This is a genomic window from Peptostreptococcus sp. D1 (genome assembly GCF_900112955.1).
Lineage (GTDB): Bacteria > Bacillota > Clostridia > Peptostreptococcales > Peptostreptococcaceae > Peptostreptococcus.
In genome coordinates, this window is the sequence record NZ_FONP01000008.1 from 1 (window position 1) to 57,671 (window position 57,671).

57 protein-coding genes, 4 tRNA genes, 1 other RNA gene and 1 other annotated feature (1 of these 63 running past the window's edge) are annotated in these 57,671 nt (G+C 29.9%); of the genes, 17 read left to right on the forward strand and 45 right to left on the reverse strand.

Features of this window, described 5'->3' with window-relative positions; all coding sequences use genetic code 11:
* Positions 1 to 123: 123 nt before the first annotated feature.
* The 4 genes from BM120_RS06710 to BM120_RS06725 form a co-directional block, all read right to left on the reverse strand.
* A tRNA-Asp gene (locus tag BM120_RS06710) sits at positions 124 to 200 on the reverse strand.
* Positions 201 to 207: 7 nt separating this feature from the next.
* Positions 208 to 283: transfer RNA gene (locus BM120_RS06715), tRNA-Val, on the reverse strand.
* Positions 284 to 287: 4 nt separating this feature from the next.
* Positions 288 to 361 (reverse strand) — tRNA-Gly (locus BM120_RS06720).
* Between the two features lie 196 nt (positions 362 to 557).
* Complete coding sequence (locus tag BM120_RS06725; protein WP_143076519.1) at positions 558 to 812, reverse strand: hypothetical protein; 255 nt, start codon at positions 810 to 812, stop codon at positions 558 to 560.
* A 183-nt stretch (positions 813 to 995) separates the two neighbouring features.
* On the opposite strand from BM120_RS06725, the gene BM120_RS06730 reads away from it, so the two are divergent.
* On the forward strand, positions 996 to 2,273 hold the full coding sequence (locus BM120_RS06730) for an MGDG synthase family glycosyltransferase (RefSeq protein WP_091994339.1): 1,278 nt from the start codon (positions 996 to 998) through the stop codon (positions 2,271 to 2,273).
* Positions 2,274 to 2,394: 121 nt separating this feature from the next.
* Here BM120_RS06730 and BM120_RS06735 read toward each other — a convergent pair whose 3' ends face one another.
* From BM120_RS06735 to BM120_RS06780, 10 genes are all read right to left on the reverse strand, one after another.
* Positions 2,395 to 2,583, reverse strand: coding sequence for a hypothetical protein (locus BM120_RS06735; protein ID WP_091994341.1), 189 nt, complete (start codon positions 2,581 to 2,583; stop codon positions 2,395 to 2,397).
* A gap of 36 nt (positions 2,584 to 2,619) precedes the next feature.
* The gene (recR, locus tag BM120_RS06740) at positions 2,620 to 3,219 is read right to left on the reverse strand and encodes a recombination mediator RecR (RefSeq protein WP_091994342.1); all 600 of its coding nucleotides are present in this window, start codon (positions 3,217 to 3,219) and stop codon (positions 2,620 to 2,622) included.
* A 21-nt stretch (positions 3,220 to 3,240) separates the two neighbouring features.
* Complete coding sequence (locus BM120_RS06745; RefSeq protein ID WP_091994344.1) at positions 3,241 to 3,585, reverse strand: YbaB/EbfC family nucleoid-associated protein; 345 nt, start codon at positions 3,583 to 3,585, stop codon at positions 3,241 to 3,243.
* A 70-nt stretch (positions 3,586 to 3,655) separates the two neighbouring features.
* Complete coding sequence (dnaX, locus tag BM120_RS06750; RefSeq protein ID WP_091994345.1) at positions 3,656 to 5,395, reverse strand: DNA polymerase III subunit gamma/tau; 1,740 nt, start codon at positions 5,393 to 5,395, stop codon at positions 3,656 to 3,658.
* Between the two features lie 61 nt (positions 5,396 to 5,456).
* An RNA gene (gene ffs, locus BM120_RS06755) (signal recognition particle sRNA large type) lies at positions 5,457 to 5,721 on the reverse strand.
* Positions 5,722 to 5,935: 214 nt separating this feature from the next.
* Positions 5,936 to 7,270, reverse strand: a complete 1,335-nt coding sequence (locus BM120_RS06760) for a Na+/H+ antiporter NhaC family protein (protein WP_091994347.1) — start codon at positions 7,268 to 7,270, stop codon at positions 5,936 to 5,938.
* A 96-nt stretch (positions 7,271 to 7,366) separates the two neighbouring features.
* A tRNA-Ser gene (locus BM120_RS06765) sits at positions 7,367 to 7,454 on the reverse strand.
* Positions 7,455 to 7,575: 121 nt separating this feature from the next.
* Entirely contained in the window at positions 7,576 to 8,055 is a 480-nt protein-coding gene (locus BM120_RS06770) for a nucleoside deaminase (RefSeq protein ID WP_091994348.1), read from the reverse strand.
* Between the two features lie 181 nt (positions 8,056 to 8,236).
* A complete protein-coding gene (serS, locus tag BM120_RS06775; RefSeq protein WP_091994350.1) occupies positions 8,237 to 9,517 on the reverse strand; it encodes a serine--tRNA ligase in 1,281 nt (426 codons plus the stop codon).
* Between the two features lie 60 nt (positions 9,518 to 9,577).
* Positions 9,578 to 9,784 (reverse strand) — a binding site (T-box leader).
* 202 nt (positions 9,785 to 9,986) lie between these two features.
* Positions 9,987 to 10,688: an ABC transporter ATP-binding protein gene (locus BM120_RS06780; RefSeq protein ID WP_091994351.1), complete on the reverse strand. Its 702-nt coding sequence runs from the start codon at positions 10,686 to 10,688 to the stop codon at positions 9,987 to 9,989.
* Positions 10,689 to 11,037: 349 nt separating this feature from the next.
* Here BM120_RS06780 and BM120_RS06785 point away from each other — a divergent pair, with 349 nt between their 5' ends.
* The gene (locus BM120_RS06785; RefSeq protein ID WP_091994353.1) at positions 11,038 to 11,547 is read left to right on the forward strand and encodes a methylated-DNA--[protein]-cysteine S-methyltransferase; all 510 of its coding nucleotides are present in this window, start codon (positions 11,038 to 11,040) and stop codon (positions 11,545 to 11,547) included.
* A gap of 11 nt (positions 11,548 to 11,558) precedes the next feature.
* Here BM120_RS06785 and BM120_RS06790 read toward each other — a convergent pair whose 3' ends face one another.
* The 20 genes from BM120_RS06790 to BM120_RS06880 all read right to left on the reverse strand — a co-directional run bounded on the left by BM120_RS06790 (position 11,559) and on the right by BM120_RS06880 (position 33,843).
* Positions 11,559 to 12,665 (reverse strand): cation diffusion facilitator family transporter, encoded by a 1,107-nt coding sequence (locus tag BM120_RS06790; RefSeq protein ID WP_091994354.1) that lies wholly within the window; start codon positions 12,663 to 12,665, stop codon positions 11,559 to 11,561.
* A 66-nt stretch (positions 12,666 to 12,731) separates the two neighbouring features.
* Positions 12,732 to 13,043 (reverse strand): DUF1904 family protein, encoded by a 312-nt coding sequence (locus tag BM120_RS06795; RefSeq protein ID WP_091994356.1) that lies wholly within the window; start codon positions 13,041 to 13,043, stop codon positions 12,732 to 12,734.
* Positions 13,044 to 13,060: 17 nt separating this feature from the next.
* Positions 13,061 to 13,312: a glutaredoxin domain-containing protein gene (locus BM120_RS06800; protein WP_091994358.1), complete on the reverse strand. Its 252-nt coding sequence runs from the start codon at positions 13,310 to 13,312 to the stop codon at positions 13,061 to 13,063.
* A 76-nt stretch (positions 13,313 to 13,388) separates the two neighbouring features.
* On the reverse strand, positions 13,389 to 14,207 hold the full coding sequence (locus tag BM120_RS06805; protein ID WP_091994359.1) for a mechanosensitive ion channel family protein: 819 nt from the start codon (positions 14,205 to 14,207) through the stop codon (positions 13,389 to 13,391).
* A 168-nt stretch (positions 14,208 to 14,375) separates the two neighbouring features.
* A complete protein-coding gene (locus BM120_RS06810; protein ID WP_091994361.1) occupies positions 14,376 to 15,557 on the reverse strand; it encodes a hypothetical protein in 1,182 nt (393 codons plus the stop codon).
* The gene (locus BM120_RS06815) at positions 15,547 to 16,416 is read right to left on the reverse strand and encodes an ATP-binding cassette domain-containing protein (RefSeq protein ID WP_091994362.1); all 870 of its coding nucleotides are present in this window, start codon (positions 16,414 to 16,416) and stop codon (positions 15,547 to 15,549) included. Before BM120_RS06815 ends, BM120_RS06810 begins: the two co-directional genes overlap by 11 nt.
* 45 nt (positions 16,417 to 16,461) lie before the next feature.
* On the reverse strand, positions 16,462 to 16,623 hold the full coding sequence (locus BM120_RS10890; RefSeq protein ID WP_177187393.1) for a hypothetical protein: 162 nt from the start codon (positions 16,621 to 16,623) through the stop codon (positions 16,462 to 16,464).
* Between the two features lie 180 nt (positions 16,624 to 16,803).
* Positions 16,804 to 18,447, reverse strand: a complete 1,644-nt coding sequence (gene hcp, locus BM120_RS06820) for a hydroxylamine reductase (protein ID WP_091994364.1) — start codon at positions 18,445 to 18,447, stop codon at positions 16,804 to 16,806.
* 135 nt (positions 18,448 to 18,582) lie between these two features.
* Complete coding sequence (hydF, locus tag BM120_RS06825) at positions 18,583 to 19,788, reverse strand: [FeFe] hydrogenase H-cluster maturation GTPase HydF (RefSeq protein WP_091994366.1); 1,206 nt, start codon at positions 19,786 to 19,788, stop codon at positions 18,583 to 18,585.
* A 16-nt stretch (positions 19,789 to 19,804) separates the two neighbouring features.
* Positions 19,805 to 21,229: a [FeFe] hydrogenase H-cluster radical SAM maturase HydG gene (gene hydG / locus BM120_RS06830; protein WP_091994367.1), complete on the reverse strand. Its 1,425-nt coding sequence runs from the start codon at positions 21,227 to 21,229 to the stop codon at positions 19,805 to 19,807.
* A 23-nt stretch (positions 21,230 to 21,252) separates the two neighbouring features.
* Positions 21,253 to 22,317, reverse strand: coding sequence for a [FeFe] hydrogenase H-cluster radical SAM maturase HydE (gene hydE, locus BM120_RS06835; protein WP_091994369.1), 1,065 nt, complete (start codon positions 22,315 to 22,317; stop codon positions 21,253 to 21,255).
* Positions 22,318 to 23,094: 777 nt separating this feature from the next.
* Complete coding sequence (locus BM120_RS06840; protein WP_091994370.1) at positions 23,095 to 24,333, reverse strand: lanthionine synthetase LanC family protein; 1,239 nt, start codon at positions 24,331 to 24,333, stop codon at positions 23,095 to 23,097.
* Positions 24,334 to 24,335: 2 nt separating this feature from the next.
* A complete protein-coding gene (locus BM120_RS06845) occupies positions 24,336 to 25,052 on the reverse strand; it encodes a flavodoxin family protein (protein ID WP_177187394.1) in 717 nt (238 codons plus the stop codon).
* A gap of 2 nt (positions 25,053 to 25,054) precedes the next feature.
* Positions 25,055 to 28,108 carry a thiopeptide-type bacteriocin biosynthesis protein gene (locus tag BM120_RS06850; RefSeq protein ID WP_091994373.1) on the reverse strand — a complete coding sequence of 1,018 codons (3,054 nt, stop codon included), beginning with the start codon at positions 28,106 to 28,108 and terminating at the stop codon, positions 25,055 to 25,057.
* Positions 28,109 to 28,167: 59 nt separating this feature from the next.
* Positions 28,168 to 28,404, reverse strand: coding sequence for a hypothetical protein (locus BM120_RS06855; protein WP_091994375.1), 237 nt, complete (start codon positions 28,402 to 28,404; stop codon positions 28,168 to 28,170).
* Positions 28,405 to 28,455: 51 nt separating this feature from the next.
* Entirely contained in the window at positions 28,456 to 29,112 is a 657-nt protein-coding gene (locus tag BM120_RS11400; protein WP_091994376.1) for a CPBP family intramembrane glutamic endopeptidase, read from the reverse strand.
* A gap of 43 nt (positions 29,113 to 29,155) precedes the next feature.
* Positions 29,156 to 30,916, reverse strand: coding sequence for an ATP-binding cassette domain-containing protein (locus tag BM120_RS06865; protein WP_091994378.1), 1,761 nt, complete (start codon positions 30,914 to 30,916; stop codon positions 29,156 to 29,158).
* A gap of 1,171 nt (positions 30,917 to 32,087) precedes the next feature.
* Positions 32,088 to 32,666 (reverse strand): TlpA family protein disulfide reductase, encoded by a 579-nt coding sequence (locus tag BM120_RS06870; RefSeq protein ID WP_177187395.1) that lies wholly within the window; start codon positions 32,664 to 32,666, stop codon positions 32,088 to 32,090.
* A gap of 122 nt (positions 32,667 to 32,788) precedes the next feature.
* The gene (locus BM120_RS06875) at positions 32,789 to 33,697 is read right to left on the reverse strand and encodes a 4Fe-4S binding protein (protein WP_242941574.1); all 909 of its coding nucleotides are present in this window, start codon (positions 33,695 to 33,697) and stop codon (positions 32,789 to 32,791) included.
* Between the two features lie 8 nt (positions 33,698 to 33,705).
* A complete protein-coding gene (locus BM120_RS06880; protein WP_091994494.1) occupies positions 33,706 to 33,843 on the reverse strand; it encodes a CD1871A family CXXC motif-containing protein in 138 nt (45 codons plus the stop codon).
* A 426-nt stretch (positions 33,844 to 34,269) separates the two neighbouring features.
* Here BM120_RS06880 and BM120_RS06885 point away from each other — a divergent pair, with 426 nt between their 5' ends.
* The 5 genes from BM120_RS06885 (at position 34,270) to BM120_RS06905 (ending at position 38,710) form a co-directional block, all read left to right on the forward strand.
* Positions 34,270 to 34,599, forward strand: a complete 330-nt coding sequence (locus tag BM120_RS06885) for a hypothetical protein (RefSeq protein ID WP_091994381.1) — start codon at positions 34,270 to 34,272, stop codon at positions 34,597 to 34,599.
* A 77-nt stretch (positions 34,600 to 34,676) separates the two neighbouring features.
* Positions 34,677 to 35,744, forward strand: coding sequence for an NHL repeat-containing protein (locus BM120_RS06890; protein WP_091994382.1), 1,068 nt, complete (start codon positions 34,677 to 34,679; stop codon positions 35,742 to 35,744).
* A complete protein-coding gene (locus BM120_RS06895) occupies positions 35,719 to 36,384 on the forward strand; it encodes an ABC transporter ATP-binding protein (protein WP_091994384.1) in 666 nt (221 codons plus the stop codon). The genes BM120_RS06890 and BM120_RS06895 overlap by 26 nt, the downstream gene beginning before the upstream one ends.
* 36 nt (positions 36,385 to 36,420) lie before the next feature.
* Positions 36,421 to 37,278, forward strand: a complete 858-nt coding sequence (locus BM120_RS06900; RefSeq protein ID WP_143076520.1) for an ABC transporter permease family protein — start codon at positions 36,421 to 36,423, stop codon at positions 37,276 to 37,278.
* A 313-nt stretch (positions 37,279 to 37,591) separates the two neighbouring features.
* Complete coding sequence (locus BM120_RS06905) at positions 37,592 to 38,710, forward strand: ABC transporter permease (RefSeq protein ID WP_091994386.1); 1,119 nt, start codon at positions 37,592 to 37,594, stop codon at positions 38,708 to 38,710.
* A gap of 139 nt (positions 38,711 to 38,849) precedes the next feature.
* Here the strand turns inward: BM120_RS06905 and BM120_RS06910 are convergent, their stop codons facing one another.
* The 9 genes from BM120_RS06910 to dnaA all read right to left on the reverse strand — a co-directional run bounded on the left by BM120_RS06910 (position 38,850) and on the right by dnaA (position 49,034).
* On the reverse strand, positions 38,850 to 39,623 hold the full coding sequence (locus BM120_RS06910; protein ID WP_091994388.1) for a SigB/SigF/SigG family RNA polymerase sigma factor: 774 nt from the start codon (positions 39,621 to 39,623) through the stop codon (positions 38,850 to 38,852).
* A complete protein-coding gene (locus tag BM120_RS06915; protein ID WP_091994389.1) occupies positions 39,623 to 40,030 on the reverse strand; it encodes an ATP-binding protein in 408 nt (135 codons plus the stop codon). Before BM120_RS06915 ends, BM120_RS06910 begins: the two co-directional genes overlap by 1 nt.
* Before the next feature lie 2 nt (positions 40,031 to 40,032).
* Positions 40,033 to 40,347: an STAS domain-containing protein gene (locus BM120_RS06920; protein ID WP_091994391.1), complete on the reverse strand. Its 315-nt coding sequence runs from the start codon at positions 40,345 to 40,347 to the stop codon at positions 40,033 to 40,035.
* Between the two features lie 14 nt (positions 40,348 to 40,361).
* Positions 40,362 to 42,806 (reverse strand): DNA gyrase subunit A, encoded by a 2,445-nt coding sequence (gyrA, locus tag BM120_RS06925; RefSeq protein WP_091994392.1) that lies wholly within the window; start codon positions 42,804 to 42,806, stop codon positions 40,362 to 40,364.
* Positions 42,807 to 42,822: 16 nt separating this feature from the next.
* The gene (gyrB, locus tag BM120_RS06930) at positions 42,823 to 44,730 is read right to left on the reverse strand and encodes a DNA topoisomerase (ATP-hydrolyzing) subunit B (RefSeq protein ID WP_091994394.1); all 1,908 of its coding nucleotides are present in this window, start codon (positions 44,728 to 44,730) and stop codon (positions 42,823 to 42,825) included.
* Positions 44,731 to 45,822, reverse strand: a complete 1,092-nt coding sequence (gene recF, locus BM120_RS06935; protein ID WP_442956752.1) for a DNA replication/repair protein RecF — start codon at positions 45,820 to 45,822, stop codon at positions 44,731 to 44,733. It abuts the gene before it with no gap.
* Between the two features lie 56 nt (positions 45,823 to 45,878).
* Entirely contained in the window at positions 45,879 to 46,085 is a 207-nt protein-coding gene (gene yaaA, locus BM120_RS06940; protein ID WP_091994397.1) for a S4 domain-containing protein YaaA, read from the reverse strand.
* Positions 46,086 to 46,268: 183 nt separating this feature from the next.
* A complete protein-coding gene (gene dnaN, locus BM120_RS06945) occupies positions 46,269 to 47,369 on the reverse strand; it encodes a DNA polymerase III subunit beta (RefSeq protein ID WP_091994398.1) in 1,101 nt (366 codons plus the stop codon).
* 276 nt (positions 47,370 to 47,645) lie between these two features.
* On the reverse strand, positions 47,646 to 49,034 hold the full coding sequence (gene dnaA, locus BM120_RS06950; protein WP_091994400.1) for a chromosomal replication initiator protein DnaA: 1,389 nt from the start codon (positions 49,032 to 49,034) through the stop codon (positions 47,646 to 47,648).
* 510 nt (positions 49,035 to 49,544) lie between these two features.
* Here dnaA and rpmH point away from each other — a divergent pair.
* From rpmH to panC, 9 genes are all read left to right on the forward strand, one after another.
* Entirely contained in the window at positions 49,545 to 49,679 is a 135-nt protein-coding gene (gene rpmH / locus BM120_RS06955) for a 50S ribosomal protein L34 (RefSeq protein WP_091994402.1), read from the forward strand.
* Between the two features lie 88 nt (positions 49,680 to 49,767).
* Positions 49,768 to 50,151, forward strand: a complete 384-nt coding sequence (rnpA, locus tag BM120_RS06960) for a ribonuclease P protein component (RefSeq protein WP_091994404.1) — start codon at positions 49,768 to 49,770, stop codon at positions 50,149 to 50,151.
* Complete coding sequence (yidD, locus tag BM120_RS06965; RefSeq protein ID WP_242941575.1) at positions 50,126 to 50,365, forward strand: membrane protein insertion efficiency factor YidD; 240 nt, start codon at positions 50,126 to 50,128, stop codon at positions 50,363 to 50,365. The genes rnpA and yidD overlap by 26 nt, the downstream gene beginning before the upstream one ends.
* A gap of 44 nt (positions 50,366 to 50,409) precedes the next feature.
* Positions 50,410 to 51,108, forward strand: a complete 699-nt coding sequence (locus tag BM120_RS06970; protein ID WP_091994407.1) for a YidC/Oxa1 family membrane protein insertase — start codon at positions 50,410 to 50,412, stop codon at positions 51,106 to 51,108.
* 19 nt (positions 51,109 to 51,127) lie between these two features.
* Complete coding sequence (jag, locus tag BM120_RS06975; protein WP_091994409.1) at positions 51,128 to 51,889, forward strand: RNA-binding cell elongation regulator Jag/EloR; 762 nt, start codon at positions 51,128 to 51,130, stop codon at positions 51,887 to 51,889.
* Between the two features lie 178 nt (positions 51,890 to 52,067).
* Positions 52,068 to 52,748: a beta/alpha barrel domain-containing protein gene (locus BM120_RS06980; RefSeq protein WP_091994410.1), complete on the forward strand. Its 681-nt coding sequence runs from the start codon at positions 52,068 to 52,070 to the stop codon at positions 52,746 to 52,748.
* 217 nt (positions 52,749 to 52,965) lie between these two features.
* On the forward strand, positions 52,966 to 53,838 hold the full coding sequence (locus tag BM120_RS06985) for a Rossmann-like and DUF2520 domain-containing protein (protein ID WP_091994412.1): 873 nt from the start codon (positions 52,966 to 52,968) through the stop codon (positions 53,836 to 53,838).
* A 37-nt stretch (positions 53,839 to 53,875) separates the two neighbouring features.
* A complete protein-coding gene (panB, locus tag BM120_RS06990; protein ID WP_091994495.1) occupies positions 53,876 to 54,703 on the forward strand; it encodes a 3-methyl-2-oxobutanoate hydroxymethyltransferase in 828 nt (275 codons plus the stop codon).
* A 21-nt stretch (positions 54,704 to 54,724) separates the two neighbouring features.
* Positions 54,725 to 55,573, forward strand: coding sequence for a pantoate--beta-alanine ligase (gene panC, locus BM120_RS06995; RefSeq protein ID WP_091994413.1), 849 nt, complete (start codon positions 54,725 to 54,727; stop codon positions 55,571 to 55,573).
* 125 nt (positions 55,574 to 55,698) lie between these two features.
* Here panC and BM120_RS07000 read toward each other — a convergent pair whose 3' ends face one another.
* Positions 55,699 to 56,787 (reverse strand): cell wall-binding repeat-containing protein, encoded by a 1,089-nt coding sequence (locus BM120_RS07000; protein WP_091994415.1) that lies wholly within the window; start codon positions 56,785 to 56,787, stop codon positions 55,699 to 55,701.
* A gap of 414 nt (positions 56,788 to 57,201) precedes the next feature.
* On the opposite strand from BM120_RS07000, the gene BM120_RS07005 reads away from it, so the two are divergent.
* Positions 57,202 to 57,447, forward strand: coding sequence for a hypothetical protein (locus tag BM120_RS07005; protein ID WP_091994416.1), 246 nt, complete (start codon positions 57,202 to 57,204; stop codon positions 57,445 to 57,447).
* Between the two features lie 99 nt (positions 57,448 to 57,546).
* On the opposite strand, the gene BM120_RS07010 is transcribed toward BM120_RS07005, so the two are convergent.
* Positions 57,547 to 57,671 carry the end of an HAD family hydrolase gene (locus BM120_RS07010; RefSeq protein WP_177187396.1) on the reverse strand. 619 nt of this gene lie beyond the right edge of the window, so the window shows 125 of its 744 coding nt (coding positions 620–744); its start codon lies beyond the right edge, outside the window — the gene reads right to left on this strand; it ends in the stop codon at positions 57,547 to 57,549.

A 57,671-nucleotide genomic window follows, 5' to 3' on the forward strand; every position in this document is an offset into this window, starting at 1 on the left:
TCTCTTTCAAATCTCATTCAAACTACTCGAAAACATAATTTCGATCCTTCGTATTTTGACAATCCTTGAACTATATTTTCAAGTCTTATCTAAATTTCTAAAAACTATTTTTAACGCTTTTATTGGCGACCTGGAAGGGGCTCGAACCCTCGACCTCCAGCGTGACAGGCTGGCATTCTAACCAACTGAACTACCAGGCCGCATTCTTGGTGGGAGTAACAGGGCTCGAACCTGTGACCCCCTGCTTGTAAGGCAGATGCTCTCCCAGCTGAGCTATACTCCCACTTTGGAGCGGGTGAAGGGGATCGAACCCTCACAGCTGGCTTGGAAGGCCAGAACTCTACCATTGAGCTACACCCGCAGAAGCTGTTAAAAAAATCATTGTCCCATTGAACAAGTATTATAATATCAAAATTATAAATAAAAGTCAATAGGATTTTGTTTATTTAATATATTTTTTTACTACAATATCATTCTCTATTTTTTAAAGCTTCTGCAAAACTCATCCTTGATATCTTTCTCATCTGCAATACCATAATTAATGTATATACTAAAACTTACACAATGCTTGTCACAATAATAGATTTTTTATCTACTATCATTTCAAAATATCCACTAAGCTTAGACATAGCTACTAAAGAAATATACTCTAGTGATTTAATTTCAAAAGGTATTCCCAAAGCAATTGTAAGTAATAAAACAAAAATACTTCCACCTAGATATATAGATTTAATTCCCTCCGTTCTATATCCAAACATCTTCAAATAAGCTATATTTAGACTACTACTTTCAAGTATAAGCTTTGTTAACATAAACATTATAATAAAAAAATATATCCCTATCATTAAGCTTTTGCAATATCCAAAATTTTTTCTCCATTAGCTCTTTAAATTACTTCTATTATGCTTTATAATCTTCTCTAGAGGACTTTTAATAATCTCATTTTCCTATATACATAAAAAATTAAAATGAAGTTTACAAAGGGGGGTATTTATTTGAAAAAGGTATTTATTATGACGGCATCTACTGGTGGAGGACATAATAGGGCTGCCAAAGCTATAGCCGAAGAATTGGAAAAAAGAACCTTTAATGGTGAAAATATAAAATGCTACATCAAGGACAGCTTTAAACTAGTAAATCAAGCCATGGATAAAGTTATTTCCGAGGGTTACGAAATGTCTGCAAAATATACACCAAAGGCATATGGTACAGCATATAGCTTGTCGGACAAAAAATTTTTTTCATTCAATGAATATAAAAATAACCCAATATCACTTCTAATGGCTAGAAAGTTCAAAAAACTTATAAAGGAAGAACAGCCAGACTTGATAATTGGTACACATGCCTTTCCTCTTATAGCACTTAGTAGACTTAAAAAAAGTGCCAGAGGTGAGAATTTAGAGCTAGAATTTGAAGAATTTATTGAAGAAAATGGAGACATAAAATACGAATTTCCACCACTTATTTCAGTTTTGACTGACTATACAGCCCATTCTACTTATCTGCAGGAAGAAATAGATTACTATATATGTGGCGATGAATATGTAAAAGAGCTTCTGATTGAGGATGGAATTTCACCTAATAGAGTGAAGCCTTTTGGTATTCCAGTTGAAAAATCCTTCCTAGAATCTAGACCTAGAGACATTGTGTTAGAAGAGCTTGGATTGGATCCAAGAAAAAGGACTGTTTTATTGATGGGTGGTAGCTTTGGTGCAGGAAATATTAAGGGTACATTAGATGATATTGCAACCATAGATAGAGATTTTCAGGTCTTGGTAATTACAGGAAGAAATAAATCTCTTCAAAAGACTCTTGAATCAAGAATTTCTGAGTATGATACTGATACAAATATAAAAATAATCGGCTTTACAAATATCATGAATGATATTTTACCTGCCATTGATTTATTGGTTACAAAACCTGGTGGGCTGACGACAACAGAGGCATTGCTAAAAGAAGTTCCTATGATCATACCGTACTTTATACCTGGACAGGAAGAAGAAAATCTTGACTTTTTAACTAACTGTGGAGTCGCAATCAGGACAACAAATAAGTTTTCAATCAAATCAGTAATAAAGGTGCTTATTGATAATCCTGAAAGAATTGAAAGAATGAAGGGCAATATCAAGCTTATCAAAAAGCTTAATTCAGCAGAAAATATAGCAAAACTTTCTATGGAAATATTTGAAAACTGTGAGGTCGACTACTCGAACACATTCTCTAGAAGGTCTGTGCTAGACATAATTGAAGACGTTCCTCTTCTTACAAAATAATTTTTATGAAATTTATAATTTAATTGATAATTTGATTTAAAATTTAGGATTATTACATTGATTACATTAAAAAAGCTCACATATTCTTTTAAAACAAAATTGAATAATGTGAGCTTTTTATTTATTTTTTTTCTGGCTCATAGTAATCTTCTTCATAATCATACTGAAAATTTCTGGCATTATTTCTAAACTGACTACTATCATTAACTCTTTTATACCTCGATGTTTTGCTGGAGGCCTTAGGCTTTTTATTGTTATGTCTCTTCTTGATCAATAAGTCAAGAGCTTTATTTTCATCAAAATCACTCATACTAAAAATCCTCCGACATTTTAATTATCAAAATATCTAAATTTCTCTTCTTCCCTCCATCGCTTTTGAAATAGTGACATCATCTGCATATTCCAAATCTCCACCAACCGGAAGTCCATGAGCTATTCTAGTAACCTTTATCCCCATTGGCTTCACAAGCCTAGAAATGTACATAGCAGTAGCCTCGCCCTCTATCGTTGGATTTGTAGCCATAATAATTTCCTTGACTTCGCCTGTTCCCAGTCTCGAAATCAATTCTTTTATCTTTAACATTTCTGGACCAACACCATCCATTGGAGATATTACGCCATTGAGCACATGGTATTTCCCATTGTAATCCTTTGTTCTCTCCATAGCTGCAACATCTCTAGGATCTTCAACAACACATATCATCGATGAATCTCTATGTTGATTTGAGCATATTGAGCATATTTCTGAATCCGCAATATTACAGCATATTTTACAGTATTTAATTTCATTTTTTACATCGACGAGTGCTTTCGCCAATGCATTGATATCATTAGAATCCATATTGATTATGTGAAAAGCCAGTCGCTGAGCAGTCTTTCTTCCTACTCCTGGTAGCTTTGACAACTCATTTATCAGCCTATCAATAGGCTCGCTATAATTTTCCATATTTTCTACCTCTAGCTCCTATTAGAACGGAAGGTTCATTCCTCCAGTAAATTTACTCATCTGAGATTTCTGCATCTCGTCAATATCTCTAAGAGCCTGATTAATCGCACTCATAATCAAATCCTGTAGCATCTCTACATCGTCTGGGTCAACTACCTCTTCCTTTATCTGAATATCAACAACCTCTTTTTTTCCATTAACCTTGACAACTACTGCACCACCACCAACTGATGATTCAACTTCCTTCAATTCTAGCTCTTCCTGAGCTTTTTGCATATCAGCCTGCATCTTTTGTGCCTGCTTAAGCAAGTTATTCATATTCATTCCACCTGGCATTCCGCCACCAAAACCACCTTTTTTAGCCATATTTATACCTCCATCATGTTATTTGTATTTTTTTATATTTAATTTATATTAAAAATATTATTTATATTTTCTACTCCTCGTACTCTATTTCACCTGAAAAATCATCACCAATCAACTCCAATAGCCTATTTTGTCCATTTGATTCATCGCTGATTCTATCATTTGAAATATTTCCATCCAGCATTTTGTCTGTTTCACTACTTAATATTATACCAACATTTACATCGATACCAAAAACCTTTTTTATGGCGATTTTTAGATAACCTATGTTTTCCGCAGATCTCAATCTCGCTATGACAAATGAAAAATTTTCGCTACCGACGATATATAATATATCATTGTTTATTATGAGATCAACTTTTTCTAATAAAAATGCCCTCAGCACCTTCTTATTATCCTTATTTAATTGATTCATCAGTCCCATCCAGCCTTCTTTGATGTTGTTCAGGATCTCCTCTGTCAACACACTAGTACTTTCACTGGAAGATGCTCCGGCATCTGAACTATCGGATGCTGTTGTAGAATCTGAGTCAGTGCCAGATTTTTGTTCGACTTTCTGATGTTTATTTACGCCATGTGCAAAATTTTTCTGTTTATCTCCAGCCATTTTATTATTTTGCGTATCTAAATCAGCGATAACATTATTAATTATACTTATTTTGCCATCTTCTATCAATTTTTCCAATTTTTCAATCCTGCTGTAAAGAGCTTCCATTGACGAGTCGGTTTGAGGCGCTGCTATTTTCATCATATACACTTCCATACTCATCCTGCTGTTCGTAGTAAATCTCAAATTATCCAATAGCTCGGAAAGCAGAGTCAATACTCTAACCAGCTCTTCTTTTCTTACAGCCTTTGACAATTCAATTATTATATTTTTGTATTCTACAGTGAATTCTATGAAATCCTCTGCATCTCCCAAAATCTTTGCGACCATGATATTTCTAAACAGCTGTATTAAATCAAGCGTCAAAATTTTCAAGTCTTTACCATTTGTATAGTATTCTTCTACTAGCTTTATACATCCACCGACATTGTATTCTATAATATTCCTCGCAAATTCGATCAACTGGATTGGATCTGTAATACCCAAAATATCTTCAACGTCACTTGCATTGATTACACCATCTGTAAATGAAACACACTTATCCAAAATACTCAATGAATCTCTGACAGATCCTTGCCCATTTCTGGCGACGATTCTAAGGGATTCCTCTTCTATTTCAATATTTTCACTTTTGCAGATATTTCTCATCCTGTCCATCAAATCATTGATAGACACTCTCTTAAAATCAAATCTTTGGCACCTTGAAAGAATCGTTGCCGGTATCTTATTCGGCTCAGTAGTGGCCAAAATAAATATCACATAGGATGGAGGCTCTTCAAGAGTTTTCAACAAAGCATTAAAGGCTCCCTGAGACAACATATGAACTTCATCTATTATATACACCTTGTACTTTGATTTGCTCGGCGTATACTTTACGGTCTCTCTAAGCTCTCTGATATCATCGACACTATTGTTTGAAGCAGCGTCTATCTCTACAACGTCAATATTGGAATTATCTAGAATTGATACGCATGATTCGCATTGATTGCATGGATTATTATTTTCCAAATTGTCACAGTTGACAGCTCTAGACAATATTTTTGCCGCAGTAGTCTTACCCGTACCTCTAGTGCCACAGAATAAATACGCATGATTCAGATTTCCCTCTTTTATCTGGTTTTTTAACGTCTTTATTATATGCTCTTGACCGATCATATCTTCAAATACTATCGGTCTATACACCCTGTACAACGCTTTGTGCATCTCATTACCTCCAAAAAAATAAAATCCCATTAACCATGGGATTGCTAATTATATGTTTAAACTGCACACCATCCTCCGACAAATGCCTCCAACCGTTGCCCATGTAGTTTGCTCCTTATAGGCATCCCCAAGTCACATGAAAGGTATCACTTACCGCTGCTTTCTTCCGAACCTGACGGGATTCATGAGCTTCCATTGCTTGGGACCCATCTATCAACACTACTTGCATAGGACTGCATCACAGACAAATTGCCTCGGGATGGAATTCAACCCCGCTAAAGCGGATTGCGGGTTACAGGGCACCGCTATCTCCCCATCTAGTACAGCAAAATTATAACCTAATGTAGTTTTAACATATTTTATTTCAATCTTTAGTTAATCAAAGTTGAAATCATGTTTTCCTAATAGAATTATACGAAACAAAAGTTCACTAAACCTTAATTATTCACAAATATGGAACAAAATTCTCGTATAATCGCTTTTAATCATAACACATTAATAAGTATTATTCAATAAAATTGAAAAAATATCTTCAAAATATTATTTATTTGAGCCCATGTATTTCGTATAAGGAAAATATATAGACAATATTGCAAAAATGGCTAGTACATATTGATACCAACATAAACTGATAACCTCAAACGGACTGTTTAACCCCTTTATACTAGCACACGCAAATAACACCTGCGCACCATAAGGAATAATTCCCTGAAAAACACATGAGAAAATATCCAGTAAGGATGCCGTTCTTTTTGGTTCGACACCATATTCTTCGCTTATTTCCTTTGCGATTGGACCGTTTATCAAAATAGCCACAGTATTGTTAGCAGTCGCCATATCTGTAAGTGATATCATTGCAGCAATACCCAATTGAGCTGATTTTTTTCCTCTTATTACCTTTCTTATCTTCTGTAATATCCAGTTTATTCCGCCCTCTTTCTCAACCATGGCAGCCAATCCTCCCATGAACATTGAAAGCAAGAATATATCGAGCATCCCCTTAAAGCCTTCAAATATTTGTTGAGTATATACCAGTGCGGTAAAAGACCCATCTGCAATCCCGATAATACCAGAAAATACTATTCCACCAGTTAAAACAACGAATACATTCACTCCACACAGCGCTGATACTAATACAAAAATATATGGTAAAACCTTTATAAAGCTATATGAATAAGTTGTAGCCTTTGGAACAACCTCTGGTCTTCCAAAAATTAATAATAAAACTACAGTGACTATTGCCGCTGGTAGTGCTATTGCAAAATTTGCCCTAAATTTATCCTTCATTTCTACATTTTGAGTTCTAGTTGCAGCAATTGTCGTATCTGAGATAATAGACAAGTTATCACCGAACATTCCACCACCTATTGTCGCTCCGATTACCATCATCTGATTTAATCCAGCGGCCTCAGCAAAACCTATGGCTATCGGTGCAACGGCTACAACTGTTCCGACAGATGTACCTGTTGCAACTGCAATAAAAGATGAAATAATAAAAATTCCAGCAGTAATAAATTGAGGTGGTATTACAGACATTCCTAGATTAACTACGGAATCAACGCCACCCATCTGCTTTGAAACTGTTGTAAACGCTCCAGCCAATAGGAAAATTATACACATTATCACTATATTTTCATTTCCACATCCTCTAATAAAGGTATCAAACTTTTCATCAATTCCGCCTTTGAATAATATAAATGCAACGATTATACCACAAATAACTGCAACTGGAGATGGTAATTGATAAAAAGCCAATTCAACCCCTTGAGAACTCAGTACGATTCCAGTCACCAAATACACTGCGATAAACACGCCAAATGGAATCAGCGCCTTTGCACTAGCTTTCACATTCTCTTTGATTTCACTATTTTCCATAAAAATTCCCCCCTTTTCTTCTGAATAAAAAATTTTTCAAACACAAAAAACATCAATCAAGGTATAAAAAAATCTGGTATGCATACCAGAAAGAAGCGGAGAAGAAGGGATTCGAACCCTCGATGCAGTTTCCCACATACTCGCTTTCCAGGCGAGCCCCTTAAACCAACTCGGACACCTCTCCAATTCCATATGATACCATATTAAAGAAGTATAGTAAAGCTATTATTACTAAAAATTAAAATATTTTTTGTATATTCAAGATCGTTCGACACAATAATCAACATTACTTAATAAAATTAGCGTTATTTCTTTTCACTCCTTCTTTTCTTAAAAAATTCATTCAATATATTAGAGCACTCCTCTCCCATTATTCCAAATTCAAAAATAACCTTATTGTCATCGTAAATTTCCCTTTTAAATTCATTGTGCTTGTCCACCACATGGTTTTTTAAATGTCTGGCACCGATGTATATTTTTTTTATTCTTGAATTTACAATAGCCCCTGCACACATTACACATGGCTCCATCGTCACATACATCTCGCAATCAAATAATCTCCATCTACCCAATTTATCACACGCATCTTCAATCGCAACCATTTCGGCGTGATTAAGAGGATTGTTTGAAGTCTCGACTTTATTATACCCTCTACCCACGATTTTTCCATTACATACAACAATAGCACCTATTGGAGTTTCCCCCCTATCATATGCCTTTTGTGCTTCAAGTAAAGCCTCACTCATAAAATATTTTATTTTTTCATCAAATTCTTTAAAGCACATTTTTTATCCTCTTTCATAAATATAAAAATCTATCAATATTTTGTAGCTATCACTAATAGTATATCATATGATTAACAACCATAGTGGCAGTGATAAAAATAAATACAAAAATAAAAAATCAGGTATACAAATAAGTCTATTAATACACTTATAGAATATACCTGATTATACTACTCATTTATTACTTTATAACATCACAGCCCATATATGATCTTAAAGCCTCTGGAACAACAACGCTTCCGTCAGCCTGCTGATAATTTTCAAGAATGGCTGCAAAGGTTCTACCTACAGCAAGTCCAGAGCCATTTAATGTGTGGACAAATTCTGTCTTTGAATTTTTATCTCTCTTAAATCTAATATTTGCTCTTCTAGCTTGGAAGTCTTCAAAATTAGAGCAAGAAGAAATTTCAACATATCTATTATAGCTTGGCATCCAAACTTCTAGGTCATACTTTTTAGCAGCAGTGAATCCCAAGTCACCAGTACAAATCTTAACAACTCTATATGGAAGACCTAGAACCTGTAATATTTTCTCTGCATCATTTGTCAGAGTTTCCAATTCTGCATAAGAATCCTCAGGCTTTGTAAATTTAACTAATTCCACCTTGTTAAACTGGTGCTGTCTGACCAAGCCTCTAGTATCTCTACCAGCTGAACCAGCTTCTGATCTAAAGCAAGGAGTATATGCGCAATGCTTGATAGTAAGATCATCAGCTCCCAATATTTCGCCTGCATAAATGTTTGTTACAGGAACCTCAGCAGTAGGAACCAAATAGTAGTCCTTAGCTTCCAATTTAAACATATCCTCTGCAAATTTTGGAAGCTGCCCAGTTCCAGTAAAGCTATTAGCATTTGCCATAAACGGTGGCATAACCTCTACGTAGCCATGTTTTTCAGTATGATAGTCCAAGAAAAAAGATATCAATGATCTTTCCAGCTTAGACCCCTTATCCTTATATAATGTGAATCTTGATCCAGTTATCTTTCCAGCTCTCTCAAAATCCAATATTCCTAAATCAGTTCCAATATCCCAGTGAGCCTTGTATTCAAAATCGAATTTTGGTGGTTCTCCCCATTTTCTTATTTCAACATTGTCTTCATCAGTTTCCCCTTGTGGAACATCTGGATTTGGGACATTAGGTATTCTAAGAAGTCTATACTGTAGTTTGTCTTCAACTTCCTTTAACTGAGCATCGAATTCCTTTATTCTATCAGATAATTCTTTTAGCTCCGCCTTTATTTTGTCAATATTTTCACCCTTTTTCATCATTTCAGGTATTTTCTTAGAATCTACATTTGACTGATTCTTCAATACTTCAACTTCTTTAAGTATATCTCTTCTTTTGTCATCAAGCTCTATTACTTCATCTAGATCCTTTGGATCAAATTCTCCTTCTCCTCTTCTTCCCATTAAGATTTTAATTTCATCCAAGTTTTCTCTAATTCTTTTTACATCAAGCATTTCAAACACCTCTCTAATATTACAATTCCTAAAAATAAATAAAAAAGACTCCCATCCCAAATAAGGGACGAAAGTCGTAGTTCCGCGTTACCACCCTAGTTGATTAATAAAAATCCACCTCAAAGCCTTTAACGCAGGCATTACGTCTAGTGCTATTTCAAACTAGAAGCTCTTGAGTAGATTCAGAAGTAATTGCAGAGGATTTTCACCAAACACCCACTCTCTAAATACAATTATCAACTTACTAAGCTCCGTCATCACTAATATGAATACATTATATACCAATTATGAGTTTAATACAAGTATTTTTATTTCAAAAATTATATACTTGTTTTATACTAACATAAATTTTATACTGACACAAAAATCTCTATATTAATTTTTAAAATTAATATGTAGACCTAAATTTATTTAACTAATTTTACCGAATCATACACATTTTTAATATTATATATTATATCTTCTATCCCTACCACTCTATATCAGCAATCGCAACAGGTTTTTCATTAATCTCAATGCTTTTTATCCTTGCATCGTGCATATGTATTACTCTATCGGCAATTGGAGCAATCGCAGCATTATGAGTTACTATTATAACTGTTGAGCCTTTTTTTCTACTCATATCTTGAAGTATTTGCAAAACCTGCTTCCCAGTATTATAATCCAATGCACCTGTAGGCTCATCACACAAAAGTATTTTTGGATTTTTTGCAACAGCTCTTGCTATTGCAACCCTCTGTTGTTCTCCACCAGACAATTGTGCAGGAAAATTATTTATTCTGTGACCTAAACCAACCTCAATTAGAATTTCCTCTGGATCCATGGAGCTTTTCACAATTTCTACAGCCATTTCAACATTTTCTTTTGCGGTTAGATTAGAGATTAGGTTATAAAATTGGAAAACAAAACCCACATCAGTTCGTCTATACTGAGTCAATTGCTGCTTATTATAATTTGAAATTACCTTTCCATCTATAATAACAGTCCCTTCATCGTTTGTATCCATTCCACCAAGAATATTTAAGACTGTAGATTTTCCTGCTCCCGATGATCCAAGAATTACTACCAATTCTCCTTTTTCAATGTCAAAGCTTATATCGTTATTTGCAATTATTTCATTTTCTCCAACCCTATATTTTTTATAGCTATGTTTCATTTCAATATAACTCAAAAAAATTCCTCCTCAAAAATAATACTATCTTTCATTTTTATCCAATTTTGATTAACTAAATAAACAATATATTAGCTTATTAAATTAGTTCTATTATATAACTATGTTCTAACTAATTCAATAACGAAATATTATATTAATTCTGAAATAATATTTTTATATTAATATATCAATTGCTTTTAATGGCCTATCAGATTGATGTTTTTGAGTACCTAAAATCACAAAAATCAGATTTAACAAACACCGACTTGTTCAATTTGACTTCCTTTGTTTTTTATTATATATTAAATTTATATACTACAAAGTGACTTGATGTTATTAAATCAAAATATGTGAAGGGAGAAAGACTATGTACTACTACACAAAATATGGGTCTCCTATAGGAGAATTGACTTTATTGAGTGACGGAAATGCTCTAATAGGACTATGGATAAGAGAACAGAAATATTTTGGATCAGATTTGATCAATTCTAAATATTCAATTGAAAAAAATGATTGTGACGAAATATTGAAAAAAACAAAAAAATGGCTAGATAGGTACTTTGAAGGAGAAAAGCCTGATGCTTGTGAGCTGAAGCTTAATCCGTATGGTGGAGAGTTTAGACAAGAGGTTTGGAAAATACTGTGTGAAATCCCTTATGGAGAAACTATATCATATGGAGAAATAGCAAAACGCATAGCTGATATTAGAGGTATTAAGTCTATGTCTGCCCAAGCTGTTGGACAAGCAGTTGGACGCAATCCCATAGGAATAATAATACCTTGTCATAGAGTTATAGGAAAAGATGGAAAATTGACTGGCTATGCGGGTGGAATTGACATAAAAAAATGGCTTTTAACACACGAAAAAGCCATTTAAATATTTTTATATTATTCACTGTAATCTCTATCGATATTAATAACAAATTCGATATCTGGATACACCTTATTTAAATTTTCAGTAATTCTATAAACCAGCCCATGCTGGTTTTTTTCATCAAAATCAATAATAATATCAAAATGTACTAATTTTTCACTTTCCTCCACATAAAAGCCATGCATTTGCAATATAGAATTATATTTTGATATTTCTTCATAAACAGAGTTTTTTATAGACTTAGAATATTCATCCTTGACATTCGTAGCATATATACCTATAGTCAATATTACCCCCAGCTTGTTATATGCGCCTATCATAATTTTTCTCGACAATCTATCAATATCCTTTGCTGTCAAAAAATCATCAACCTCTATATGTATAGACCCAATCAACTCCTCCGGACCATAGCTATGCAATATCAAATCATACGCACCTATAACCTCAGGAAAAGAGTTTACATAATTTTTAACTTCTATTGACAAATCATCATCTATCCTCACACCAATGATATTGCTCAATGTATCCTGCATTATTTCATATCCTGCCTTTAATATAAAAATTGAAATTACTGCACCTAAAAATCCCTCAATGTTTATTTTGAAGAAAATACTAGACATTGCTGATACCAAGGTTCCAATGGAGATAATTGCATCAAAGGATGCATCTGCACCAGAAGCCGAAAGAGCACCTGATTTAAGCTCATCACCCTTTTTTTTGAAATATTTTCCCAAAAAATACTTTGTAATGATACCTGCTATAATTACTATTATTGTTACAGTGGAGAATTTTGTCTCCGATGGATGAATAATTTTTGACACAGCTTCCTTCATTGACAGAAATCCAGCACTTAAAACAATTATTGCAATCAACGATGATGTTATGTATTCAACTCTACCATGACCAAACGGATGCTTCTTATCCGCATCTTTATTTGCTATTCTGGTACCAATAATAGTAATTACGGAGGATAAAACGTCACTTAGGTTATTTACAGCATCCAATATAACTGAAATCGAATTTGCAATAATTCCCACTATTGTCTTAAATATAACCAGCAAAATATTAGCCAAAATACCTTTATAGCTTACCATTACAATTTCCTTTGTTCTTTCATTCATACCTTAATCACTTTCCTAATACATAAAAATTTACAATACTTCGTACCACACTATACTGTATATAATTTATTCATAATAGTTTTCTTTTTCTATATGCGTAAAGTATACCTCACACTCACTATAATCGAATTTTTTAACATGATTTTGAATCTCCTTTGCCATTTTTTCTTCTATTTCAACACCTCTGTCAAACTGAATAACCTCTATCAATGGATACATTTCAAATTCCTTTCCATCAAAGAAATAAGCTGTTTCAGGCACTTCCATTGTAAAATAGTCGACCGGAGTATCACTTATTTCTGACAATCTATAAGGCAAGGAATTGCTAAGCTCCTTCACATCAATTTTCTTTACACCTTTAAAAATCAACTGTGGCATATAATACCCTCCATTTATTATAATTCATTATTTAATATTTCTTCTTGAAAATATATTTTTCCATTGTCTACCAAACATGGTATTCCTACAAAATTTTCCTTTTTTATATTATCAAAAGCAGCTTCATTATCCCTTAAATACAAAAACTCCTTCAGGCTTGATATAGAATCCGTTATATTTACAAATTCAAAGTCAATATTATTATTTTCTAGAAATTCTATAGCCGGTAAACAATCCGGACAAAGATAGCTTCCATACAATTTCTTCATAATTAAACCTCCCGTTCAACTAAAAAGTAAAAACATTGCTATGCAGGCATACTGCTCTAATATTTACTTTTTAATCCTATAGCTGTGTCATAATATTTACATTTGCCATTTTTATTCCATTGTTGTCAAATTCTTTTTTAAACTTTTCCATAAGACTGTAGTAGGTATTCCAATAATCGTCTGTTTTGACCCAAGGCTTTGCAATAAATTTTATCATATTATTATTCATAGAATCAACACCTATTAATGGCTCCGGACTGCTCAATATCCTCTTTTCATACTCAAAAATACCATTAGCTACATAATACAACGTTTTTATTTCTGTATTATAATCTACATAAAAGACGAAATCAATTCTTCTTACATTTTGAGAGGTGTAATTTATGACTGGATTTGTAGTCAATTGGAAATTCGGCAAAATAATATGTTTATTATCAACAGTCTTTAAGGTAGTGGAAAAAATTTGTATACTTTCCACAGTTCCCTCATTTTCTTCACACTTTATATAATCACCTACATCAAACGGCTTAAAAAACAGAATAATCATGCTGGAGCCAAAGTTTGACAGCACTTCCTTAAATGCCAAGCCTATACTGAAGCCAGCCGCTCCCAGCATAGCCGCCAAAGAAGTAGTATTCACACCAAGACCACCCAATGCCTGCATAAACACAAATACGATTATTATAAATTGTACAAGGTTTATCATAAACCCTACCAAACCAGTGCTACTTTTGTATTTTGATAGAGCCTTATTCAATATTTTTTTTACAATTTTTGCAATTATTATACCTATAATTATCGTAATAATGGCAACGATTATCGATGGTATTTTATCTACAAATACACCCATATACTTGTTCATTATACTCGTCTGCTTTTCTATTGATTCTTCCATAAACTCCTCCATTAAAGCTTCAATGTATAGGTACTATTATACAACACTTTATTAATAAATGTAAAACTATCCATAATTAATTTAGGATATCAACAAAAATACATTTCTGTATCAACAAATAAAGTTATATCAAATTGGCAAAACAATATTAATTATAGAATTCATGTATTACGCCTTCCTTTTTGTAAAATTCAAAATAAGTAGTCCAGTACAAATAATCACTACATTCAAAATGCAGATACTAAATATTTTTAATGTGTGTATACCAAACCAGTTATAAACCTGCTGAGAGATTAAATTAAAATTAAATAAAGCTCCATTGGCTGGAAGAATACCAGCAAATTTCCTTATGAAAAATGGCAACTTATCAATCATTGGGGCTAATACCTGAGTAGCAGTTATAAGTAAGCTATATACCAATGATGTTATTGACTTTTTGCAATGCCTATTTACAATCATTGAAATAGTAGAAATAGACAGTATAGATGTTAAGCCAGATATATATTGGTACACAAAAGACTCAAAAAAGCTATAATTATGAATTGATAATAAATACGCACTTGAAATTTGAATTGGCAATTCATAATCCAGATAGAAATATTTATTAAAAGCTATAAATATCCCCCAAACCAAAATACTATATACAATAAACAAAATAAGGTATACAGATTTTATTTTATTATTAACTACTTTTTTTAAGACTTTTCCTTTGAACGACTGCAATACTTCTGACATCCCAGTTTCAGATTCATAAGTAAATATTTGTGAAGACATTAATATTGCCAAAATCATTACTACAATCGTTATTGCTCGTATATTTTCAAATAATCTTATCCATCCTTCATAGAAACCATATTTAATTGGAGTTTTTAATGCTTTGGCATATTTCAAAATATCCTTTTTTTCCCAGTCATCAAACATTTTTACGTTATAATACAAGTTAAGATGACCCTCAACCACTTCTACTCTCTTATCATAAAAATCATCTGCATTAGTAATCTTTTTCAAATTATCTTTATCAAAGATCTTTGGTGGAGAATATGCCATTATTAACAAGGAAAGTATTCCTGGGTACTTATCCTCCATATTTGAATAAACATCTTCATTATCATTTTTTTTTAAATAGTTCAATGCTGAATTTAATAAATTTGAATCCAATAGCTCAAATCTGGACATATTCTGCTTTTCATATTTAATCGCTTCTGTTCCATGAATAAGATTTCCATTTTTGCCTAAAGTCTCATAATTGTTTATAGTCAAAACAGGAGAAACTATAGACAAAATAAATATTAATACCATCACAACAAAAAAACTGGAACTACTAAATATTTTTTTGATTTCATATTTCATTTTCTACATCCTCACTAAAATTCACATAATATATATCTTCCAATTTTAATCTATCCTCAACTGCGTCATCCAATGGCTTGTTGTTCGAAATAATTCTAAGTTCATAGCCTGCATCACATTTGTGCATATTGGATACAAGAAATTTTGAATCAATATTTTCTGCAGAATTAATATCTTTGGCATAATATTTATATGCTTTCATTGGATATTTATCTAAAATATCATTTTCTTCACCTTGAATTATTATCTTTCCATCCTTTAAAATAAATATTTTATTGGACAAATCCTGCAAGTCTGAAACGATATGAGTAGACAATAAAACGATACTATTTTCAGACAAGCTAGTTAGATATCTTCTAAATTTTACCCTCTCTTTAGGATCCAAGCCTGTTGTTGGTTCATCCAAAATGATTATATATGGATCAAATAAAGTGGCTTGAGCCAACCCAACTCTTCTTAACTGACCACCTGACAATTTTTTTAGTTTTACTTTCTCAAGTCCATTCAGCGAAAATATTTCTATTTTATCTTCTACTTCTTTTTTTATTACACTTTTCTTGATTTTTTTTAATTCCATTTTTAATTCGGCAATATAGTATAAAAATTCTTTTACACTCATTTCTGGATATCCTTTAAAATTTTGCGGAAGATATCCTATGATAATATCTCTATCAGCTCCAGCTATTTTTATCTCGCCTGAAAACGGCTTTAATTCACCAATAATTAGCTTAAAAAGCGTTGTTTTTCCTACTCCATTTGCTCCTAAGAAACCATTTATCCCTTTATTGATTTCAAAATCTATATCGCCTAAAATCACTCTATCTCCATATTTAATTTTAATATTTTTTCCTGTAATCATAAAAACATCTCCTTATATAAAAAGGCTATTGACACGACATACTGTCTAAATAACGCTGAAAAAATAAGAACCGTCATAAGATTCAATGACCTTGCCTGTTCCAAGCTCATAAAAATAGTTTTTAAACTCTGTATTAAACAGACAACCAAACATATCGATATAATCATAATTTTGCAATTGTTCAAAATAATTTGATACATTATACATTATAATCTCCCCCCTTAATACAATATATGCATATATCGCATTTATTATATCATTTTTTGAATTTTTATTCAATTTCTTTGTATACTTTTTTGGTTTTATAACGTTAATTAATATAAGACAAAAAAATAGCTGGAGAGTAATCTCCAGCTATTATACATATTTAAACTATTTACAAATATACTATCCTAAAAACTTAGCCAAGTCTTCGTCTACTGCTCCAATTCCTGATATTCCAAAGTTTTCAACCAATACATTTGCAACATTAGCTGACAGGAATCCTGGAAGTGTTGGTCCGAGATGAATATTCTTAACACCTAAGTATAATAATGCCAAAAGAACTATTACAGCTTTTTGTTCATACCAAGCTATATTGTATACGATTGGCAATTCGTTTATATCTTCTAATCCAAATACCTCTTTAAGCCTTAAGGCTATTACAGCTAGCGAATATGAGTCATTACACTGTCCTGCATCTAAAACTCTTGGTATACCGTTGATATCACCTAAATTTAGTTTATTATATCTATATTTTGCACAGCCAGCAGTCAATATTACTGTATCCTTTGGCAATTTTTCAGCAAATTCTGTGTAGTAGCTTCTGCCTTTCATTCTACCATCGCAACCACCCATTACAAAGAACTTCTTGATTGCACCAGTCTTAACAGCATCGACAACCTGATCAGCCAGTTCTATTACCTGATTGTGAGCAAATCCACCAACGATGCTTCCTGATTCGATTTCCTGTGGAGCTGGCAATGTCTTAGCCATCTCTATAATAGCAGAGAAATCTTTTTTTCCGTCTTTATCAGCTACAATGTGTTGACATCCAGGATAACCAGATGCACCTGTTGTAAATATTCTATTTCTTACTTCTTCACTCTTTGGAGGAACTATACAGTTTGTTGTAAATAAAATAGGTCCATTAAATGTAACAAATTCAGTCGTTTGCTGCCACCAAGCATTTCCATAATTTCCAACAAAGTTATCATATTTCTTAAAGGCTGGATAATAATGAGCTGGCAACATTTCTCCATGTGTATAAACATCCACACCAGTACCCTTTGTCTGTTCTAATAGCTGCTCCAAATCTGTCAAGTCATGTCCAGAAATCAAAATAGCTGGATTGTTTCTTGTTCCAATATTAACTGTTGTAATTTCAGGATTACCATACTTTGATGTATTGGCATTATCTAAAAGCGCCATAGCCTTAACACCATACTCACCAGTTTCTAACGTCAATGCAACTAATTCATCTACACTAAGTGAATCATCCAATGTTTTTGACAATGCCTTGTATGTATATTCATACACAGAATTATCTTCCAAGCCTATGTTTAATGCGTGCTCAGCATATGCTGCCATTCCCTTTAATCCATAAATATTTAATTCTCTTAAAGATCTAACATCTTCATTTTCAGTAGATAGTACTCCTACATTTTTTGCTTTTTCAAGCATTTCTTCTCTGTTAGATACTTCAAAAGTAACAGAATCATGAGGATTTGAAATATTGACCTTTCTTGCCAATTCATTTCTAATTCCTATCATTTTATTTATCTGATTTTCAATTGCGGCTTCATCAAAATTTGCATTAGTTATTGTTATAAAAAGACTTGTAATAACCTCTTTATTTATATTGGAAATTTCTGCAGCATCTACATTTCCTTTTACCACGACTTCGGCTATTCCCTTAGTCACATATACCAATAAATCCTGCAAAGCTGCCACTGTTGGATTCTTCCCACATACTCCTACCTTTGTACATCCTGTTCCCTTTGCTGTTTCTTGACATTGATAACAAAACATACTTGCTGTAATATCCTTCATAAACTGTACCTCCGATTTCTTTGTTTTTATACTAATAATTTATTTTTCATAGCATCTTGAGTACATTATATTATTAATGAAGGACTTTGTATGTTGTTTAAACAACGATTATTTTTTTGTAGAGAATTTTTTAATTTATTTCAATACACCAGACAAATCTATTCGCTCGGATGCTCCGGTCAATTTTGCTATTGCAATACCGTAGTTTGTAATTGGAACACCTGCATCCCTTGCAATTTTAATTCTAGACAAAACGTGCTTCCTATTAAACATACACGCTCCACAATGTATTATAAGATCATATCTCGAAATATCGTCAGGAAAGTCATTTCCAGAACAAATATCTACGCCAATGTCTTTATCTATCACATTTCTCAATAGTCTTGGAATTTTTATTCTACCTATATCCTCCTCCAGAGGCTTATGTGTACATGATTCTGCAATCAAAACCTTTGATTTACTATCCAAAAAATCCAAAGCCTTTGCACCTTCTATAAAAGTACCGATATCTCCCTTGTATCTTGAAAATAGTATTGAAAATGTGGTAATAATTGTGTTTTTTGGTTTTTTCTCATAAATTTTATCTACGACCTGAGAATCTGTAATGATTAGTCTAGGCTCTTTATTTAAAATGGATATTACTTCGTCAATTTGATCTGAATTTATACATATTACCATACATTTATTGTCCAATAAATCTCTAATCATTTGAACCTGTGGAAGTATAAGTCTTCCTCTCGGTGCTTGAATATCTTGAGGCATAACCAATAACACCAAATCGTCTTTTGAAACCAAATGTGCACATAATGTCGTTTCTTCAACTAGATTTTCACCTATAGAAGCTATTTTTTCATACAAATAGTCTATCCCTTCTCCATCCTTTGCACTGACAACAATAGGGTTTTGGTCGAAATTTCCCTCTATTTTCTTCTCCAAGTGGGCGATATACGAATGGTCAAAGACGTCGGCTTTATTGATAGCTATAATAAACGGTATTGAATTTTCGCTGAATTTATTTACCCATTTTTTTTCTTCGACAAAATCATCATCACATATCAGCAAAACTGCTATATCGGTTTTTCTAATAGCTTTCTCTGTCAATTTTATCCTTTTTTCTCCAAGTATTGATACATCATCAAATCCTGGAGTATCAATGATAACACAGGCACCTATTTTATTTATTTCAGTCGTTTTGTACACTATATCAGTAGTAGTTCCTGCAACATCTGACACTATTGCTATATCCTGCTTCAAAAGAGTGTTTACAACTGACGATTTACCTGTGTTGGTTTTTCCAAAAAAAGAAATATGTACTCTATTTGCCAAAGGTGTGGAATTCATAAATAACCTCCTTAATCTAGAATCTAAAATCCCTTTCTCCATGCTCTAGTTGTTTCAAATAATCCATAGTAATAGATTTAACCTTATCACTTCTTATCCTATCAATTTCTTTTTTTATCACAAAATCTCCAACTTCAGAGGTATCATTTGATGCATAATCCAATAAATACTCCTTTAAGGTAATAAGAGAGTTTGGTTGACATACATTTCCAATTTGACCTGATTTTGCCAGACGCATAAAGCGATCTCCAGTTCTACCCTCTCTGTAGCAAGCAGTACAAAAACTAGGTACGTATCCCAATTTCAACAGCCAGTTTATAATTTCATCCAAAGTTCTCTTATCATTCGTATCGAACTGAGAAGAGTTTTCTTCTATCGATTCTTTTTCAACATACCCACCAACACTTGTCGATGATCCACCACTAATTTGCGAAACACCGATTTCTAATACTTCTTTTCGAGATTTTTCCGATTCTCTAGTAGATATTATTATACCTGTATAAGGTGCCGTAATACGTACCAATGCTACTATTTTCTTGAAAATTTTATCATTTACAGCGTTTGGAAATTCGTCCAAATCAATATCATCTGCAGGTCTTATTCTAGGAATGCTGATTGTATGAGGACCAACTCCAAACCTTGCTTCGAGATGCTCGGCGTGCATCATAAGTCCGATAAAATCATAAAGATAGTCATACAATCCAAACAGCACTCCTATACCAACGTCATCTATACCAGCTTCCATAGCCCTATCCATAGCTTCTGTATGATAATCGTAGTCATGCTTTGGACCTTTGGGATGAATACACTCATAGGTTTCCTTATGATATGTTTCTTGGAATAAAATATATGTACCTATCCCAGCATCCTTTAATTTTTTATAATTTTCTACTGTAGTCGCTGCGATATTTACGTTTACTCGCCTTATTTCTCCATTTTTATGTTTTATGCTGTATATAGTTTTTATGCTCTCTAAAACATACTCAATTGGAGAATTTATCGGATCTTCTCCTGTTTCCAATGCCAATCTCTTATGACCCATATCTTGCAATGCCATTACCTCTTTTATAATATCATCCTGAGTTAGCTTTTTGCGATTTATCAATTTGTTCTTAGTGTGATATGGACAGTAAGAACATGAATTTACACAATAATTGGATAGATACAACGGAGCAAACATAACTATTCTATTTCCATATATCTTTTCTTTTATCTGCTTTGCCAATAGAAAAATATCGTTCCATATCGATTGATCATCACACTCTAACAAAAGTGCTGCTTCTCTGTGTGAAATACCATTCATCAGTCTTGCCTTTGATAATATCTCTTCTATCATTTTTTTGTTGCCACATTTTTTTTTTGCAAATGAAATTGTATCCAATATTTCCTTATCGTTGATAAATTCCATTGCTTTTGATGATTTACTGTTGTACTCAACCATTTTTGTAACCTCCCCATTATTATTTATCTTGGAATCCTGTCTATAGACAGTAAATAATCCTCTAATTTTTTTCTTTCTTTTTTTGGCTCCAGTGTCTCTATATCATTTGGATATATTTCATATAGCTTTAAATATTTTTGAGGTGTAAGCTTGTTCATTATTACATTTGCACCACATTCAAAAACATTTCTTTTTTCATCGGAATCAATCACACCGAGAGAAGTAGTTGCTGGCAAATTCGCATAAGGAAGCAACATCCTTGTAATTGCTACAGATCTTTTCGTAAGCTCTATACTACCATGTTCTTTTTCTTTTAGTTCAGTTTCTGGATGAGGAATAAACGGTCCAATTCCTGCCATATCACATTTTAAATTCTTTAATAGTAGTATATCACTCGCAATGGTCGTATTTGTTTGATTTGGTAACCCTATCATAAAACCACTTCCAGTCTCGTAATTTAGTAGCTTCAGGCTTTCCAAACATTTAATTCTAGATGATAGATTTCCACAGGGATGAAGGAATGAATAAATCCTATCATCAGATGTTTCGTGCTTAAGCAAATAGCGATCTGCTCCACATTTTTTCAAATATTTTAATGACTCGAAATCCAGCTCTCCACAGCTCAGTGTTATTTTAATTTCTGCATTAGACTTTATTCTTTTTATTACATTTCCAAGTATCTCCCTTGAATAATATGGATCTTCACCAGATTGAAGAACTACCGTTTTATAACCAATTTCATATGCTTTTACGCCAACATCCACTATTTCATCTACACTCATCCTATACCTTGAAGCCTTTTTATTATTCTTATTTAAGCCACAATATTTACATTGCCTTTTACAAAAATTTGAAAACTCGATTATACCTCTAATATCGACATATTTGCCATGTGTATATTGATTGATTCTATTTGCACAGGAAAAAATATCGTCAAAATCATCCATTTCCAATAATTGCACAATAAAACTATCATCAACCAAGCCATCAATAAATCTTTCAGAAATACGCTTATTTCTAATCGTATCGTTTATTATATTTTTAATACAATTCGTTTTTTCATTTATCAATTTTTTGGAATATTTCATATAAAATACCTCTTGAGTAATAAAAATCGCTAAAATTTTATAAAAATTGACGAAATAAAGATCGAAAAAAAATAATATTATTTTATAATTTATCAAATTTTTCAAAAAAATCTAACAAATAATTTTATAAATAAAAAGATAAATAATAAACTTTCACACATTTCATCTCAGATCTCTCTTTAATGTCAGATGTAAAATTTTAGCACAACTAATCTCACAATATTATAATATAATTTGCGTTGTTTTTTCAATAGAAGAATACAAATTATACATAATATTTTCACGATGCTAATTTGAAAAATAAATTATAGTAAAAAAATACATTTTTTTATGTTGGGCATATGCGTTCAAATTAAAAAATGGTTCTCAAAAACTTTAGAATTCTGCAACTTTGGATGACAAACTTGAGGAATAAACTCAAGTGGAGATTTGTTTAATAAAATTCTCAGTAAACAAAACTTATTTTTCTTTTAAAAAACAAAGGATTTAAAGAAATATTCAAAAGAATTTAATAGATTTACACATATTAGAAATAGATTTCTATTATCTAAAAATGAAATTCCCACCACAATTACTTAAGAACCTGCAAAATGCAGGTTCTTAAGATAATAAAGTATCATTTTTTTGATTAATTTCTCAAAATTAAAATACTAAAAATTTTTTTTACAAAAACAGATGTTTTTCTGTTTTTATTTCAACCACCCCCTCAAAGTTTTTGGAGTTTCCTTCAAAGTTTTTAATTATCATAAAAAATCATAAACTTTTTCATAAATTCTACTAACATAACATTAAAAATCTAAGTATATCAATATTCTTTTTTAATAACATAGATATTGCAATTATTATTCCCGAGTTTCCTTCTAGAAAATTTAATCCTTTCTCCGAGAATTCAAAGTCTTCTTTTTTAAATTCGTTCAGTATTTTTTTTATTGCTATTATAACATTATTGTATATTTCATCATCTGCTTCATGATAATCATTGCTCAAAATTATGGCAATTATACTTGCATTTCCATGGCACAATATATTTTCATCTAAGCTAAATTCATCATATTCTCTACTTAAGACTTTATTTATTATTTTTTTATATTTCGTATTTTCTTTATAATCATCTACCATATCAGAAGCTGTAATCAATGCTCTTAATATACTAGCATATCCATAACACCAACTTTCTCTTTGATATTCTATTTCTATATCTTTGTTATCGATATAATCTTCAATAGATATTTGAGTGCAAATATGTTTATTACCTTCTACTATGTATCTATCATAAATTTTAAATAACTTATTTATACTTTCGTCTAAACCTAATATCTTTATATTATATTTTTTAAATTCACACAATACTACCAATATAGATATTATTCCGTGAGATAAACTTAAATTAATACTGCCATTTGGGAAAACTTCTTTATATACCTCATTATGCAAATTTTCTTTAGTTACATAAAATCTCGGATATATATTTCCATTATACTCATAGTCACTAACAATATATATTAGAAATTCACAAATTTTCTTTAATTTATGTATATTTTTTTTATCGTCATGATATATATCTATTAAATAATGTAAAACTCCTGACACGCCAACTATCAAATCATAGTCCTCTGTTTTATAATTATCTTTGCCTAAATTATCTTCAGAAAATCGATAACACTCTTCTAGCAATAAATCGTTTAGTGATTTAGAAAAAATGGTCAATATTTTTGTCTTTTTACTGAATATATTCATACTAAATGCTGTAAAGCCTAATCCAATAAACATAGATATATTCATATCATTACCAAATTCTATTTTTTGTTTTATAGCTTTTGATACATCATAGGCTATGTCTAAAAATTTTTCTTTATTTTCATCAGGTATAAAATCATATAATACCCCAATGCTTAATATAATATTCTCATAATCATATGGAGAAATAATATTATTATCATATAACTCACATACATAATCTAAATATGAAAATACTATTTTATTTATATTATTCTCAAGATATATCCCATTTTTCATAATTATTTTCTCCTCAATTTATTGATTTCCATTACAAATTCCTGATATGAATTAACTTTCTTTATCCAATCTTGATTCCAGAATTTAATTTCATTATCACTATGCCCTAAATCTTCAACTGTAGTCTTATTACAATAAAATTCTTTATAATAATTAAAGTTTTCCTCTAAGTTATAATTTGAATGCCCATAATTGCATTCTATTGATTCAATAACTTTTTTCGATATAAGATGTGACTTATAGTCTATGTCATCAATTTTTTCTATAAAATAAAATGAATCTAATACTTTTATACCTAACTCACTAGACCTAATTCGCAAAAAATAATTAGTTTCTTCTATTCCAGTAAGACCTGTAAAACTTAATACAAAACCCAATTTACCACTCATCATCATTAGGTGATTCCAATATGCTAGCCTGTCAAAAAAATTTTTCATTGCCCCTGTTATGCTATTTAAATATACTGGGCTTGCTAATATTATAAATTCTGAAGATATCATTTTCTCTTTTATAAAAATAAATTCATCTACTATACTACATTCTCCAGTGGAAAAACATTTTCCACATCCTTTGCAAAACTCAATTTTATAATCTCCCAATAATATTATTTCTACAATGTATTTATTTGTATTTTCTATATTCTTTTTTATATTCTCCATAAACTTTTTAGTCTTTGAGCATTTATTATTACTTCCAACAACAATTAAAATTTTTTTCATAATCATTTTTTATTATGAAGATGTTCTTCTTTTCTAATTAAATCTCTTAACGAATATTTAATTACTGATAAATACATATCTTCTAATAAATTCTCTCCTTTTATTCTATTACAATACATGTGTATTACAGAAAAAACAATATTATGATAGTCATTTGTAATATTATTTTCTTTAATTTTATTTTTTACTTTAAGACTTTGATGATACCTTTTTTCCAATAATGCTGAAATTTCCGAATCATATTTAAAGTTTTCATAATATATTTTTTCGAATAATTTCCTATATTTATTTCTATCTCTGTCATATATATATTTATAATTATCATCATTATCATCATTTACATACTTACATAAATCAATATACATTTTTTTCTTATTATCATAAAATGCTTTTAAGTACTCTATAATACCTATAAAAAATATATCATCCATTGATTCTTCTGAATTTAAATTATATACTTTATTTATTTTATAAATCAAACTACTATCTATACAAAATAATTCTTCAATATCATTTATAACTTTCTCACCTCCATACCTATTTACTTCTCGAAAATATGTATCTATAATTATTCTTTTTGAGATTTTATTTTCTTTTAAATAACTACATTTTTTTAAAATATTAAATATTTCTTTTTCATTAGAATTTATATTTATTCTAAACCTTATATGATATCCTATATCATCTTTATATCTAATAAAAAAATTTTTTAATCCTGTACTTACGTTAATATCCTCCAACCAAGCTAATATATCATTTTCTCTCCCCTCATAACTATATATTTTTATATATAACCAGCCTTCCTCTAATGGATATAAATCATTACTCATGTCAATACAGGACACATTTCTATCATTTTTACTATTACTTTCTAATTTTCTGGATTTAAAAGCACTAAATGTAAATTCAGAATAATATTTTCTATTTAACTCATCTTCCACCATAAATTGTGATTCATCATCATATTCATATTCCTCAAGTATTATATTTTTTTCTCTTTTAAATATTTTATATAAATAGTCATCGTTTTTAATATTAGTAATATTTAATAGTAGTCTATTATCATACTTTGTAATATATACAAATTTATTTATATTTAAAACTTTTATTAATCTATTGAGACTCTTTCTAAATAGTTCTATACTACTAAGATCAACCATTCCTTCATAAATATTCCATGTCTTTGGCCTAACAACAAAGTTTTCAAATTTTATTCTGGGAATATAAATATACCTATTCCTAACAATATAACTAAATATATTCATAGGATCTATTTCTTCATTTGTAATACTATATAAAAATTTGGATATATTAGACTTTGTTTTAACATTTAACATATCATTACTTACAAATTTTATTTTTTTATTATTATTTATATTAATTAATTCAAACTCATTATTATAATTTATACGAATATAAATATCATTCAAGCTGAGTACTTCATTTTGATTCTTTGTATTTAAACATAATGGTAACACAGAATTATTTATTAATGTTTGACTTTTTATATTTTGAATTCTTGTATTGTTATTCAATTCTCTTATCTCTGTAAAATTACTACATTCTGAACTTTCTATGATACTATCCTCACTCTTTATTTTAGATAATACTTCTCCATATTTATCTTTATCTAAAACATTTGCAAACCTATTAAACATTGCGCCTGCTCTATGTGATCCAGAATTTGGTGCAAGTATATATTCATAATTATCATTACTCATCTTTTTTATTATTATATTAATATCGAATGAATTAATTAATTCAAATGTATTTTCGTTTTTTTTCAGTATATTTAAATCATCTTTTGAGATATAAATTTCATCTTTTCCATTCTGTATTGCTTCCAATATTTTACACTCAATACAATTAATAAATTCATTACTTTCTTCGTCAAAATCACTAAAATCTATTTCGCTATCATCATAGATATTATTAATTTCAAATTTATTACTATCAAATAAATCCATTAATTTAACCAATGTATTATAACTATACGCATCAATAAATTTATATTTAAACTCTTCTATTCTTCTATTTTTTATTTTTAGTTTGTATCTAGTTATCGTATTTATAAAATCAGATAAATCAGTCTTTATTTTTAAATCTAAACCACTATTAATAGTTCTAAAACCTCTTACACAACTTATATAATTTTCATTTTGAACTATTTCACTCATTTTATTTACAATATCAACTATTTTTTCTTTATCATTTTTTTTATTATACATTTCTATTAAATCATTTATTTCTGTCAATTTTTTAACTAAATTATCATTGGGATTCAATTCTTTCATAGAATAAATTAAATCCTCTAAAGAATTTTCATAATAAGCACTTGGTAATAAATTGGTTAGAAGTACTTCATTTTGTATCAAATTGTTTATAAAATCATCTATAATTTTGTTTTCAACATCTGGATAACATTCCTTTATCTTTTTATATAATAAATCTCTACTTATAAAATTTTCTGTATTTCTTATTACCAAATCAATAAGCTTATTATTTTTAATGGAAAATACACCATATTCTTTTTTTTCTTCCATTAAATAATTTGACATTTGTATGCTTTTTATTCTATCCCCTGATTTAAATAGATTTTTATTATAACTAACTGATATATTCTTCCTTATTTCATCTTTATTTTGTAATAATATTATTAATTTATATAACCAACTTGAATCTACATTTATATGATTAAAGAAACTTTCACTGTCTAATATTACGTTGTTGCTATTACTTTCTTCTGAATAGTTTAACAAAGATACTCCTGCACAAATACCATATGGTGTTGGTCTTGAAGAAGCTCTAGATAAATAATTCTTAATAGTTTTATTTAACATAAATTTAGACTTAATATTTGTGTTCTCCTTTAAATATGTTTGATATGTCTCTTTGCTTGATATTATAAGTAACTCCTTCAAAAAACTTTTTAAATTTTTCCCTTCTATTATTTTTTCTATATTATCAATATTATTATCAACTTCATTAATAATATCTTTAAATAAGCTTGGTGTCCTTAACATAAAAAAATCTGATAGTTCATAAAATTTTTCCATATATTTTCTCCTATTTTTATTTATTTCAAAAGATGAGAGCTTTTTTTACTAATCCAAAATTACCTTCTTCCTGTTGAGCCAGGACACTGTTTTACACTTCCACAACCTGGCCTACCAGAGCATTTATTTTTAGTACAATTTCTTGTACACTTTTCTAAGCTAATAGTTATTACTCCACTACAAACGTATTTAGTAATTGTATCACAAATTTTGCCTGTTATCTTTGGTAACCCACTAACTGTTGTTCTTGGTTCTGTTTTTCTTATATCTATATCAAAATCCTCATATTTTCCCATTATATTTCCCTCCTTAATAGTACGCTCTCATCTTTTGAAGTAAATATATAATCACAAACTGTATAATATATATAGTATATTAACAAGTAAATTATTTAAGCAATGAATTAATATGCTAACAAATATAGACCTAGTTTTATAGTAAGAATAACTCAACACTAATCCCATTAAAAAATACATTATAAAAGACGTAATGTTATTTGGTATATGTGCTATACAAAATAATAAACTACTAACAAAAATAGAAATTTTTTTAAATTCAAACAAACTTCCTATTATTATATATCTGTATACTAGCTCTTCTAAAATTGGCATATATATTGACATAAACATTATTATTTGTAATATACTAAAATCATTAATATACTGTTTTATAATTTCATCATTTTGTACTTTTCCTGTTTCAACACATAATAAAATTAAATAAGATGCATAGACTATTATTCTTAATAAAATAACTCCTATTAAAATATATACTATTTCCTTTTTACATAGACTAAATTTAATTATATTATTTTTGTATAAGCTTCTGAATATTATATATAAAATTATTGATAATACAAGCAAAAATATTATCTCATTTATTCCACTTATACTTTCTGTAAGTACTAGTTGATTATTAATAAATTTCATCCGAAAAATTGGACTCATAAGTGGATACAATATAAATAACACAATAATAAATTTGTTAATATTACTTTTTTTCATATAATTTTTCCCCCTCTTTTTTATATGATTTTAATCTTATTTTTTATATATTTTCATACAAATCTCTATATATTCTACACCTATCTAGTAATTCATTATGCTTACCTTCATCTACTATTTTTCCTTTATCCATTACTATTATATTTACATCCTTTTCTACAATCTTCTTAAACCTATGTATTACTATTATCGAAATTTTCTTATCCATATATCTCATATACTCTTCTTCAATATCATTCTCTGTTATTACATCTAGCGCTGAGTTTGGCTCATCTAGAATAAACACACTAGCATTTTTAAAAAAGGTTCTTGCAATAGCTATTTTTTGCCATTGACCTTCAGATATTTGTGAGCCTTCATTAAACCAATATCCGATCTGAGAATTTATGGTATCATTCTTGCAATTAATAATATTATCTATAGAAAACTCCTTTATAAGTTTATCTATCCTATTTTTATCATTAATTCTACTAATGTCCCCCAGAGCTATATTCATAAAATAGGATGACTCATACTTAACATAGTCTTGAAATAATGCACCTATGCATTCCATATACGATTTTTTTTCTATATCTTTTAAATTGATGCTATTTATTTTTATAATTCCTTCATAGTCATCATAAAATCCCAATATTATTTTTAGCAATGTTGTTTTACCTGATCCATTTTTACCAACAATTATATTTTTACTGTGAGGCTTTAGTTTTAAATTTATATTTTTTAAAACTAATTCTTTATTTGTATCATACCTATAATTTAAATTCTCTATTTCTATACTATTTATAGATTTTACAGTAACCTCTTTTTCATTATATTTTTCGTTCTTGTTATATTCAATGAAAGAAAAAAACAAATTCAAATCTAAACTCATTTTCTTGATATCATTAATATCTTCAAGAACCAATGAAATTAATGATTTAATCTGGGTCAATGATCTAGTGTACGTTATAACATTTCCTATAAGTATCACTTTCGTAAAGCCACAATAAACTATATATACATATATTAAACCATCTATAATAGATTCCAATATTCCTGTTAATATTAAATATTTCTTGTATTTTTTTATTATATTTAAATCTATGTGCATAAACTCAGAAATATATTTAATATATTTCTCTTTAAGATAAAAAAACATTGAGTTTAATTTTATTTCCTTAAAATAATTTTCTCTAGTGCACATGTACTCAATATACCATAGTTTTCTTTTATCATTAGTTCTATTTATATTTATATGGTAATTCTCTATATTATACGCTTTCATTATCATAAATTCTAATATTGGTATTATCATTATGAGTAAAACTAACCAAACATTAAAATTAATTAATATATATATATATGACAATATTGTTAATATATTTTTACTAATAGAAAAAAATATACTCACATATGTATTAATAGATTCAGCTCCACTCTCTTGAGCTCTTTGTATTTTGTCATATATATTACTATCCTCAAAATCCTTTAAACTTAGTTCACTTGTTTTATCTAAAATAATTATTTTTATTTTTCTATTTAAAATCATTTTAAACTTAGCATTATAAATATCAATCATATTATCTTTTAAAACAGTAAATAAATCCAAAAGAATATATGTTGCTAACAACATTAATATGTACTTAAAATCATCAACATCATTTTGTATTTTATTCAAAACTGACTGCATTATAGTCAGTGATAACGCTGGTATTAGAGAACTTATAATTGTATCTATACTCATAATAAAAATATTTTTTTTATCAGTTTCTAATAGTATTTTTATTATTTTCTTTAAATTACTTATCTCATTATATTTATTCATAGATTAACTCCACCTGCTCAACTATTTGTTAACTAATATTTTAACATCTCAATTATAGCATAATGCATTTAAATCCTCAAGTACATTTTTCAGATTTTTCATTTTTTTTTATTATTTCATAAGATTCCATTTATCAGTATTTTAATACTTACATAAAAAAATATTTCACCTTAAATACAAAAAATTCTGTTTTTTCAAAAAAATACAATATTTGTGATAAAGTACTTAAATAGGTGTTTTTATGGAGCTAACAATATCAAAGTCAAATAGTGCATAACATGTGTATATAGCAAAATCTTTTAGAAATGAATATTGAAAAATACATCAAAAATAATAGAAAAATCAGTAACTACGGAAAGTCTATTATCTCGATACGATAATAACAGAGAAAAAATAATTAATTAGGAAAACAAATTACAAAACAAATAGCTATTGATAAAAAAATAATATACTAAAAGTATCTGTAATATTTTCTGAAATTTAAAAGTAGAAAAGAAGAATAGATTAGATTTAATATAGGTTATCTTTTTAATAATTTAATAACATAAACTAACGCAAATAAAAATCGGTACCTTGCATAATCCTAATGCGAAACTATGGATATCTTATGAAATATAATTAATTCCTTTGTAGCTATCTAAAAAAATTCCAATGTCAATATAAATCAAGACTTTGTAATAGACCTATTGAAGCTATGGATAGAAAAATAAATGATTTTGAAAGATACAATCAAGAGGATTTAATAGTTCTACACATATTAGAAATAGATTTCTATTCTCTGAAAATTAAATTTCCACTATCAGAAATTTTCCTCTTAAAATGAATGTTATTAGGCGACCACCTTGAAAAAAATAATAATATAAATAAAAAATCAACATTATGTTTATATTATTAATCTAAATACAATTTATTCCCAAAGTTAATAAATTAACTTTGGGAATAAATATTTTTTTATTATAAATATTTATCAATAAATTCGTTTTTTATATACTCCAAAAGGAATATTATACAAACCATAATGATAAATTTAATAATATTATCAATCACATATATTCTTTTATTATGTAAGTAAAAGAATATAATAATTATAAGTAAATTTAAAAAACCAGATATTAAAAATTTCTTCATTTTTCAAATCCTATGTGTATTTTTATAAAGTCAAATCAAAAATTTATTTTGAGTTGTCCTTGATTATTTTTTCTATTTCCTTTACTCTCTCAGGACTATCTATGGTACCTTCCATTTTTCCAACTATCTTTCCTTCACTGTTTACGAATACTGTTGTTGGATATGCAAATATTTTTTCCATATAGCTTCTGATTTCTTCATTTGAGCTACTATTAACAATCACATTCTGGTATGTAACTCCCTGCTTCTTTATGATATCTTCAGCCTGCTTTGGTTTGTTTTGAATGTCATAATTTACTCCTATGATCTTTGCACCCATTTTTTCGAAATTTTTGTTCATCTTCTCTAAATTTGGCATTTCGTCTACACAAGGCTGACAATCTGTATTCCATATATTGAGTATAGTTAACTTATTATTTTTAAAAATACTATTATCTACTTTATTTCCCATAGTATCCTTTAAATCTAATTTTGGAAACATCCCTGATTCATCAATAGCTGTAGAAGCTGTTTTCTGTCCTTCTGTACCTTTATCTGCTCCCTTATTCTGAGAGCATCCTGTAGCCAAAGTTACAACTACTAATCCACATAACATTAAGCTTGTAATTTTCTTCATTTTCATAACCATAACTCCTTTTTTATACTTACTATACTTTTTATACATAAAATTTTATTAGCACTATATTATTTTATTTATACTGCTAATTTTTATATTACTAATTTTATATTCACTATTTTTTTATTTTAATTATTATCTATAACTGCTTTGTTGTTCAAATCTATTACTCTTTTTTTGTTCGTAATATCAAATTTCTTTGAAAGTGCCTTAGTTGGACAAACACTTACACATTCACCACATCTTATACATTCAAGAGATGTAGTTGTCTTTGTAATATCTACGTCCATCCTACAAGTTTTTCTACACTTACCACAATTTACACACTTGCTCGCATCGAAATTATATCCATACATTGAAATTTTATTGAATAGTGCGTAGAACGCTCCCAAAGGACAAATCCACTTGCAAAACGGTCTATAAACCAATATAGACAATATTATAACTAAAGCAAGAATAACACTCTTCAGTGCGAACAGCTTACCAATAGCACCTCTAATACCTTCATTGGCAATTGATAATGGAATACCACCTTCAAGTATACCTTGTGGGCATACATACTTACAAAAAAATGGTGATCCCATACCTATTTTATTTGTAATCAAAGCAGGTAATAACCCCACAACCACAAACAACATGATAAATTTAATATACGTTAAAAATTTCAGTTTTTTCGTACTAAGCTTCTTTGTTGGTATTTTATGTAATAAATCCTGAAACCATCCAAACGGACATAGAAAACCGCAAATCAATCTACCAAACAAAGTTCCTACTAATATCAAAATTCCTGTAATATAGTATGAAAAATTGAACTTTGATGATCCAACAACTGCTTGAAAAGCTCCTATTGGACAAGCACCTGTCGCTGCTGGACATGAATAGCAGTTTAGTCCAGGCACGCATACTGTCTTTAGTTTACCAGTATACAGACCTCCGCTCATAAAATTTCCGACCTGAGGGTTTGTGAAAAAGGCAGCTAGAGCTTGAATACTTCCTCTTTTCTTAAAAAAGTTAAAGATATAACCTATCTTATTCATAAACTCCCTTATCCGATTCCTACACATTCCAAGCATAGTTTTATCGCCTTTGAAAGTACTGTTGCTGATTCCCCTCTATTTACTCCAATCACAACAAAGGCAGCTCCCAAAGCAAAAAAAGCTGGTTTTATTAATCTAGATATCATAATCATAAATATATAATCACCTCTCTTATATATACATTATATCACTTATTAGAGATAATTTAAATAAAGTTTATATTAATTAAAGTTAAATTTCTATAAAGAAAATATTAATATTTTATAAAGAACAGCTTATATTATAATGAGTATTAATATATTTTTTTCAGAATATTCTTTTTTATGTGTTATTTTAAATATTTTTCATTTCTCAAAATATATAATTGTTTTTTTAAACAGAGTGAGTCCCAATAATTAAAGTGTTTAAACTGACTTTTACTCAGTAAAATATTTACCAATATATATTTTACAAAATTTTCAAAAAAATATTATTAACTATCATTATTAAATATTTTATAATATAGTATAAGATTAATAACACCAATATAAGTGTTATTTAATCTTTATGTGGTTAATTATTGGAGGAAAAATATGAAAAAAATAGTGTATGCTTTTTTATTATTATCAGTTACTTTTAATGTTTATTTTATTTCCAACAAAATATTATACTCACAAAATAATAAAAATTATCATAGGATAAATTATATGGATGATATATCAAAAATAAAAATATCTGGTGAAAAAAAATATATTAATAACAATTGGGGAAGTAATAAGCTCATTGTTATGTTAAAACAAGAGTGTTCTTCATGTTATAATATCCTACCTATTATAAATGAATTATCCAATGTAATTCAGGGTACTGATAAAGATATTATTATCATTTGGGATAAACAATATCCAGAAGAAAACTATTGTTAAAAAACTTGGTTGTTGCTAATATTTTCATAGGGGGGTATATCCTCCCTATATTTTTTAATTTTGATTGGGGGGTTGTTATGAATAAAGGATTACTAAGAGGCATAGCTATATCATTTATTTGTATTATATCGGTATATTTTGCATTTTTTTCACCAAGTGATAAAAGCGAAGATCTAATGAAAACCAATGATAAATATGTATTAAAAATACTAAAGGATGAGGGATATTCGAATAAAGACTTATATAAGATAAAGGAAATCGATAGCACATATTATACAGTTCAAAAAATAAAGCTTGACAAGGACAATGTAAAAACGATAAGCGGTATTGCGTTTGTCGATTCCAATGTGATAGTTTCGGACATTAAAAAGGACTCATTGTTTATGTACGACAGTGATTTTAATCTTATAAAATCCGTCGGAAAAACCGGTAATGGAAGTCTCGAATTTATAAGTCCTAGTGATGTCAAATTCACCAATGGAAAACTATACGTTTTGGATTATGGAAACCAGAGAATACAGATTTTAGATAAAAATCTATCTCATATCAAGGATATAAAATTTGAAAAACCAGATGAATTTCCAGAATTTATTTATACATCAATGGCTATTGATAAAAAAGAAAACATTTATCTATCTGGTGAGACCCTATTTACAAGATCAATACAAAAAATAGATAGCAATAATAAATCCAGCTATATAAAGGATAATTTTTCTGGAAATCTATATTACTATAATGATATTGTATATGCAATAAATTTTGGACAGTTTTTGGTAAATAGAAGTGGTGAACTCAGTGTGAATACAGGAAGAAACTTTATGTTAAGCATTTCTAAGGATAAATTGAAAAAGGAGTATGAATTTAACTCTCCACTCACACCAGCTAGCTTCTGTATGGATGAAAAGTATACTTATGTTATGTCAGATTCATCACTATGCCTAATGAGATTCGATAGAAAAACCGGAAAATATATAGACAATATCGGAAAATATAGTGAAAAGAGCATGCAATCTATGGCACGTATGGATGCAAAAGATGGTTATGTATATACCACAAATGCATCAAACGATGTGTATATCTACAAAAAAAATAAATTCATAATAAGGATGTGTATATCATATGATAAAACTAGAAGGATTATGTAAGACTTATGGTGAAAACAATGTGTTAAAAAATATCGACCTTGAAATAAATAAAGGAGAATTTTTGATGATAACAGGAACATCTGGTTGCGGAAAAACCAGCCTTATGAATATTCTTGGTCTAATGGATACAAAAACATCAGGAAAATATTATTTCAATGGTGAGGATATTGATACTATTGATGAAGTTCAAAAATCAAAAATAAGAAATACTCTGTTTGGATTTGTTTTTCAATCATTCAACCTTATAAACGATTTTACCGTAATTGAAAATATTGAAATGCCGATGGGAATATACGGTATTAATAAATCAGAAAGAAAAGAAAGAGTTGATACTCTACTAAAAAAATTTGATATATCTGACAAAGGTCAGTCATTGACAAGTCAGCTATCAGGAGGGCAAAAACAAAGAGTTGCAATAGCAAGAGCTATTTCAAATAATCCCAGCGTCATATTTGCTGATGAGCCTACTGGAAATTTAGATGAAAATAACACCCAAACAGTATTGAATATATTTAAAAAATTAAACCAAGATGGCATTACCATTGTAATGATAACTCACGATAGAAAGCTATTAAAATATGCCGACAGAGTTGTGGAGCTCGACTATGGCAAAATAAAAGAGGTATACAATTGTGTATAAAGGTAGGGTATGAATAATTACAAATATATATTATATTTGATTAGAAAAATAATGAAAATTAATAAAAAAATTAATTTCGTATTTATGTTTTCAATCCTTGTTGGAATATTAGTGCCGTTTATTTTGCTTGGAAACATAAGTCTATTATATAAAAACTATAAAAATTTAGAATATAACAATAGAAGCTATAACTATTGTGTGGATATAATGAACAACAAAATGATAGATGAAATAACCTATAATAAGATATCTAGAAATTTCAAGTTTAATGACATAAAGCTTAAAATCTATGACAGAATCTACATTAACGGAAATGAAAAAAAGCCATTTATTTTAAATACAGTGGACACTAGCTCCAAACTAAAATATAAAATTGATCTTGTTAGTGGTAGTTCTCTAGCTGATAGCTCAAACCAATGTCTGATTAATTATAAAGTGTCCAAGGATTTAAAAATTAATATTGGATATTTTATAAGTATTGGACAGCAGAAGTATATAGTCAGAGGTATATTTAGAGGTGAAATGACCGATATTTACCTTGATTCTAACAATTATGCCAAATACTTAAGCTCAAAAGGCAAAAAGCTACAACAATGGATATATATAAATTCAGATACAGATAAATCATCCATAGAAAATATGTTGTCGAATATAGGTATATATGATCATTATGAGATATCAGAAAATGGTGAAATGGTAAAAATTCAAATGAGAGAATACAAGAATAATATCAGAAATGAAGTAATTATGTCACTAATGTGTACTATATATCTGCTGATTAACTTGTTTATAGTTATAAAAATAAAGACATCAAAAAATAAAAAATTGATATATATTCTGCTAGCACTCGGCATGAATAGAAGTTCAATAAATATATTCTATTATATTTATTGAACTTCTATTACTAACGCTAGTGCCTGCAATACTGATTTTATCGGCAGTTTTATATATTTCAGACATGGGAGCATTGATAAACTATGTCCATATAAGCTCAGCATATATGACATGTGTTTTGTTTTTGACTATTCTATTAGTATTTGTTGTGACATGTCTTTCGTTAAGAGAGTATTTTTCCAAAACTGTGATTGATTTGATAAGTGATGGTGATTATGTATGATTAGAAGATATGATCTTGAAATAATAATAAAGAGAATATACAAGAATAGAATTATGTATCTATTTTTTTCTTGTTGAGATAGCACTCGGCATGACGATATTATTTTTCTCTCTAAACCACCTGCTCGAGTATAAAAAAACTGCAGATCAAATAGATTCGCAATTAAAGCCATATGAAACAAGATTGGAAATAACCGGAGAAAATAATACTGATGACAATGCTATAAATCTCAATGATTATAGCTATATAAATAATAGAATCAGCAATAAATTTGAAGCATATTTGATAAGTAATCAATTGTTTAAAAAAAACGGAAAAGTTAGAAGGTGTGATATCATATTTTTCGATTTCAAAAAAATTCTTGGAACGAAAAATTATTCAAGGTTAATTAAAAACAATGATACAGCCAAATTTATTCTTGATTTAAATGATGTAATTGATATTTCCGATATGAAAATATATTCGGATGAGTATAGTATTTCATTAAATAACAACAACATTGAATATAATGGCAAAAAATACGAATATATAAATAAGGGAAATATAAAAATAAGAAACCTATATATTCATGAATATGAGTCAACTGATGAAGAAAATGAAAAGGCTGAAAACATACCAAAAATATACGCTGACATAAGCTTACTCGAAAATAATATTAAGTTTTCTCCTGTTGGAATACGGCTTTTCTTAAATGAAAAAAAACTAACCAATCCTGAAAAAATAAAGGATAATTTGACTAGCTATTTAAAAAATAGGCATCCTTTATATGAGTATGCGTTTAAGAACGATTTGGGTCATTTTAGTGTAAACAATAGATCCGACCTGATATATATGTGCGTATATCTGTTTATATCAGTAGTAATAATTATGCTATTTTTGATTACGTTTACAGGAATGTTTAAAATATTGATGAAAAAGAGAGAAAAGGATCTTGCTGTAAGCCTTGCATTTGGAAGCAATAGATTAATATTAATTTTATCGATACTAATAGAAAATTATTCAATCATATTTTTAGGAACCATAGTCGGAATATTATGTGGTATAAAAATAAATAGTTACCTAACGACAGATTTATTCAAAAAAGGAGTGAGTATAGAGCTTGTGATTTTTCTAGTAATATTGTCAATCGTTATTAGCTTTATATCGTCAATAGGATCTATTATACGGTTATCGAATATGGATGTAGTCGATATTATAAATGAGCAATAATTAAAGGTAGCAACACTGTTTTTTTATTCAGTATGTTGCTACCTTTTTGAGTAAATACACTCTATTTTATTCAATGTCTTTATTCAATATTAGTTAAATAACTTTGATCAATTAAAAAACTATAAGAAAAATAATAGCTTTATACAGCTTTATTATATTCTTTTTTCAGCTTTTCAATTATCTTTTTTTCCAATCTCGATACCGTCATTTGAGATATACCTATATCCTCAGCTATTGCAGACTGGGTTTTGTTGTTGAAAAATCTCCCAATTACTATTTTTACTTCCAATTCATTTAGAGTCTTCATAAATTTTTCTAAAAAATCTCTTTGTTCAATTTCTCCAAATCTAGTCTCTTCGGTACCTATTTTATCTCCCAATGTAATGTCTTTTTCCTCAGACTCTTCACCACTTGGCATATCAAGAGAAACAGGCTGATATCCATAAGAGGCTTCCATTGCTTCAAGCACATCTTCTTCTGTTACTCCCAAATAGTCGGCGATTTCCTTAGGTCTTGGACTTTTTTTGTTATCCTGCTCTAATTGAATCTTAGCATTGCTTATCTTCTTGCTGAGCTCCTGAATCCTTCTAGGAACTCTCAATGTCCAAACTTTATCTCTAAAATACTTCTTGATTTCTCCCACTATTGTCGGAGTTGCAAAACTCGAAAATTCAAACCCCTTAGATATATCATATCTATCAATAGCATAGATAAGAGCTAGAGACGCAACTTGAAAAATATCTTCATAGTCGACACCCTTATTTATATATTTTTTTGAAAGAATCTTTGCCAAATAAAGATGCTTTTCAATCAATATATTTCTTACAGCTGTATTGCTCTTATCTTCAGAAAAAACCTTGAAAAGTTCTTTGACATCCATCTTTTCATATTCTTTTTCTGAGGTTAAATTCATTAATTATCAACTCCAACCAACTTTGTCATCTTTATTACAGTTCCACAATCTTCACAAGTTTTTACTTCTACTTCATCCATCAAGGTTTTAATAATGAATAACCCCAACCCACTTGTCTTCGGATTTAGCGGATCTGGATCTTCAACAGAATCTTCATCATATCCTACACCATCGTCGATAACTTCGATTGATAGCTTGTCTTCGTAAATATAAAAATTTATTTCAAACAATTCTTCCTTGCTATGCTTTATTGCATTGGTACAAGCTTCAGAGATAGAAACCTTTAAATCCTCAATTTCATCAAAGCTAAAACCGATTTTACTAGCAATACCTGATACAGTCAATCTTATCACAGATACAAAATTAGGATTACTTGTTAACTTCATGCTAATTTTATCACAACTCATCGCTATCCCTCCAAAGTTATTATCTGATCTAGACCAGTAATTTTAAATATTTTCTTCACATTATTTTTCGTATTGATAAGAGATATTTTTTTATCTGGCTTCAGTCTCTTCATTATTCCTACAATAACACCAACGCCTGTAGAATCAATATATTGAAGATCTGACATATCCAATATTACATCAGAAAACTTTTCATCTATTCTTTCGTTTAATTCATCCTTTAACATATCTGCACAAGAAACATCAAGCTCCCCTGAAACATTTACAATCCAGTTTTCTTTTTCACTGTCATATTTTGAATTGAAATTAATTGACATAGATACCTCACTTTCTACTCTACAATATCGTCCTCATTCTTTATTTTAGCTATCGAAACGACCTCAACCTCTTCATCAGTTCTCATCAATTTTACACCACTGGTAATTCTTCCAAAAATTGAGATTTCATTTACTCTAATTCTAATCAATACTCCATCAGAGTTTATCATCATCATCTCATCATCTTCATTGACAATTGTTGCACCTATTAGTTTTCCAGTCTTAGAATTTATATTATATGTCTTTATACCTTTTCCAGCTCTCATTTGGATTCTATATTCTTCCAAATCAGTTCTCTTTCCATAGCCTTTTTCACTGACAACCAATAAATCGCTACCCTCACTAGCCAAATCCATTGACACGACCATATCGTCCTTTGATAGTGTAATTCCCTTTACACCTGTTGCGGTTCTACCCATAGGTCTTATATCTTTTTCATTAAACTTAATAGACATAGCATTTTGAGTAACCAACACTATTTCCTCATCTCCATCGGTCATCTTTACACCTATCAGCTCGTCGCCATCCTTCAATCCTATGGCAATTATTCCTGACTTATTGATATTTTTAAATTCTTCTATAGGAGTCTTTTTTACTATACCATTCTTAGTCACCATCAATAAATACTTGTAGTCGTCTTTTACACTATCTGGATTAAAAGTGATTATTCTTGCAATTTTTTCTCCAGGATTCAATTGTAATAAATTGACTATTGCGGTTCCCTTTGATGTTCTCTTGCCTTCTGGTATCTCGTAAGCATTTAATTTGTATACTCTACCTCTATTCGTCAAGAACAGCATTCTTGAGTGATTTGTAGTAGTTATCAAATCTGTAATGAAATCTTCTTCTCTTGTCGTAAGAGCTGAAATACCTCTTCCACCTCTTTTTTGACTTCTATATGTATCCGCAGGCAATCTCTTAATATAGCCTAGATGAGTAAGAGTTACGACTATATCCTCTTCTTCAAATAAATCCTTTACGTCAAATTCGCCTTCAGCCGGAATTATCTCAGTTCGTCTTTCATCAGCGTGCTTGTCTTTAATTGCTGTCATTTCGTCTTTTATCACACCAAATAGCTTTAATTCATCAGCCAACAAGCTTTCAAGATATTCGATTTTCTTCATCAATTCATTGTACTCATTATCTATCTTTTCTCTTTCAAGCCCCGTTAATCTCTGAAGTCTCATATCAAGTATTGCTTGAGCTTGAAGATCAGAAAAAGCAAATTCTTCAATAAGTTTTTCCTTTGCGATTTGACCATTTGCTGAGCCTCTAATAATATTAATCACTCTATCAATATTGTCTAATGCAATCCTAAGTCCCTCAAGTATATGTGCTCTCGCATTTGCTTTATCCAATTCAAACTGAGTTCTTCTAGTTATTACCTCTCTTTGATGCTCTACATAGTAATGTATTACTTCCTTTAGGTTAAGTATTCTGGGTGTACCATTAACTAAAGAAAGCATAATTATACTAAATGTATCCTCAAGCTGTGAATGCTTATAAATATTATTTAGAACAATATTTGCATTGGTATCTCTCTTTAGCTCTATAACTATTCTCATACCATGCCTATTACTCTCGTCTCTCAAATCAGATATTCCTTCGACCTTTTTTTCCTTTACAAGCTCAGCTATTCTCTCTACTAATCTAGCTTTATTTACTTGATAAGGAATTTCTGTTATTACAATCTGTTGTCTACCTTTTGGCAGCTCCTCTATTTCAGCCTTTGCTCTAACCTTTACCTTTCCCCTACCAGTTTTGTATGCTTCCTTTATTCCCTCTGTTCCAACTATTGTCGCTGCAGTTGGAAAATCTGGACCTTTTACATATTTCAACAATTCATCTACACTACAATCCCTGTTGTCTATGTAGTGAATTGTCGCATCGATAACTTCGCCCAAATTATGTGGTGGAATTGAGGTTGCCATACCTACAGCAATCCCATTTGAACCATTTACCAATAGATTAGGATATCTAGCTGGAAGAACTAATGGTTCATTTAATGATTCATCAAAGTTAGGACCAAAATCTACAGTTTCTTTATCTATATCTCTCAATAATTCCAAAGCAAGCTTGCTCATTCTCGCTTCGGTATAACGCATTGCAGCAGGACTATCTCCATCTACCGTACCAAAGTTACCCTGACCATCGACTAATAGCCCTCTAGTGGAAAAGTCTTGTGCCATTTTTACCATTGCCATATATACAGAGCTATCACCATGTGGATGATACTTACCAAGAACATCACCTACGATACGAGCCGATTTTCTATATGGCTTATCAGGTGTTATACCTTGCTCACTCATAGAGTAAAGTATTCTTCTATGTACAGGCTTCAATCCATCTTTGACATCAGGTAATGCTCTACCAGCTATTACGCTCATAGAATAATCAATATATGAATTTTTCATCTCATCTGCTATCTCACGCAGAATTATTCTTTTATTTTCTTCCATTTATTCAGCCAACCTCCTATATATCCAAATTCTTTACAAATTTAGCATTAGCTTCGATAAATTCTCTTCTAGGTGCGACCTTATCCCCCATCAACATAGAAAATACCTCATCGGCTACAATTGCATCATCTACAGTTATCTGTAACAATATTCTGGACTCTGGATCCATTGTAGTTTCCCAAAGCTGTTCTGCATTCATTTCACCAAGTCCTTTGTAACGTGAAACTTCTGTTCCCTGTCTTCCAACCTCTTCAAGAGTGGCGTTTAACTGTCTTTCATCGTAAGCATAAAATTCTTTTTTATTTTTCTTTATTTTGAAAAGTGGCGGTTGTGCCGCATATACATAGCCCTCTTCAATTAAAGGTCTCATATATCTAAAAAAGAACGTAAGTAAAAGAGTTCTGATGTGAGCTCCATCGACATCGGCATCGGTCATTATTATTATCTTATGATATCTTAATTTTTCAATATCAAAATCATCACCTATACCACATCCGAATGCCGTTATCATATTCTTTATTTCATCTGAAGACAATATCTTGTCTAGTCTAGATTTTTCGACATTCAGTATTTTACCTCTTAAAGGTAAAATGGCTTGTATATTTCTATCTCTACCTCCCTTTGCAGAACCACCGGCAGAATCACCTTCGACTAGGAATATTTCACTCTTTTCAGGTGATTTTTCTGAGCAATCTGCTAGCTTTCCAGGAAGAGATGTATTTTCAAGAACGCTTTTTCTTCTTGTCAGCTCTCTTGCTTTCTTTGCAGCCTCTCTTGCCCTTTGAGCTCTTAGACACTTGTCTATAATTATCCTTGCAACTGAAGGATTTTCCTCCATAAATGCTCCAACCTCTTCATTTGTAATAGTATCTACAAGACCTCTCATAAAGGTATTGCCAAGCTTTGTTTTAGTCTGACCTTCAAACTGAGGCTCTGGAAGCTTTACAGATATTATTGCAGTCAACCCCTCTCTGATATCTTCACCAGAAAGATTTTGATCCTTTTCCTTCAAGTAGTTATTTCGTCTCGCATAGTCATTCATGACCTTTGTAAGAGCAGTTTTAAACCCTGAAAGATGTGAGCCTCCCTCATGAGTATTAATATTGTTAGCAAATGAATAAATATTTTCACGATAGGCATCCGTATACTGAAGAGCCAATTCTATGGTACAATCATCTGCTACCTTATCTATATGAATAATCTGCGGATGGATAGCAGTCTTTGTCTTGTTTAGATATTTTACATACTCTATAAGTCCACCAGTAAAATGGAAAGCTCTTGTTTTTTCAATCCCATCCCTTTTATCCTCAAATTCAATTTTTATAACCTTATTTAGGAATGAAAGCTCTCTAAATCTAAACTCTAAGGTTTCATAGCTAAATTCAGTTTCATCAAAAATACTAGCATCTGGTAGGAATGTAATAGCAGTTCCACTCTCATTAGATGTACCATCAAAAACCTCTAGCTTTGTTGTAGCCACACCTCTTTTGTATTCTTGTCTATATATTTTACCATCTCTAAAAACTTCTGCGACAAGCCAATCACTTAATGCATTAACTACAGATACACCAACGCCGTGAAGACCACCAGATACCTTGTATCCTCCTCCCCCAAATTTTCCACCTGCATGAAGCACTGTCAATACAGTCTCAAGAGTTGATAATCCTGTCTTTGGATGAACTTCTACAGGAATACCTCTACCATTATCCCTTACAGTGACACTACCATCATTGTTTAATGAAACATATATTTCAGAGCAATTACCTGCCAAAGCCTCATCTACACTGTTATCTACAACCTCGTATACCAAATGATGCAATCCTCTAGTACCAGTAGATCCTATATACATACCAGGTCTTTTTCTAACAGCCTCTAATCCTTCTAAGACCTGAATTTGATCTGCACCATATTCGTGTTTAGCCATTTACACTCCTCCATTCTCACTACTTATAACTCTTCCATTTTCTATATGAAAAACGGAATACTCCAATTCCTTTAATATATTAATGTGCAAAGGATCTGCTGATGTTACAAACATCTGAACATCTCCTAATTTTTCAACCAACATCTTCTGTCTATCTTGATCAAGTTCACTAAATACATCATCCAAAATCAAAATCGGATAATCTCCGACCTCTTGCTTAATAAGCTCAATTTCTGAGAGCTTTAAGGAAATAGAAGCCGTTCTTTGTTGTCCTTGGGATCCGAACAACCTAACATCTATATCGTTAATATGAATACTGATATCATCCTTATGAGGTCCTATTTTTGTATTTCTGTTGTATAGGTCGCTATCAATTGTTTCTTTATATTTTTGATAAAGTAGCTCCTTAATCAGCTCAGCATCACTATAGTCATCAATATTCAATTGATTTTTATACTTTATAGTCAAATTTTCCTTATTTAAAGTAAGGTTCCTATGTAAATTACTTGAAATAGCTGATAGCTTTTCAATAAATCTATTTCTAAATACGTAGATTTCACTTCCATACCTTGATAGACTTAGGTCATAAACGTCGAGTAAATTTTTATCTATGTAATTAGATTTTAGCAGTATGTTTCTCTGACTCATAGTTTTGTTATAATCCATAAGCAGACTATAATATCTAGGCACGACCTGACTTATCTCTTTATCTATAAAGCTTCGTCTCTCCTTAGGACCATCCTTTACTAGCTTCAAATCCTCAGGTGAAAAAATAACTACATTTAGTGTTCCAAGTAGCTCATGCAATGACTTCACCGAAACACCATTTATTTTTATGCCCTTTTTTTCTTTTGTGACAACTATTTCAATACTCTTGTTTATTCCATTTCTCGAAAAATTACAATTTGTATACAGTGAATCCTTATTAAACATTATCAAATCCCTATCCTTGTTTGTTCTAAAGGACTTTCCTATTGACATTAATGTTATTGATTCAACTATATTTGTCTTACCTTGACCATTACTACCAATTATTAAATTGATTTTTTTATTGAAATCCAATTCTAATAATTGGTAATTTCTATAATTCATCAGCTTTATGTTATTGATATACAATATAACACCTACTTTTTAAAATAGTATTGTAGTTACTCAACTAAAAAACTTATATCATTTACTTTTACAATGTCGCCTTTTTTTATTTTCCTGCCTCTTTGGGTACATATTTCACCATTCACAAAAACATCTTCACTAAGTATTAAAACCTTTGCTTCTCCACCTGACATTACGACATCAGCCAACTTTAAAAATTGATCTAATTTTATAAAATCAGTCTTTATTTTAATATTTTTCATTTCGTATCCCCACTATTTAATACAAATTTTTGTTAGTTGCATAATTCGACTATTCTATTATATCATAAATAACCGACACTTGGTAATAACAAACTTCAATAATGTTCAAAAATAGACTATAGCTTAAAATATTAAGGACTGCTACACAATATATTTATCGTGCAGCAGTCCTTAATCATTTTTCTAGCTGAATCTAACTGGAAGAATCAAATAAATATATTCAGGTCCATCTATAGGCTTAATTACTGCTGGATTTACTTCCCCTCCAAATTCTATACTGATATATTCACTATCTATATTTTTTATACCATCAAGAAAATATCTAGAATTAAATGCTATTTCAAGCTCATTCCCTTCAAATTCAACATCTAATTCTTCGTAGGCATTTCCATTTTCATTGTTAGATGTGATCGCTATCATGTCCTTCATTATAGATATTTTTATTAGGTTATTTTTTGGAGATGTAAACAATAATGAAGCTCTCTCAATTGATTCTTGAAGCTTTCTAGTTTCTACATTGATCTTCGTAATATGGTCCTTTGGCAGCAAGCTATCATATTTTGTGAAGCTACCTTCAATCAATCTGGCGATAATTTTTGTGTCCTTCAATTTAAATATAATGTTTTTACTGTCAAATCCGACACAAATATCTCCGTCATCTGTCAATAAACTGTTAAGATGATTTAATGTAATACCAGGTATAATTGCGCTAGTATCAGTATCTATACCATCCTTTATTTCAGATTTTCTAACAGCCAATCTATAGCCATCAAGTGCAACTAAGCTAAGATTGTGATCTCTTAGCTCGAATAATTCACCTGCAAGAGTAGGATTCATAGGTTCAATTGCAGTTGCAAAAACCGTCTGCTTTATCATGCCTCTCATCTCTATTTGATTTATTTTAACTTCATAATCAACATTGATGTCATCAATCTTTGGAAATTCCTCTGCAGGTAGACCTTTTATTTTAAATCTCGAATTCATGCAATTTATATAAACATTACAATCTGCATCAGTTTCTAATGAAATAAATGTATCCGGTAGCTTTCTTACAATTTCACCTATAAGTTTAGAATTGACTACGACACTACCTTCTTTATTCACTTGAGCATCTATATTAGTTTCAATACTCAATTCACTATCATATCCTGTTACTATAAGCTTACCTTCCTTTGCTGTTATAAGTAATCCTCTTAAAAGCTCTATTGTAGTTTTGTTATTGATAGCTTTTTGAGCATTTGTTATCGCTTGTGATAATTTTTTTTGATTACATAAAATATTCATGTATAACCACCTTTCTTTTAAATGTTTACCATTGTTTTGTTGATAAGTATTTATTCATATACTACTATATAAATAAATAATATATATAGTAGTATTAGTAGTAGTGTATGTTTATTGTGTTAATAAGCATATAAAAGCATTGAAATTAACAATACATTAATTGTTAATTTTATATTGATAAGCATATGGATATCATATGTATAAATTGTGGATAAAATTTGATTTATTTTTTATCCACAATAGTCAACAGCTTATTAACATAAAAAATGTTGGTAACTACCCTATTAAATCTGACTTTATTTTCTCTATTTTTATCTTTGTAGTTTCGCTTTTTTCTATTTCGTCGTTAATTTTCTTTATAGCGTGAATTACAGTAGAATGGTCTCTATTTCCAAACTCCTCGCCAATGGCAGGTAGTGAAATATCCATGATTTCTCTAGCTATATACATCGCTATTTGCCTTGGGAAAGCATACTTCTTGTCTCGTTTTTTTGAATCTATATCCTCAACTGAAACATTAAATGCATCTGCAACAGTTTCTTTTATTCTAAGAACATTGACCTCGTTTGTAGTGTAAGAAACCAGACTGTCCTTCAATGCTTCCTTGGCAAGCTGCAAATCTATTTCTTTTTTGCCGGATAAATCTGCATACAAAATAACCTTATTTAAGGCACCCTCCAGCTCTCTGATATTTGATTTCACATTGTCAGCAATGTACTCAAATACTTCTTTTGGTATTTGTATATTTTCTGATTCAGATTTCATTTGAAGCACTGCCATTCTCGTACTATAGTCTGGAGGCTGTATGTCTATTGTAATTCCCCAAACAAATCTACTTTTAAGCCTTTCCTCAAGCTTTGGTATATCTTGAGGTACTCTGTCGCTAGAAAGAATTATTTTTTTTCCAGCATTATGAAGATCGTTAAATGTATGGAATAATTCCTCTTGAACTGAGTCTGTTTTTGCGAAAAATTGAATATCGTCGACCATTAATATATCAACGTTTCTGTATTTTGCTCTGAAATTACCAGTATTTTTTTGTCCCAATGAAGTTATAAATTCATTGGTATATGTTTCTGATGAAACATATAGAACCTTTTTTGATGGATCTCTTTCAAGGATTCTATGTCCTATCGCATGCATCAGGTGAGTTTTTCCAAGACCAACTCCTCCATATAGAAAAAGAGGGTTATCATTTGAAATATTGTCATAATTAGCAACTCTTTGACAAGCTGCCATAGCAATATTATTGCTTGGACCAGCTACAAAGGTCTCAAAAGTATACTTTGGATTGAGATTAGCTTTTTCAACACTATTTACAAATTTTATTGGATCATAATTATCAATATTTGAATTATATGATTGTTTTTGAGAAGAATTTTTACCATTTATATTATTGATAATTTCTAGTTCATCTTTCTCATCAATAATAACTATTATATCACTGATATTAGCTGCTAACTCACCAAAAATATCTAAAATGATTTTTTTACTTTCTTCTTTTTCATAAAATTCCTTTGTTCTTTTGTCTTGACCCTTTATATAAAAAATATTATTGTTTATTGCAATAGGAATACATGGTTCAATATATATATCATAGTGAACACTTGTAAACTCTCCTTTTAGCTTATTTTTTACTGAGATCCAAAGTTTGTTAGCATCCATTCCGTATCCTCCAATTTATCTGTTTATTAATTGTTTATAATATTGTTGATTTGTGTTAATAAAACTGGATTAAAAAATCCACTAATAATTATTATTTTTACTAGTGTGTAAAAAATGTTTATAAAATTATATATAATCTACCAGTAATTTAACCATAAAAAACAGCTTTTAATACCCATTATAATTGCTATAATATTAGCTTTATAGATATATTATACAACTATAAAAAGCTTTTTTGTCCACAAAGTTATTCACATTTTGTGGATAACTTTGTGATATATTTTTACATTATCAACATATTGTGTTGCTGTGGATAAATATTCCATTTTTATTTCCGTATATTGTTGATAACTAAAAAAAAATTTTTTAGTTATTTGGACTGGAGATTTTATTAAAAATATGCAGCTTTCACATAGTTTATATTCAAAAAACAATTGACTTTTACTATAAAAATAATTATAATTATATTGTTATGTTTACAATTACGTTTATGGAAAGGAGTGTTCAAGTATGAAGAGAACTTATCAGCCAAAGAAAAGACAAAGAAAAAGAGAACATGGCTTCAGAAAAAGAATGAAAACTTCTAACGGGAGAAATGTTTTAAAGAGAAGAAGAGCTAAGGGAAGAAACAGATTAACTCACTAGTCAGTTTTGTTCTAAATTAATGATAATAAAATGCCACTTTTTTTAAGTGGTTTTTTTTATAATGATCATTAAGAAATGGAGGTTATTGATGAAATTTAATAACACCGATGGAATTAAAAATGATTCCGATTTTAGAAGGATTTATCAAAAGGGTAAGTCTTTTGCGGATAGAAATTTGGTAATATATTATATGAATAACAATGTGGGAAAATCTAGAATAGGGATATCTATTTCAAAAAAAGTTGGAAAAGCTAACGTTAGAAATAGAATAAGAAGGCATATAAAAGAATCATATCGTTTGAATATAGATTCAAAAATCAAACAAGGCTATGATATTGTTTTTATCGCCAGAGTAAATAGTTCAAATTCAGATTATAAAGCCATTGAAAGGTCGATAAAGTATATAACCAAAAAGGCGAATGTTATAAAAAAAGATGGTGGTACAAATGAAAGTAATAAAAAAAATAAGTGATTTTTCTGTGAGAATTTGTATATTTCTAATAGAATATTATCAGAAATTTATTTCTCCATTAAAAGGTCCAAGCTGCAGATTTTACCCCACTTGTTCTCAGTATTCTATCCAAGCATTCAAGAAATATGGCTTTCTAAAGGGACTGTGGTTGACTATAAAGAGAATTTCCAAGTGTCACCCTTTTCACCCAGGTGGTTACGACCCTTTGAAGTAGAAAGTTTGTTCCAAAAGTTGGAATATGTATTTTAGGAGGTATTAATGAGTTTTATTGCAGAGTTTTTTGGAATGGTTTTAAAAAATATTTACGGTCTAATAGGAAACTACGGTTTGGCTATAATTGTGTTTACTATTATCGTAAAGGCATTGCTGACTCCTTTGACGATAAAGCAGACTAAGTCTACATTTGCAATGTCTGAAATCAATCCAAAAATTAAAGAAATTCAGGAAAAGTACAAGAATAAGCCTGAAAAACAGAATGAAGAAATTACTAAATTATATAAAGAATCAGGGTTTAACCCTTTGGCAGGGTGTCTACCGATGTTGATACAGATGCCTATATTATTCGCTCTTTTCTATGTATTTAGAGATCCGATGAAGTATGGTGTATTTGTTGATAATACTACATTTTTATCGGCAAATGGAAGCTTCTTATGGATTAAATCACTGATAAAGCCCGACTATGTGTTGGCAGTTTTATCAGGCATAAGTGCTTATTTTATGCAGATAAGCATGACTCCAAAAGATCAAATGCAGGGGATGATGAAGAGCTTTACATATATGATGCCGGCACTTTCACTAATTTGGGGATTCACTTTTCCAGCAGCCCTTACTCTTTATTGGACAGTGAGCAATCTGTTCGCAGTTTTACAGTATTATGTAATCACAAAGCCTTTAAAGGCGAAGCTGGAAGAAGAAAAATCCAAGTCTTCTGGAAAGTATACAAAGGTAAAAAAATAGTAAAGTAGGAGGTTGTATAGTGGAATCAAAGGTTTTATATGCGAGAAGTTCAGATGAAGCTGTTGAACAACTACTTAAATCTACAAAAGCAGATAAAGCAAGTATTCAGATAACAGTTAAGGAAAAGCCTAGCAAGGGTTTTTTGGGAATAGGTGCAAAGGACGGAGTATTTGAGCTATTTTACAATTTATTGGAAGAAGTAGATATATTCGAATGTATTGAAGATAGTGTAAAAGAAGATAAAATTGAAAATAATGAAGAAATAAATGATAAAAAAATAGAAATATCTGATGAAGTTTCTACAGAGAGCAAGGTAAGCATAACAGTAGAAGATGAAATAGAAACAGCTAGAAGCTTCATAGAGGAATTGTTAAAAAATGCCGATGTAAATGCTGATGTAAATGTCGGTGTTGAGAAAGATCTTTTAAAAGTCAAGATAACTGGTGATGAAGCTAGCTGTCTTATTGGTAGAAGAGGAGATACACTAGATGCAATTCAGTTTTTAATAGGTCTTGCTTTGAGTAAGGTAAATAAAAATTCTCATACTAGAGTTTTTGTCGATATTGAAAACTATAGAAGCAAAAGAGAAGAATCATTAAAGAGATATTGTTATAAAGCAGCTAGAGAAGTTGCTAGAACAAAGAGAACAAAGAAGCTTGATTATATGAATCCTTACGAAAGAAGAATTGTTCATTCTGCTCTACAGAATGATAGATTTGTAATAACTTATAGTGAGGGCACAGATCCTTATAGAAGAGTTGTAATAGAATATAAGAGATAAAAAAATATTAATTCATAAAAAATCCTAAGCATTACTATTGAAATGTTAGGATTTTTTTTATATTATATATATTAACTTAAAAAAAATAGTTAAGAGTAAGAAAGTACAAATAATTATTAATTATTAAAGCTATAAAAGAGATGATTGATTTTATTTTAAATTAGGGAGATTGATTATTATGAATGCAGGAAGTATTAAGGAAGTTAGAGAAATAAATGGTAAACTGAGATATAACATTTTAAGAGTACCAAAGGAAGTTCAGATGGCTAGTGGGATAGTTGTGCATGGCAAAAGGATAAAAAGCTTGGTTTTTACAACTGATTTGGCAATTATCAAAAATTGTGATGCTGATGCTGTTTTTGCAGTTTATCCATTTACTCCACAGCAATCTATTAGTGATGCTATAATAAAGCACTCATCAATGCCGGTATTTTGTGGAGTTGGTGGAGGTACGACAAAGGGATTAAGAACCATTTCTTTGGCAAAAGACGTAGAATGTCAAGGTGCATGGGGAGTCGTTTTAAATGCTCCTATATCGAATCTGAATTTAAAGGTTGTTTCTGAGGCAATCGATATTCCAACTATCGTTACGGTCATCAGTGAAGATACAGACATAAACGCAAGGATTAATGCTGGTGCAGCCATTTTAAATGTTGCTGGTGGAAAGGATACACCGGCTATAATTAGAAAAATTAGAGAACTTGACGATGAAATACCTATTATCGCTACTGGCGGTGGAGACCCAGAGACAATAGTTGAAACGATTAAGGCAGGTGCGAATGCTATAACCTATACTCCACCTAGTATACAGGATCTTTTCAGAACTGTAATGATTGGATATAGAGAGAGCTTAAAGTAGCAATAATAAGCTTAAGCTGTTAAAAAATGAAGAAGTGTAGAAATATTAAATGCAGAAAGAGCTTGGACAGGCTCTTTTTTGTGTTAATTTATTATTGAAAATTATACAGAATTATGTTAAATTGAAATTATGGTGGTATTCGAGATTAAGAAACTACACATTTGTTTTATTTTGTTTTTGTGATAATAGTATTACACTCAATTAGGAGGTGATAACTATGTTAAAAATAGGTATAATTGGAGCTGGAAAGGTCGGTGTTTCTCTTGGGAAATACCTATTTGATAATTCTTTGGTCGGTTTTAGCTTAAATGGATATTACAGCAAAACCATAGAGAGTGCTAATTTTGCTTCGAGATTTACCAAATCAATGAGCTATAATAATTTAGAATCTATTGTAAGAGATAGTAATTGTTTAATAATTGCTACGCCAGATGGAGAGATTAAAAATATTTGGCAACAGCTAAAATGCTATAATCTTGAAAACAAAGTAATATGTCATTGTAGTGGTTCACTATCATCTAAAATATTTACCGATGCACCATCAAAAAAAATATATAAGGGCTCTATTCATCCAGCATTGGCTATTAATGACATTAGTAGCTCATACAGGGATTTGGAAAAAGCTTTTTTCTCACTAGAGGGAGATCAAGAATTTATCGATATATTTAAAAATATACTAGTAGAAAAAGGCAACAGATATAAAATTATTCGATCAGATGATAAGATAAAATATCATTTGTCATCTGTTTTTGTAAGTAATTTATTTTTGGCTTTGGGTAATATTTCATTGGAATTGCTTAGTGAATGTGGATTTGATGAAAACGAATCCTTTGATGTATTATCTAATCTGGCAAGGTTAAATGTCGAAAATTTTGTGAAAAATGGGCCGATAAAAGCATTGACAGGACCAGTAGAAAGAAATGATTTTACCACAGTTAAAAATCACCTAATGTCTATAGATGATTGTGATATCAAGCATAAAAGAATAACTGATATCTATAGACTATTAAGTCTGGAATTAGTAGAAATTGCAAAAAACAAGCACGAAGATAGAGATTATACAAATATTATTAAATTATTAATGAAATGAAAGGAAAATCTGATTTATTAATTAGAAAAGAATGGATATGAAAAATACAGTACTAACTTTTAAGGACGCAAAAAAAAATGGAGAAAAGCTTACTATGCTGACTGCATATGATTATACTACAGCCAAGATTGTAGATGAATGTGGGATAAATTCAATACTTGTTGGAGATTCATTAGGAATGGTTATGTTGGGATATGAGGATACCTTAAGTGTAACTATGGATGATATGATTCACCATACAAAAGCAGTTGCAAGAGGTGCAAAAAATGCATTGGTTATTGGCGATATGCCGTTTATGTCATACAATACTGGAGTAAGAGATGCCGTTATTAATGCTGGTAGATTTATGAGTGAGGGAAGAGCAAATTGTGTAAAGCTAGAAGGTGGTAGAGAAGTTTGTGATGTGATAAAAGCAATTGTCGCTGCAAAAATACCAGTCTGTGGTCATTTGGGCTTAACTCCACAGTCCTTAAACGCATTAGGTGGATTTAAGGTTCAAGGAAAGGATGAAGAGTCAGCCAAGAAAATTATAGAGGATGCTTTGGCAATACAAGAGGCAGGTGCTTTTGCAATTGTGCTAGAATGTGTTCCCGACAAATTGGCAAAGAGGATTACTGAGTTGTTAGACATTCCGACAATAGGTATAGGAGCTGGTCTGGATTGTGATGGTCAGGTTTTGGTTTATCAAGATATGTTAGGTCTATATAGCGATTTTACACCTAAATTTGTAAAGAGGTTTGCAAATGCTGGAGATGAAATGAGAAAAGGAATAAAATTATATATTGATGCTGTGAAGGATTGTAGCTTTCCTGAGGAGCAACATTCTTTCAAAATAGATGACGAAATAATAAAAAAACTGTATTAGTCGAAACGGAGAAAAAATAAAATGAAGATTATCAGAACTATAGATGAAATGAAAAGTATTTGTTTTTCTCATAAAAGTCAAAATAAAAAAATAGGAATGGTTCCAACGATGGGGTTTTTGCATGAGGGGCATGAAAGCCTGATAAAAAATGCAAGAGATAACAATGATATAGTAGTAGTGAGTGTCTTTGTTAATCCAACTCAATTTGGTCCAGATGAAGACTATGATAATTATCCACGAGATTTGCAGAGAGATTCAGAGATTTGTCGCAAGCTAGGAGTGGATTATGTTTTTCACCCAGATGCAAAAGAAATGTATCCAGAAGGATATTCAACATTTGTCGTACCAAGTGAAAGAATGACAAATATTCTCTGTGGTGTGACTAGACCAGGACACTTTAGAGGTGTATGTACAATATTGACAAAATTATTCAATATTGTAGCTCCAGATAATGCATATTTTGGTAAAAAAGATATACAGCAATTGGCAATAGTAAAGAGAATGGTAAAGGATTTTAATTTTGGTATTAATATAATTGGATGCCCTATAATTAGAGAAGAAGACGGACTTGCAAAAAGCTCAAGGAATTCATATCTTAGTGAAAAGGAAAGAAAATCAGCTACAGTGTTGAGAAAAAGTATATTGAAGGGCATAGATATAGTAAAAGAGGGAGAAAGGAAAAGTAAAGCCATTAGAGATATAATTTGTGAAACAATTGAAGCTGAGGAAACAGCGAGGATAGACTACGTTGAGATATTGGATTTTGATACTTTTGATAGAGTTGAAGAAGTAAGTAAAAATACTCTAATAGCTATTGCTGTGTATATTGGAAATACAAGATTAATAGATAATGAAATAGTGAGCATTTAATCGAGTCGTAACGCATAAATTGATGAAACATGTTCAGTAAATAGGAATGTAATAAAGGTCATTCGATGATAATTTAGTTTTTCATTGAATGACCTTTTAAATACGTTATTTATAATTATTATATGCTATAGTGAGTATTCACTATAAATAGAGTGATTTATAGAATCAACCAGTTGTTTAATTAAATTATTGTCTTTGACAATATATTCTTTTAAGTGTGACGAGTTTTTAGAAATTGCAATATGCATAGATTCATGATTGTCATTTAAATTTTTATCTGTTATATACAGGATATCTTTATTGTATATAATTTTTATCGCATATGCCGTATTAGTTGGGCTAGTTGTGATAAGTTTACTCTTATTATTTTCTGCTATACCCTTGTTAATATCATTGTATAGTTTCAATAGCTTTTTGTCATTTTCTATTAAAAACTCGCTTAATTCTTGCCTTGAATTTACTTGAGATAGGGTAAAAATAATCTTGGTTTTTGTTGAATTTTTCAAAATAAACCCTTTGCTTTCTATTAGAGATTGTCTGGCATCCATTATATTATTAAAGTATGAACCAGATTCAGAATAAATATATCCGTTATTATTAATTCCTGAAAAAACTCTTGATGTATCATATCTGTCTTTTCTGGATATACGTTTTGAATTAAAAAAACTAACTATATCGTCACTGATTTTTAAATTACCACCAACCACAACTCTGTCTAAAATTCCCATTGAATCCAAAATATTTTTTATTCTAGTGTTTGTTTCAGTATTATCTGAAACAAAAATAGATATATTTTTTGAAGAAGCTACAATTGAACTATCAGCATAAGAATTGCCAGAAACTAAGTTAACCTTATCAACTTTTTTATATTTGTTGGCATATTCCAATACAGAAATTGATGTTTCATATCGGTTTTCTCCACTAATTCTAATATAATTTAAATCCTTGAATAAATTATCGTTGAGCGAACGTTTTCCACCGACAAGAATATAGTTTTTATTCTTATCAAACTTTATATTAGAAATTTGCTCTTTATCTAAAAGCATAAAATCTGTACCAATGTAGTTAGACAAAGTAACTGCTGGTAAAATATCTGATGGACTTTGTTTTGATACTACAATGACATTTTCCATATCAATATCTCTTGCTTGAGATGTGGTTGTAAGGAAAATAATAGATAAAATAAATATTAATGAAAAACATATTTTTCTCATAACTACCTCCTATTTTTTATTATATTAAATATATATGGAACTATTTTACATGGATATTATCACAAATAATTTTAAGTGTCAACCAATTATTGCAAAATATTCCCACTATGAAGTTATGTAACCTTGTGATTGCATATAGTTATATAAAAAAAACAACAGAAAAACAATAAAAAATCTAAAAGAATATTAAAAAAATGCTTTTTATATTTACTTTGGTTAAATTTTATGTTAAAATGATGTTAAATCGACAATTTAATAATTGTTTTATATTTTTATACGTATCTTTCAGATTATTCCAAAAAATAATTTTAACAATATAGATAGTTTTTCGTGATATATATCACAAATATTGTTTTAATTACGAATGGATTATTGATAGGATTTATTATATTTTAGGAACATGGAGGTATGAGGATGAATAATCTAAAAACAAGATATAATAAGGTTCAAGTTAGTAGAATAGGTGTATATTTATTATCAGTTTTGATGCTGATACTTATGTATGCATTTAAAAGTAATGAAATATTAAGAGTACTATGTGCTAATGTTATTGTAATTTCGTTATTAGTTCATGACTACAAAAATGAAAATGTATCTTTGTTTGGGCTGTTATCCTATATTGTATTAATACAGCTTTTCATTATCTCTATAATAAAATAAAAAACATAATAAAGATATACTTAAATAACAAATAGATAATAAAGGGGGAAAATGGAGAAATTCCATATTCTCCTTTTTTATATATAATGTGAATTAATACTAAATAATGCTTTTAATAAGTAAATAAAACTCTTCAAAGGTATTTACCTCAAAGTCTGCTTTGTATTTTTCACAATTTATATCATATCCCCTATGATTTATCCATATAGAGCCAAAGTTTGAAA

Coding starts and splice junctions, on each gene's coding strand:
- recR (WP_091994342.1), bottom strand. CDS start 3,219: ATGGAAAATTATAGCGAGCCTATTGATAGGCTGATAAATGAGTTGTCA.
- recF (WP_442956752.1), bottom strand. CDS start 45,822: ATGAATTATAGAAATTACCAATTATTAGAATTGGATTTCAATAAAAAA.
- BM120_RS06800 (WP_091994358.1), bottom strand. CDS start 13,312: ATGAAGAAATTGTATGGAAGCTATCTTTGTCCGGATTGTTTACCGGCT.
- BM120_RS11400 (WP_091994376.1), bottom strand. CDS start 29,112: ATGAAAAAAAGTAATATTAACAAATTTATTATTGTGTTATTTATATTG.
- BM120_RS06915 (WP_091994389.1), bottom strand. CDS start 40,030: ATGAGTTGTGATAAAATTAGCATGAAGTTAACAAGTAATCCTAATTTT.
- BM120_RS06970 (WP_091994407.1), top strand. CDS start 50,410: ATGAGTTTTATTGCAGAGTTTTTTGGAATGGTTTTAAAAAATATTTAC.
- gyrB (WP_091994394.1), bottom strand. CDS start 44,730: ATGGCTAAACACGAATATGGTGCAGATCAAATTCAGGTCTTAGAAGGA.
- BM120_RS06890 (WP_091994382.1), top strand. CDS start 34,677: ATGAATAAAGGATTACTAAGAGGCATAGCTATATCATTTATTTGTATT.
- BM120_RS06805 (WP_091994359.1), bottom strand. CDS start 14,207: ATGGAAGAATCAATAGAAAAGCAGACGAGTATAATGAACAAGTATATG.
- BM120_RS06810 (WP_091994361.1), bottom strand. CDS start 15,557: ATGAAATATGAAATCAAAAAAATATTTAGTAGTTCCAGTTTTTTTGTT.
- BM120_RS06855 (WP_091994375.1), bottom strand. CDS start 28,404: ATGGGAAAATATGAGGATTTTGATATAGATATAAGAAAAACAGAACCA.
- BM120_RS07005 (WP_091994416.1), top strand. CDS start 57,202: ATGAATAATCTAAAAACAAGATATAATAAGGTTCAAGTTAGTAGAATA.
- hydE (WP_091994369.1), bottom strand. CDS start 22,317: ATGAAATATTCCAAAAAATTGATAAATGAAAAAACGAATTGTATTAAA.
- dnaA (WP_091994400.1), bottom strand. CDS start 49,034: ATGGATGCTAACAAACTTTGGATCTCAGTAAAAAATAAGCTAAAAGGA.
- BM120_RS06815 (WP_091994362.1), bottom strand. CDS start 16,416: ATGATTACAGGAAAAAATATTAAAATTAAATATGGAGATAGAGTGATT.
- gyrA (WP_091994392.1), bottom strand. CDS start 42,806: ATGGAAGAAAATAAAAGAATAATTCTGCGTGAGATAGCAGATGAGATG.
- dnaN (WP_091994398.1), bottom strand. CDS start 47,369: ATGAATATTTTATGTAATCAAAAAAAATTATCACAAGCGATAACAAAT.
- rnpA (WP_091994404.1), top strand. CDS start 49,768: ATGAAATTTAATAACACCGATGGAATTAAAAATGATTCCGATTTTAGA.
- BM120_RS06885 (WP_091994381.1), top strand. CDS start 34,270: ATGAAAAAAATAGTGTATGCTTTTTTATTATTATCAGTTACTTTTAAT.
- BM120_RS06865 (WP_091994378.1), bottom strand. CDS start 30,916: ATGAATAAATATAATGAGATAAGTAATTTAAAGAAAATAATAAAAATA.
- BM120_RS10890 (WP_177187393.1), bottom strand. CDS start 16,623: ATGTATAATGTATCAAATTATTTTGAACAATTGCAAAATTATGATTAT.
- BM120_RS06795 (WP_091994356.1), bottom strand. CDS start 13,043: ATGCCACAGTTGATTTTTAAAGGTGTAAAGAAAATTGATGTGAAGGAG.
- BM120_RS06790 (WP_091994354.1), bottom strand. CDS start 12,665: ATGAATGAAAGAACAAAGGAAATTGTAATGGTAAGCTATAAAGGTATT.
- BM120_RS06880 (WP_091994494.1), bottom strand. CDS start 33,843: ATGATATCTAGATTAATAAAACCAGCTTTTTTTGCTTTGGGAGCTGCC.
- hcp (WP_091994364.1), bottom strand. CDS start 18,447: ATGAAGGATATTACAGCAAGTATGTTTTGTTATCAATGTCAAGAAACA.
- BM120_RS06910 (WP_091994388.1), bottom strand. CDS start 39,623: ATGAATTTAACCTCAGAAAAAGAATATGAAAAGATGGATGTCAAAGAA.
- BM120_RS06980 (WP_091994410.1), top strand. CDS start 52,068: ATGAATGCAGGAAGTATTAAGGAAGTTAGAGAAATAAATGGTAAACTG.
- rpmH (WP_091994402.1), top strand. CDS start 49,545: ATGAAGAGAACTTATCAGCCAAAGAAAAGACAAAGAAAAAGAGAACAT.
- hydF (WP_091994366.1), bottom strand. CDS start 19,788: ATGAATTCCACACCTTTGGCAAATAGAGTACATATTTCTTTTTTTGGA.
- hydG (WP_091994367.1), bottom strand. CDS start 21,229: ATGGTTGAGTACAACAGTAAATCATCAAAAGCAATGGAATTTATCAAC.
- BM120_RS06895 (WP_091994384.1), top strand. CDS start 35,719: ATGATAAAACTAGAAGGATTATGTAAGACTTATGGTGAAAACAATGTG.
- dnaX (WP_091994345.1), bottom strand. CDS start 5,395: ATGCACAAAGCGTTGTACAGGGTGTATAGACCGATAGTATTTGAAGAT.
- panC (WP_091994413.1), top strand. CDS start 54,725: ATGAAGATTATCAGAACTATAGATGAAATGAAAAGTATTTGTTTTTCT.
- yidD (WP_242941575.1), top strand. CDS start 50,126: ATGAAAGTAATAAAAAAAATAAGTGATTTTTCTGTGAGAATTTGTATA.
- BM120_RS06905 (WP_091994386.1), top strand. CDS start 37,592: ATGACGATATTATTTTTCTCTCTAAACCACCTGCTCGAGTATAAAAAA.
- BM120_RS06735 (WP_091994341.1), bottom strand. CDS start 2,583: ATGAGTGATTTTGATGAAAATAAAGCTCTTGACTTATTGATCAAGAAG.
- yaaA (WP_091994397.1), bottom strand. CDS start 46,085: ATGAAAAATATTAAAATAAAGACTGATTTTATAAAATTAGATCAATTT.
- BM120_RS06760 (WP_091994347.1), bottom strand. CDS start 7,270: ATGGAAAATAGTGAAATCAAAGAGAATGTGAAAGCTAGTGCAAAGGCG.
- serS (WP_091994350.1), bottom strand. CDS start 9,517: ATGCTTGATGTAAAAAGAATTAGAGAAAACTTGGATGAAATTAAAATC.
- BM120_RS06920 (WP_091994391.1), bottom strand. CDS start 40,347: ATGTCAATTAATTTCAATTCAAAATATGACAGTGAAAAAGAAAACTGG.
- BM120_RS07000 (WP_091994415.1), bottom strand. CDS start 56,787: ATGAGAAAAATATGTTTTTCATTAATATTTATTTTATCTATTATTTTC.
- BM120_RS06875 (WP_242941574.1), bottom strand. CDS start 33,697: ATGAATAAGATAGGTTATATCTTTAACTTTTTTAAGAAAAGAGGAAGT.
- panB (WP_091994495.1), top strand. CDS start 53,876: ATGAAAAATACAGTACTAACTTTTAAGGACGCAAAAAAAAATGGAGAA.
- BM120_RS06850 (WP_091994373.1), bottom strand. CDS start 28,108: ATGGAAAAATTTTATGAACTATCAGATTTTTTTATGTTAAGGACACCA.
- BM120_RS06745 (WP_091994344.1), bottom strand. CDS start 3,585: ATGGCTAAAAAAGGTGGTTTTGGTGGCGGAATGCCAGGTGGAATGAAT.
- BM120_RS06725 (WP_143076519.1), bottom strand. CDS start 812: ATGTTAACAAAGCTTATACTTGAAAGTAGTAGTCTAAATATAGCTTAT.
- BM120_RS06785 (WP_091994353.1), top strand. CDS start 11,038: ATGTACTACTACACAAAATATGGGTCTCCTATAGGAGAATTGACTTTA.
- BM120_RS06985 (WP_091994412.1), top strand. CDS start 52,966: ATGTTAAAAATAGGTATAATTGGAGCTGGAAAGGTCGGTGTTTCTCTT.
- BM120_RS06840 (WP_091994370.1), bottom strand. CDS start 24,333: ATGAAAAATGGGATATATCTTGAGAATAATATAAATAAAATAGTATTT.
- BM120_RS06770 (WP_091994348.1), bottom strand. CDS start 8,055: ATGTGCTTTAAAGAATTTGATGAAAAAATAAAATATTTTATGAGTGAG.
- BM120_RS06870 (WP_177187395.1), bottom strand. CDS start 32,666: ATGAAAATGAAGAAAATTACAAGCTTAATGTTATGTGGATTAGTAGTT.
- BM120_RS06845 (WP_177187394.1), bottom strand. CDS start 25,052: ATGAAAAAAATTTTAATTGTTGTTGGAAGTAATAATAAATGCTCAAAG.